This window comes from Kurthia sp. Dielmo (assembly GCF_000307285.2).
GTDB classification, from domain to species: Bacteria; Bacillota; Bacilli; order Bacillales_A; family Planococcaceae; genus Kurthia; species Kurthia populi.
Genome location: NZ_HE578959.1, coordinates 75,066 through 132,736 on the forward strand (window position 1 = coordinate 75,066; position 57,671 = coordinate 132,736).

Below are 57,671 nucleotides of genomic sequence, written 5' to 3' on the forward strand. Positions count from 1 at the left end.
TCCGGTTTTTCGTTGTGAAGACTAAAAAAGGAATATGACGTGTTTTGCCTCAGCATTTTCTAGGTCATTGAATTAATAATAACCTGTGCCTTTTCAATTGTTGCTAGACCCTGAGAAAATCTTTTAGAGGCGTTAGGTAGCGCATGAATTGTTTTTGTTTCGGTAATGGTTTCAAACTGAGTAGTAGCATCAATATATTGTCTGAGGCCTTTTTTATAAAGTAGTAAATAATTTGTTTGCTGTGAGGATAAATTTTCATTTTCGATTAATGAATTAATCGAGTGAATACGTTCCTTTAATAACGTAGATAATTCATTTGTGGCGATTTGTAGTGAATGAAAGTCTTTTGCTTTTGCGAGTTGTTGCAAATCATCAATTTGCACAGTAAGTGAATCACCGAAACGCTCAGCATATGTGAGTTTTGCTAAAAATTGTTCATCAGTTAATGTTTGTGACAATGGTGTAGTAGAGCATTGTTGGAGCTCAACAGATAGCTTGGCCCCTTGTATAAACGCGACACCTAATAAAGAAATTAGTAATCCTACTATAAAACCGGTTATTAATTTTCGCTTTTGTTGTTTTTGTACGTAACGAACGCCGAAAATTGTGACGACAATAAATATAGCACCCAGTAGTAATGTATTTTCGAGTGTTTGACTCATCATATATCTACCCACCTTCTTTTTAAAGGAATATATGATTAACCATTACCGCTATAACATGGCACGAAACGATGCCGATATGTTCTTTCTTTACTGTTTAAAGGGTGATTAGAAGGGAGTAGAAAATTACTGATTGATGAGTTAAATGGTCCTTTTAATAGAAGCTAATCACTTGACTTATAATGTGCTTTTAGATAAGTATAAATTTTCTTTACTGTTAAACATTCCTAATTAATACAAGTATTCTTTAGTGTTAAAATAAATAAGTGTTTTTCGTTGACATGTGATTATAAAAGATGGTAACTTACAGGTGTAGGCAATATCTACACATATATAAGGAGGCTATTTAACATGGCACGTTTAGAAGGTAAAGTAGCAATTATTACAGGCGCAGCACAAGGTATGGGTGCGGCTCACGCAAAATTATTCATTGAAGAAGGCGCAAAAGTAGTTTTAACAGACTTGAACGAAGAAAAAGGTCAACAAACTGCCGCTGAACTTGGCGACAATGCAATTTTCGTGAAACAAAATGTTACAAGCGAAGAAGACTGGAAATCAGTTGTAGATAAAGCAGTAGAAGCATTCGGTAAAGTAGATGTTTTAGTAAATAATGCAGGTATCACAATGGCAAAATCAATTTTAGATATGACACTTTCAGATTACCGTAAAATTGTTGAAATCAACCAAGTATCTGTATTCTTAGGTATTAAAGCAGTAGCACCAGCTATGATCGAGGGTGGCAAAGGCTCTATCGTTAATATTTCATCTATGAACGGCTTAGTAGGTGGCGCTGTCGGTTATACAGATACAAAATTCGCTGTACGTGGTATTACAAAAGCAGCAGCTCTTGAATTATCTCGTAAAGGTATCCGTGTAAACTCTGTACACCCAGGTGTTATTGCAACACCAATGGTTGTTCAAGAAGATACAAAAGCAGCCGTAGAAGAATTTTCTAAACATATTCCAATCGGCCGTGTAGCAGAGCCTTCAGAAGTTTCAAACTTAGTATTATACTTAGCTTCTGATGAATCTAGCTACTCAACTGGTTCAGAATTTGTTATTGATGGCGGTTTAACTGCTCAATAATCTAATATAGAGAAAAGAGACTGGCACTAATGCCAGTCTCTTTTTTTTATGTAAAAAATAGTTCATTTGTTGTGTTAAATTATAAGAAATATTAAAAAATATGGTAAAATAAAAGGATTAGAAGGCTTATGAGAGGATGAGACTAATATGAAGGAACGAATTGTTGTTGTAGAAGATGACATAGATATTTTAGAGGTTTTATCAATCTATATTGAAAATGCTGGCTTTCAATTATTCAAAGCATCAACAGTAGCAGATGGAGAACGTATTATTTTGGAAAGTAAGCCGGACGTCATCGTATTAGATGTGAATTTACCTGATGGTACAGGTTTTGAATTAGCTAAAAAAATCCGCAGTAAGACGAACGCGGTGTTAATGTTTTTAACGGTAAATGAAATGATTGATTATAAGTTAATGGGATTTGAAGTAGGTGCAGATGATTATATGACAAAGCCGTTTATTCCGAAAGAACTTGTCGCAAGAATTCAAGCGCATTTAAAACGTCGTACTTCCAATCAAGATGCGAATGCGTTAACATTTGATGATTTAACGATTCAATTGGATGAAAAAGAAGTGTACCGTGCAGGAGAACGAATCAATTTATTTACGAAAGAGAAGCAATTACTGTTTTATTTAGTCGAAAATCGTACGCGTGTCGTAAGTTCAGAGCAGTTGCTTAATACAATTTGGGGCTATGATGGAATTGTTGATCCGAAAACATTGTCTGTACACATTAGTACATTGCGCAGGAAAATTGGTGATTCATCAACGAAACCAAGATGGATTCAAACTATCCGAGGTTTTGGCTATAAATTTAATGAATAAGTTTGAATTTTTTGCGAATAGGAGTGCTATTGATGGTTAAGAAAACGGAATATATGCCGCAGCTATTGCATCGTAAATATATAGAAATCTATGAATCAATGATGGTGTTACAAGTGATTCCGGATGTTACAACCTTACAGCAGGCACAAGAAAAATTACAATATGTAAAAAAGAATACGGAGCAGTATCCATTTTTGTTTCAACCACTCAACGTGCTTGAATTTAATGGACAATTTTTATTTTTATATGAAGATTTTACGGGCCAATCCCTTCGTCAACTGTTGTTGTCAAAACTGTCATTAAATCAAGTATTGCAAATTGTAATCGCTATCATTGCTGCAACTGAAAATTTGCATCAGCAAAATACGATATATCAGTTGATTAATCCATCCCATATTTTTGTGAATCCACAAACCCTTGAAGTGAAATTATTGGCGCCTGAAACATTAGTACAAGCGACAACAGAGGTAGACTGGGCTTATTTGGCACCAGAACAAACAGGGCGCATCGATCAAAAAAGTGATGAACGTGTGGATTTATATGCAATTGGGGCATTACTTTATGAAATGATTGCCGATAAACCCCTTTTTGAAGCGGATACAGAGCAAGAATATGTATTTGATATTTTGACAAAACAAGTTGATCACACGGTGATTGTACAAAAAAGTCGTATGCCGATTTTAGGAAATATCGTCCAAAAATTAATTGCAAAGAGTTCGGGTGAGCGCTACCAAACAGCAAGTAGTTTAAAGTATGACTTAATTCGTGTTTTTGAAGCGCTTGCACAAGGGAAAATGAATATAGATTTTCAGCTTGCTGAAATGGAACAGCACTCGGATATGATGGTTGATTCAAAATTATATGGACGTACAACAGAGAAGCAAATGCTTGAACGCGCATTTCAACGTGTTGTCAAAGGGGATGGTCAAGTTGTCTTTTTGGTGGGTGCATCAGGGACTGGAAAATCTTCGCTTGCAAAATCGATTATGGAACAAACTTTTTATACAAAAGGATATTTTGTTGAAGGGAAATTTGATCAGTTAAAAAAACAGCATACGTTCGATCCAGTTGTGGCCCCTTTTCGCGATTTATTAAAACAAGTGTATTTAGCAGGTGATGCCGAAATTTCACGTTTTAAACAAGGTATCAAGCAAGTCGATTTAATCGTTATGGATAGTTTGCTTCAACTCATTCCAGAATTATCCTGGTTCATATCAAAAACAACGAAAATTATTGATGACCGCGAACAAGCAACACAACAAATTTATGCGTATATTTTTTCTTCATTGCAAAAATTACTTACTGTTTTTGCAATGAAGAAGCGCCCGCTCGTATTTTTTGTTGATGACTTACAATGGGCGGATGATGTTGTTGTCGATTTGTTTAAGAAAATTTGTGCATATCATGATAGTGGCTATTTATTATTTATTGTAGCTATGCGTGATGAGGCATCTACAAAAAATCGTCTTCTGGAGTGGCAACAAGAATTAGAAAGTTATAGCACTATTCAATTAGGATTACTGGAGCTTTCAGCTATTGAAGAATGGGTGAAAGCAGTATTAGGCGAAGGTCCGACTACATATGAAATTGCTAAATATTTAGCGCGTTTAACACAGGGCAATCCATATTTTATTGCTGAGGCTTTTCGAATGCTATTAAAAACAAAGATTCTTTTTTATGAGGCAGCGACTGCAAGCTGGCATTATGATGCCCAAAAATTAAATGGCATTGTGACGAGTGACGGTTTATCAGAATTTATTACCCGGCGAGTGGATTTATTGGAGCCGCATTTAAAATATATTTTGCAAACAGCTGCTTGTTTTGGGCAAACATTTGAATTTCAATTATTACTGAAGTTGTTAGATGTTCCGTATTATAATTTACTAAGTGATTTACATATATTAATGGAGCGTGGGTTTATACGAATGCGCAGTGTATACCAACGTACGCTACCAAATGAAAAACAACTATTCCAGTTTGTTCATGATGGTGTTCAACAGGCCGTTTATAATTCTATCCCTGAAATAGATAGGATGTCGATACATTTTTCGATTGGAAAACTATTGCAAAAAGAAAATAATGGTGTGGAATTATTAGAAGAAATTGTGCGACAACTGAATTATTGTAAGAGTCGTTTAAGTACGATTGAGCATGAGCAGCTGGCATTATGGAATCATCAATTAGGTGTTCTAGCAAAGTCGGCTGGGCTTGTACAAAATGCACGTTACTATTTTTTAGAAAGTAAAACATTACTCCCTACAGACTGCTGGGAACGGTTACGAGTGGAAACTTTGCAAATTTATATGGATCTTGCAGAGTGTGAAGGTGTATTAATGCATATAGACGAATCGAATGACTATATGAATGAGGCGTTGACTCATGCGGAAACAAAGCTCGAAAAATTACGCGTATATTATTTGATGACACGTATGCATCAAGAACATGATTCTTCAGATAAGTTAATTGATATTGGCTTTCGTGCATTAGAACTGGGCAATATGAATATTACAAGATCAGTTAAAAAATTAGATATTGTTAAAGAGTTTGTAAAGGTAAAGTGGGCATTACGTCATAAAAAAATGAGGATTTATTAAATTTGCCCGCCATTGATAATGAAGAGATTGATATTCTTATACAAATAATGATTGCATTTAGTCGGCTATCTTCACATCCGAATATTTCAGCGATGCTATTTTTACGTTTACTTCGTTTGCAGTTGAAATATGGTGCTTCTACGCAGGCGCCTATCGTTTATTGTAATTATGCATTAATACTCATTTCAGGGTTTGATGATATTGAAGGTGCGCTACGTTTTGGGAGTCTAGCAAAAGAGTTAGCGGATGCTTCAGAGGATATTTATATTAAGGCGCGCGTATATTTTATTTATAGTATTTTCCTACATCATTGGCAGCATGATTTACCATCAGCTATTGAATTAATGCGCCAAAGCCAGTTATGTACAAATGAATTAGGGATGAACTATATTACGACATCGCATTCTTGTTTTGTTTGTAATACACGGTTTTTATCAGGTGATTCACTAGCGGATGTGCAACAGGAAATCGTGACTCAACAGGACCGTTATGGTCAGCACCCGAATCCTTTAGCAGAGGACTTTTTAGCAGAATTGCAGTATTGGATTGAAGCGTTACGAAACGGTGAGATTGTACCTGAATATCATATGCCGATTACGCTTGAAGATGAGGCGATGGTGAAAGCTATGCATTATATCTTGCGTATTCAAATGGCCTATTTCTTTAATGATCGTACAGCACAAGAGGAATTGCTCATGGAGTTAGAAAAACAAAAGCATGAAATTATCTCACTACCAATTGCACCATATTACTATTTCTTTAGAGCATTACATCAATTTGATCGACTGCGAGAGGATATTTTACCGCGTAAGACTTTGCTAAAGGCACTACGTGAAATTAAGGAAAGTTTATATAAATTTAAAATTTGGAGTACCAAAGCACCGCATCAATATGAGCATTTATACATGCTATTGGTAGCTGAAAATGAGTACCGTAAACAAATGTATGAGGAAGCAGCATTACGATATGATCGTGCGATTCAATTATCAAAAATTTATCACTATGTTCACCATGAAGCGATTTTTTATGAGCGTGCGGCACGTTTTTACCATAATCAACATGATGAAAAGAAAACGCAGCGCTATGTAGCTCAAAGTATTCAAAAGGTACGTTTATGGGGGGCATCAGTTATTGCAGAGCGCCTCGTAGAACTATATACGCATTATATTTTACCAGAAGGAACGACAACATCGAATGTGCCGGTTGATAGATTGGCTATATTTGAAGCAACAGAATCATTAGCACGTGAAACGACGATTGAAGAGGTTTATGAGCGCCTACTTAAATTATTAATGCGCCAGGCTAATGCGACGGCAGTCCATTTTATTAAAAAGCGAGAAGATGAATGGTGTGTCACAGCCTCTCTTTTAAGAGAACAAGGACCAATACAATTAAATATGATTACAAAGCCATTAACGGCAGCGCAGCTTGTGATGATTCATGAAGTGCAGCAGCGAACACAGCCACTTATATTGCGTGAAAGTACGGATGAGGAAATTCGTTTATATGATAATACAGCAAAAACATTAATTTGTATGGCAATTCAATATAAAGGAGAAACGAGGGCTTTTTTATATTTAGAAAATCAGTATGTTGAACATGTTTTCCAAGTTGTTGATATGGATATTTTACGTCAGATTGCCTTGCAGTTATTAATTGCAGTTGAAAATGCGGAAGTATATGCAGATTTAGAAAACCGAGTGACATTGCGTACAAATGAGTTAGAAGAGAGAAATATGGATTTACAAATAGCGATGGGGCGTCTTGAAATGAGTGAACAGGAGCGTAAACAACTACTACAAAGTGTCTCCCATGAGTTACGATCACCAATTACTTCTACACTTGGCTATATTGAAGCAATTTTGGATGGTGTTGTAACAGATGAACAACAGCAAATGAAATATTTAGAACGCAGTAAAATGCGGTTATTAAATTTGAATGAGTTGATTCGTGATTTATTTGATTTAGCAAAATTAGAAGCAGGGCGTTTAGATTTCCATTATACACAGTTACCGGCACAACAATTGTATGAATCTTTATGCTATAGCTATGCAGAGGATGTTGCAAGGGCTGGGTTGATATATGATACGACAAGCACTGTTTCTGCAGAGATTTTGGTTGTAGTAGATGTAAAACGAATCGAGCAGGTTTTTGTTAATTTAATGACAAATGCGCTGAAATATACAGATAAAGGATATATTTCATTTAGTATGTATGTTGAAGATGAGTATGTCATATTTGAAATTAAAGATAGCGGCATCGGCATTCCAGCGAAGGATCTGCCTTATATTTTCCAAAGTAATTATCGTGCGAGCAATAGTAAGCATCGTGATTCACATGGTATTGGATTAGCTATTTGTAAGAAAATTGTAGAAGAACATAAAGGAATGATCGAAGCAAAAAGTGAAGAATCAGAGGGTACATGTATTCGATTTAAGTTACCGACCGATAATGAGTCTTTAGACTATAAATAATTAAGTGAAAGATGTGCTGTTTAACGTTGTTTTAACCTTTGAAGAATATAGTCTATATACAAACTATATCTAATAGGAGGGGTTTTAATGGCAGTGGCACAAAAAAGCTACGAATACTGCACCGTTCATACTGTGTGTTCAGGAGACGAATTATATAGTGATTTACGAGTTGAAAATCAAGTTTGGATGCGTAGTGGGCATATTTTAACAGAACATGAAATTGAGTTTTTAAAAAAAAGACATATCGGGACTATTTGCGTGAAACGTAGAAAATTTAATGACATAGACGAGTCATTAAAATCTGTGACGGATTTATTTTTCCAGGCAGTTGGCTACAACAGCTTAGAGATGCGTTATGGTCGTACATTAAAGGATTCAACAGATATTCAATTTATTAAAGAGTTATTTTTATCATATATGAAAAATGCGCAGTGGCGAGAGCACTTCTTAATGCTGAAAGATTTTGATGGGTATTTGTATAGACATGCGACAGATGTTTTTACACTGGCAACATTATTTGCAAAGCATGAGAACATGCCAAATATTTCTCAATTTGCAATCGGTTATTTACTATATGATATAGGAACAGTCTATACATCGTTACTATTACTGCAAAAAAAGGACCCATTTACGAATGCAGAGCAACGTGTCGTGCAGCAACATGTGGAACGAGGCGAGATAATGCTTGAGTCACTAGGGCTTGAGCGTGTTTCGCATTTTTCGAAGCAACATCATGAAAGAATAGATGGAAGTGGCTATCCGTATGCACTAACAGAGGAAGATTTATCAGTAGAAGTGCAGCTACTACAAATTGTTGATACGTATTCTGCACTTACAATGAAACGTGCGCATCAACCCGCAATGTCTGCATCAGAGGCTTTTGAGCATATGTATCGCCTTGGTACACAATTTAACAAGCAATTATTAAATCGTTTTATCGAGTTTATTGGTATTTATCCGCAGGGTTCCATTGTTGCATTAACAACAGGTGAAGAGGCTGTTGTAGAAGCCAATAATGAATTGATGCAGCTTTTACCACGCGTACGAACAGCGCATAAATCAATGATTTTGCCAATGGATTTAAGTGTTACGATTAAACGTTTAGTGTCATATGAAGTAGATACGGCAAAAGAATTATTTACGCATTTATCGAATTATTTAATTAAAGGTGATACACAGCACGTACAGCGCTATTATGAACAACTAAAATTATGCTATGCACGTAAAGATTGGAGCACGCAAATTTTTATTCCAATTTATCATTTACTACAGATGCTAAAACGCACAAATTATTTACAAACAGCTCATTTACAGCATGCTTTGTCAAAATTACAGCTGCTATTAGATGATACATTACAGCAATTTAGAAATGAAAATGTTGATGAACCAGTACTATTAGTTACGACAAATACAACTGAAAATCCTACACTTATTAAAATTTTTAAAAGTTTATTATACACACAAGGCTTTTCTGCATATGCAAAGTCAAAAGAATCTTATGAGCAAGTATTAGAGCAGATGCATATGGAATATATTATTACAATTGGGGATCATCCGTATCAATTTTCTACTAAGCAACAAAACTTTCATTTGACAGAACCACAGTTAAATTCATTATTAGCGCATTTCTCTGGTAAATATATGACAGGAAAGGAACTAGAAACTTATTTGAAAAAGTATAAAAGACCTTTTTAAATGGGTTTTTAGTTCTATTTTATTAAACAATCTGATAATTTAACTATTTTTTAACCTTTTTCTCTTATTGTAGAGTGTAACAACGTCTATAAAGAAGGGAGAAAGAACGTATGCAACTACAGTTAACGAAGGCTTATCGCCATGTGAATGTTTTAAGCTCTGGAGATATTATTTGCGAAAATGTAAAAGATGAAAAAAAGTTATTATTGCGTGCAGGCAGAAAATTAACAGACCGTCTTATTTATTTGTTGAAACTGCATCATATTCGCTATGTCTATGTAGAACAGTCTTTACCACATCAATATGATGTCGAAACACGTACGTTTTTGACAGAATTTTTTAAAATGATACGTGCAAATAATGAAAGAAATCGCTATGCACATTTATTTTTGAATAAAGAATATAGTTGTGTGATTCAAACATTATTAGCTGCGTATTTACAAGATACTAGATTGCGTGAGGCGATGCAGCATTTAATGCATCACAGTATGTTTTCTCAGGCTGTAGAACAGTTTTCACTGGGCACACTGTTAGCAAAACGTATGGGAATGGAGCGATTAGGGGATACAGCAATTGCCTATTTATTAACACCTTGCGAAGCACTTGATGATACGTATTTAAAGGGTTATTTTGAACGAATTGGACTTGCACATCTTTCACATATTCTAAAGTATCACTGTATAGAGCAGCCCACATTAGATGTTCAGATTTTACAGGTCGTCCATACGTATGTTACGATGACGCGTGAAAATCCAATGATTTCTTTGCAAGAAATTTACCATTTAATGCATGAACAAAATCGTTGGAGTGATGAGTTATTGTATCATTTTCGGGAGCTCTTAGAAGCGGGGGAACGAAAAAAAGAAGGTTTTATGCAGTCGACGCAAACATCAACAGTGGCGACACAAGCATTGCCGGTACGTACGACTATTACATTATGTAAAATGGAGTCACCAGATTATGAACGACTACTATGTTTATTGCATTATGTTGTAGAAGAACAATATGAGCAAGCAACGACATATGTCCAAGAACTATTAGCGAAATCGACACCAGCAGATTGGTTGACGATGATTGTTATGCCGTTGAAGCAGCTTATTGAGGCGGGGGCATATGCACCGGCTGTGGAGCGCTTTATTGATGATTTATTAATATCGTTATTAAAGGAATTACGCTTACATGGCGAGCAAAAAAATGTGGCCCTACTCATTATTAATAAGAAAATGAAAAACCCACAATTATTAGCACTACTTGAAGGGATTTTGCGTACACAAAAACTGACGGTTTATCGGCCACCTTTTATTAAATCGGCGGCACAAATCGAGCGCCTTAAAGAGCATTACGAGGCGCAGCATATTATTGTCGTTGGTCATGCGCCACAACTTGCAACAAATCCAAAGCATTATTACGAATTGCATGAAAATCAATTGGCGAGTCTATTGTATAGCTTAGCGGGTGAGAGAATTCGTGATTATGCATTTATGAAAAAGTTAGATAGATATGATAGGTTGCAGACCGAGAAGAACTAATTTTCGGTCTTTTTTGTTGACTTCTAAAGGTTTCTATTTTACAGTAAGTTACGAATAGTAATTAACTAATAAAAAATTAGGGGAAATATACTCATGACAACTTATCATAAAAAACCAAATGCATATGTGTCACATGTGCAATTAAATGTATCAAATTTAGCCCGTTCAATTGAATACTATACAACAATTATTGGCTTCACTATTTTAGAGCAAACAGCGACAACTGCTTACTTATCAGCAGATGGCAAAACAAGTCTTGTATCGATTAATGAAGTACCAGAGGCGGTATCAGCAAAAGGTTATACAGGGTTATATCATTTTGCATTACTTTTACCAACACGCAAAGATTTAGGGAATTTTGTGCAGCATTTTATTGAATATGATGTACGTATCGGTGCAGGTGATCACGATGTGAGTGAAGCACTTTATTTATATGACCCAGATGGTAATGGCATTGAGATTTACGTGGACCGTCCAGATACCGAATGGCAATGGGATGATAATAACCAAGTGTATATGACAACGCGTGAAGTTGATTTTGCGTCAGTTCTTGCGGAGGCAGATGGACAATATAATGGCTTACCAGCAGAAACCGTAATGGGGCATATTCATTTATCTGTGGCAGATTTAGCGCAAACAGAAAATTTTTATACAAATGTATTAGATTATGAAGTGGTGACAAGATATGGTCGCCAGGCGTTATTTATTTCAACAGGCCATTACCATCACCATATTGGTTTGAATACATGGAATAGTGCAGGGGCAAGTGAGCGTCCTTATAATGCAGTTGGCTTAAAATCGTATACAGTCGTATTAAAAGATGCAGCCTATGCGGATACCATAGCAGGGCAATTAAAAACGGCTGGGTTTCCTGTTGAAGCATTTGAAGAGGCACCAGCATTTGGTGGTGAACAACGCTTTTCAACAGTAGATCCAAATGGCATTCGTATTATTTTTACAATTGATGAGAATTAAAAAAACGCACAAATAGGTATGTGCGGCTAAAATATAGTGGAAAAGAATCACAGCAATGTGGTTCTTTTTTTACGTTAGCTTAGTGCTTTGACCATTAGCTCACACACCTCAGCACAGCGTGTACAAGCTTCTTCACATTTACGACAATGCTCATGGTGCTCGGCGTGTTTGGCGCATTCGTTTGCGCAAGTATGACAGATTTCAGCGCAAAGAGCACAAAGTTGCTTTGCGAAGGGACTATTTCGTTCTAGCGCACTTGCAGTAGCATGACAAAAATCCGTACATTCTCGTGTTAATCGAATGCACTGGGCAACCATTGTGACATCCTGTTCTGCTAGGCATAAATCAAAGCAACGATTTGCAATTTTTGCTGTTGCGACACATTCTGCACTACATGTTTCCATATCCATATCTTAAACACTCCAATCTTTTTCTACTGTCAATCTCTTCCCGTCCTCTTGCAATTTAAACAAAAACAGGTAAAACTAAAGAAAAGGAGCTGGTTTATAATGAAAGCAATTATTTTTGATGTAGATGGCACAATGCTAGACACAGAGCGTGCACAGCTGAAGGCGCTTCAACAAGTATTAGAGCAACATGATTTGATGTATACGATGGATGAGCTGCGAGTTGTTTTTGGTATTCCAGGTAAAGATGCATTGAAGCGTTTAGGTGTAGAGAATATTAATGAAGTACATAAAGAATGGGATAAAGCAGTCGAAGTTTATATGGACGAGGTACAATTATTTTATGGTGTCGAAGAAGCTTTAAAGACATTAACGGCACAGGGTGTAAAACTAGGAATTGTAACGTCTAAAACACGCGTACAATTTGTGAATGAATTTCAGCCGTTTGGATTGAATGACTATTTTGCATCTATTATCACAGCAGAGGATGCACCAAAGACGAAGCCGGATCCAGCGCCATTACAACTTTGTTTAACGGAGTTAGCAGTAGCACCAGCAGAAGCGATTTATGTTGGAGATACGATTTTTGATTATCAATGTGCGAAAGGGGCAGGTGTTCCTTTCGCGCTAGCATTATGGGGTGCGCATTCAACAAAAGGAATGGACGATGCGGCGTATCGTCTTGAAACAGCTGAAGAGATTACAAATATTATTGTTTAAGCACTTCTTCTTGAGGTAACAGTACAACGAGGAAGGTGATTGAATGAATTCGACAAAAAAATTAGCAGATGGCTATGATATTCCATCCATTGGTTTTGGGACGGTATTTATGAAAGGTGAGGACTGTGCAAATAATGTAGCGCAGGCAATCAGACATGGTTATCGTTTAATTGATACGGCGATTCGTTATGACAATGAGGGAGCAGTCGGTGAAGGTATTCGCCGTTCCGGAGTTCCACGTGAGGAATTATTTGTGACGTCTAAATTACGTGCACAGTTTTATAAAGATCCTGACGTTGCACTCGAAATGATTGAAGAATCACTTTATCGTATGGGATTAGATTATTTGGACTTATATTTATTACATTGGCCAAATCCAAAGCAAGATTTATACGTACAGGCATGGCAGGTTTTAATTGAGGCGCAAAAACGCGGACTTGTCCGTTCGATTGGCGTGTGTAACTTCATGCCAGAGCATTTAAATCGTTTAGAAGATGAAACGGGTGTCCTTCCGGTCGTTAATCAGATTGAGTTGCATCCTTACTTTTCACAAGAAAAGCAACGTGCATTTGATGCATCTAAAGGCATTATTACCGAAGCATGGAGTCCACTTAGCCGCGGACGTACAGTTATCTATGATGAGACATTAAAGGCTATTGCGGCGGAAAAAGGAAAGACAGTTGGTCAAATCATTTTACGTTGGCATTATCAGTTAGGTGTTATCGCGATTCCAAAAGCAGGTTCTGAGGAACATCAGCTTGAAAATTTAGCGATTTTTGATTTTGAATTGTCTGATGAAGATATGCAAAAGATTAATGCGCTAACACAAGAAAATGGACGCATTGATAATCAAGATCCGAGGGAGTTTGAGGAATTTTAACCTAATAATTGTTTAGCTGAAAAATAGGCTAGAACATATGTGTAAAAATAACCGCTCCTAGAAACATAAGAAAAACCGGAATCGCACGGTGGCGCGGTTCCGGTTTTTCGTTGCGAACGCTAAAAAAAGGAAAATGACGTATTTCGTCTCAGTCTCTTTTTAGTCTATAAATCTCGTGCTTTTTTAATACGCTGCTTATCGACATACATCGCGTCATCTGCAAGCTGATAATAATATTCAAAATGAGCTGATACGTCAGCGTGTACAATAGCGTAGCCAATACTTGGTGAAATAATAAAGGATAGGTCTTCATACTGGAATGGATTTGACACAAAGCGAGTCCGTAAATCATCTACAAAACGCATCGCAAATGCCTCGTTACTATCCGGTAAATAAAGCACAAACTCATCGCCGCCTAATCGTGCTAACTCATGTGTTGGCTGTGCAGCATCGCGTAGTAGTTGTGCAGTAAACTGTAGCACATAATCACCAATTTTATGGCCGTACGTATCATTAATTTGTTTGAATGAATTTAAATCCATTAAAATCAATGTGCCCATTTTTAGGGTGTTGATTAAGTTCGTCACTTTTGGGATGAAGTATGCGCGATTTGGCAAGTGAGTTAATTGATCCTCATAAGCGAGTTGATGTAAGCGCTGCTGTTGCTTCATTTCTTCTGTCATATCAAAATAAGATAAGTAATAAAAATAATGATGCTCCTCTTCTAAAATGGAGGCATTGACAGATAAAAAATACGCATCATCTGAAAAAGGGTCTTCCATACGAACAATATGATTCGTTAAAATCCCTCTTTTTGTTAATAAATCATAAATTGACCCACTATGGTTGAGCGATAAATCATTGAAAAAAAGCTGATGAACAATATTTTCGACGCCGTACTGTTCAATGGGTTCTCGCGCATTGTCGTTAATTTCAGAAATACGGAATTCATGGTCTAAAATAACGATACCAATCGGTGCCACCGTGATAAGTTCACGATAACGATTGGCGATGCTCGGCGATAGCTCTAGGTGAACCATGCCAGCGCCAACCGCTAATATGCAGGCTACTTGAATGTACATCGACATAAATGGAAATGCCGTTTGAGGTGGAAGAAGCCATTCCACTGTGTAAAATGCACCGATAATAATAATGAGTACACTTGAAAAATAATAAAACATTTTCTTTTGAATGCCGCGACGGATTTTTAAAGCGATATAGCTGGCAAAACCAAGCAAGCCCAATAAGAGAATTGCCGATAAACTATAAACAAGTGATATAAACGGTGTCATCGTATTTTGGAGCCAAATATTCCCGTTTTCAAAGCCTGTCGTTGGCAGGGGTGCAAAAAACGCACCGATAAAAACCGCTGCTGCAGGAGCGTAAAAAATAAAAGGTGCAAACGGAATCCGTACTTGATTTAAGTTACGGATGAGCCAATAGGCAAGGTGCATTAGGGCGCTAAGCGATAAAATGCCAATCGGGGCATGCACATAATTTGTTAAATACGGATGGATGGTTGGCTGTAAATGCGCAAAAAATATACTAATAAACGACACCATATAGCAACAGCAGATAAAGGCAATTAGTCGATTTTCTAGACTATGCAACCCGCGCGTTAATACGAATAAACTTAAACAAATTAAAATGGCTACTGGCAATAAAAAGGCACAGCAGTAAATTAAAAGCGTGGTCGCATCATACGTCAAAAGATTCACCCCTTTTTAAGCGTTTTTTAAATGCTTTTTTTCCTTGTACATATTTAAATCTGCTGTATGAAGCACAGTCTCCAAATTTGTAATCGGTTCCTTAGAAATAGCATATCCGAAGCTAGCGCTAATAAAAATTTCATTACCATCTTTTAAGGTAAGTGGCTTTGTTTGACATTGCACTCGTAGTGTATAAATTAAAGATTCAATTGTGTCGATGGACGTACAATTATGCAAATAAATCGCAAATTCATCTCCACCTAGCCGAGCACTTAAATGAGGTGGTTTGATATATTCTTTAAAAAACGATGCAAAAAGCTGTAATAATTCATCTCCAATTTGATGACCATACGTATCATTTACTTGTTTGAAACGATTTAAATCACACAGAATTAAAGTGCCAGGTGTGTTTTTAGTGAGAATATAAGAATTAAAATACGCGCGGTTAGACAATGTCGTAAGGGAGTCTACATAGGCCATTTCCCTAATTTGTCGTTGACGTTCGATTTCACTTGTTTGGTCATACCAGACTAAGTAATAAAAAGGATCATCATTTAAATAAATAACAGAGGCATTACAAGAAAGATAGGTTGTTCTACCAGTTTCTGCGTGCTGAATCGTTAATAATTGCCCACGCAATGAATTTTCTTTTACAAGTCGGTCCATAAATGATTGGAACCGCAAAATATTTTCTTTTAGAATAAAAGCATCTTTTGCAGGCATACCTACTTTAAAATCTGCCCAAATCATCGCAGCGTCATTAAAGTCAAATACGCGTTGTTTTTCATCTAGTAGCACAATTGCGTAAGGTGTTAATTTCATCATCGTTTGATAGCGATTCGCTAAACTTGGGGTAAGGTTAAAGCGTAGTATACCCCAAAATAGCATCAGCGTCGTGAAAATACCTAAATACAGCGGCCACATTGGTGGATAAGGTATAAGCGTGAAAGTCACAATACAGGTAATATACGTCGCAAAAACAATGAGTTGACCGATAAATAAAAAGCGAATTAATCGGAAAATATTACGATTGCGGCAGCGACGATAGCCGACGTATAAAATCGGTAACGTTAAGAATGAAAGAGAACCAAATGCGATAAAAAATAATGTGGTATAGAATGGTACATCTCGGTAATACCAAACGGTGTGCGAATAAAAGTTATTTGAATTAAGACCGATAATTGGAATCATCGCAAGCATGAATACAACAGGTACATAAAAAATAGTTGGCGCGAATCGAAACGGAATCGGTGTATATTTTGCAATCACAATATACATAGTATGCAATGTAAATGCGGCGCCTAGTAAAATAAAAGGTGCTACAATAAATTCAGTTAGCCACCAACTTTGATTCATTGGAACCATGTGGCGTACAAATTCGCTTATTAATGCAACTGCGTAGCTGCTAAAAGCATAGCCGACAAGCTTTGCTTCTTTCATAGAATAAGAGCGCGTGAGAAGAATGGTAATACAGCTAATTAAAAGAATTGCAGGAAGCAAAAAGATAGTTATATATATATATAATGTAGGGATTGGCATCGTCAAAACCTCCAATAAGGCTTATAAGCATAATTCTATTGTATCGCTCTGTTTAATTAGAAAGAAAGGACAATTATGCATAATATATGTATAAGTTTGAGTGATTTTTTAGAATGCTCTTTTAAATAAAAAAGGCTAGTATGCCATTTTAAATATAAAACTTTTCAGCTAATCTATATAGAAAGAAGTCGATGCTTAACTTTACTACATGATAAAACAGAAAAACTAGATAAAATACCCTTAATAATGAATAATTAAGGAGTCTATACTAGCATTATAGACTATAATAACTTTAATTTTCAGTCAATTCAGAAATTAAAGATAGGTATAAATACTCTTTTTTAATATTATTTTTTGTTTAAAAGATAAATATTGAGCATAAAGTATTGTTTTGCTTTGGTTGTCGTAAATGATATTCAAGTATTGGAGAAAAGGGAATAAAACAAAGGCAAAAGGAGTGATAATGATGTGGGAATCAGCAATGCGCTTACGTAGTGCAGGGAAACATGAAGAAGCACTGAAACAATTTGAAAAAATAACAGTCGAAAATCCTCAAGACGCAGAGGCACAGTACTATGTAGCAGCAACAAATGATGTGTTGGGACGAGAAAAAGAAGCGGTACCGTATTATGAAAAAGCGATTGCGCTTGGCTATGATGAAGTGGATGCTTATATTGGATTAGGGAGTACATATCGCGTGCTCCATCGCTATGAGGATGCACGAAAAATCTTAGAGCAGGGCTATGAACAATTTCCAGATAACTTCGCTTTACCACCATTTTTGGCGATGACCTATTATAATTTGCAAGAGCATGAGAAGGCAACGACTTTATTGCTACAATGTTACGTGAAGGCTTCTTTAGACAATGATGTACAGGCATTTAGTCGTGCCATTAACTATTATGCGACACATTTAAACGATTAAAAAAAGCAGAATGGTGATTCTTCGCCTTTCTGCTTTTTAAATGAACATTTTCTGTTGCCCTTTTATCAGTTGCTGGTCATGATACATGCGTACATCGGTAAGCTGGTAAAGTATTTCATATGGATCACAAGCAGTCGTTGCAACAGCGTAGCCAAAGCTTGGGCCGAACTTGATATGTGTATGATGATGTGCGTATGGATTCAATGCAAAACTAATGCGCCATGCTGGTAAGCGACTATGAAAAGCCACTTTTGACGTATGTGGGAAATAGCATACAAATTCATCTCTGTTAAGCGTGCAAGCAAGTCATTTTTTGTAAAAGCTTAGCAGTATGTTTAAATAACTCATCTCTCTGAAAAAACCTAGTACCTTTTCTTATTTTTTCAAACTACTTTCAAGCGTTGACGTAGTGAAAAAAGGGAATAGACAATAAAAAGGAGGTCTTTGGATGTTAGTTGATATGGAGTTAGAAGTAATGGAGCCAGATACGGATTTGAATGGGCATATGAATCATGTGCAATATATTTATTATTTAGAGCAGGCGCGTCACACATGGTATAAGGGCATTGGCATGCCGGTAAAAAAATTAATTGAAGAAGACCGTATTGGGACAGTGGTTGTGCATTTAGAAACAGATTTTAAAAAAGAGGCGCGGCTTGGTGATAAGCTAATTATTCATACAACATTAGCCCATGTAGGAACAAAAAGTTTCACATTACAGCAGGAAATCATTAATGAACAGAAAGAAACAATCGCAGAAGCTTCTATTATAAGTGTGATGTTTGATTTATCTGCTCGAAAAGCGATTCCGGTTTGTCAGGAAATTCGTGATGCACAAAAATCGAGTAATTAATAAGTTCGTATGAAAGAAGAAAGATGATTTCTTCTTTTTTATTTTGTGCAAATACATAGAAAAAAACTTTTTAAAAAAATTTGTACTTTTTTGTAACGAAATGAAAACTCAAGGTATTAATACTATGAACGAACCAAGAAGGGAGGTCGCTGATGAATAAAATTGAAGAATATTATGTGGATTTGCAACCGCAAGTCGAAGCTTTTTTCTACGCGAAAACGGCTAATCGAATGCTGGCACAGGATTTATGCCAAGACACATTTTATGAAGCATGTAAAAGTGTCGATACATTTTCTGGGGCAAGCACATTAAAAACATGGATTTTTTCGATAGCGAATAACTTATTAAAAAAATATTATCGAAAAAACCATTATGAAATCGATTTGCTAGGTATGTTATCAGCGCTCCCAGAACAAGAGGTGCCATCAACCGAACATTTAATTGAAGTGCAAGAAGATATGAAGCATTTTTTATATGTATTGTCGAAATTAAAAAAAGATGAGCAAGAACTCGTTTTACTACGGACATATGGTGAGCTAAGTTTTGCGGAAGTAGGCGAAATGCTTGGCAAGAGCGAAAACTATGCGCGTGTGACGTTTCATCGACTGAAGCGCAAGTTACAACAAGAAATGGAGGACATGTAATGAAAGAATGTCAAATTGTCGAAGACTTATTACCCTCATATGAGGAAGATTTATTACAGCCCGATTCAAAAGCATTTGTCGACGAGCATTTAAAGCATTGTGAGAAATGTCGAAAACTCGTAGCTGATATGGGGAAACCACTTCCAGCCTTTGAAGTGAAGCGTGATGTAAGAAAACTTCAAAAAACAATTAAAAAATCAAGCTTCATGCAAATGCTGCTCATTGTCTTAATGGCAGCGGGTGCGGCGTATAGCGCATATGGAGCTGAAGAGGATCTTTATTTTATCTTAATTTATCCGCTGCTAGGTGCGCTACTATACGGATTTTATGGCAAGATGCGCATACCACTTGTGATAGCAACGATTACAACGACAATCTTTGTGGCACTTATTCCGGCATTAGAGATGCCGACAATGTATGATACGTTGCAAGAATTTATCGGATTATTTATATACGTTCCAATTTTGTTATTATTCTTTATGATTGGCTTTTTACTAACAAAATGTTGGAACATGATGACAGGGAGAGAGAAATATGAAAAAAAATAAAATGATTGGTGCAATTGGCTTTATCGTCATTGTCGCCGCATTACTAATCGCTTACTTTTCAGTGAATGGCAATCCCATTGCGAAACAAAAAGCAAAAGATGTCGTGAAAAATTATTTAGAAATGACATACTCAAACGCGAAAGATATGGAAATTGTGAAGGCGGGCCACAACTGGTATATGGACACCTATTCTTTTGAAGTAGAATTTAAAGATGGTTACGGTAATACAGAAACATTTATTGTTGATACAGTAGATGATCGTCCATATGAAATTAATTATGATACGCGTTTTTCTAAATTAGAGGATACAAAAAAAAGTGAGCTATTTACAGAGCAAGCAACAAAAGAATTAAGAAAACAGTTGGAGGCAGAAAATGTGCCACTTGTAACGAAGGATTATGCCGCAGACGAACTTTTAATTATTAATGTTGATAAAAAAAATACAGATAAAACATGGTCTCCAAATGTGAAAGCATTTGGCCCGGTAGGTGGGAACATCATATTAGACAATCATTTATCAAAAGAACAGTTTTTAGCTGAAGCAAAAAAAATCCAAGTGGTGTTAAATAATATGGGTGTGACATACGATAAAATAAATGTTTCAACAGATAATTACGATTATTATGTGACACCAAAGAAAATCGAAGACATTGCATATTAATGAAGGCCTAGAAGAGCAGATTTGCTTCTTCTAGGTTTTTTATGTGTGAAAACTGTATTTTAGTGGAACTATAATGATAAGGAGGGGATGCCGATGCATCAGGACCAATTAATTGTCAAAGAAGCGTTAGCTGGAAAGTCAGCCAAGGAAATTAAAAAAGTATTAAAAGATGAAAAAATTAATATGAAGGCAAAAGAAATTGTTGCAAGTCTTTCCACATATGGTTTTGTGTATGATGAAGAGGAAGGAAAATGGGTACAGGTGATGCCACTTCATCCATTCACAGAGGACGAAGTGAAAAAATTAAAAGAACTTGCGACGGTGGAGTCGCAGGGGAAATTAAAACAAACACTTACGAAGGATATTACAGATGCAGCGGCAGCTCTATCATCAGAGGAACGGAAGAGTAAGACATTTTATATTGACCAGGGCATGGCACAGCAGGCAAAAGAGTTTGCGGAAGAAAAGGGCATAAAACTCGCTGAATTTGTTGAGATTGCTTTATTAGATGCTATGGAAAAATATCGATAAACGAAAATGATTCAGAAATCGCACTAGTAAAAGGTGCGATTTTTTTGATGGGTTATTTTGGGTTATTTCTAAAACGATTGATGTGTTTTTGATAATATAAGTGAAAAATATTGAAAAAAACATCATTTTTTATATAATTGACTAGTCAACAATTGATGCATCAATAAAGGAGTTTTCGCCATGAGTCAGGAAGAGATGAAGCAAGTATTAATGGAAATAAAGGGCATTGAACGTCAAGTGACGCAATGCTTTGAGAAATCAACGGATATGAGCTTAACGCGCTATGAAATGCTGCAACAACTCTATCATAATGGGCGCATGGTACAAAGCGACTTACGTGATGCACTGAAAATCGACCAAGCTGCTGTTACAAGGCACTTGAAAGTGTTGGAGCAAGAAAAACTTGTGAAACGTGAACGAAATGCTGACAATAACCGAGAAGTGTTCGTAGAGTTAAGTTCACAAGGACAACAGCGCCTGAGTGGCTGTTCGTGCAACCGTACGCAGTTTTTTGATGAATTGTATGCAGGGTTTTCAGAAGCGGAATTTTCACAACTGCAACATTTTGTGAAGCGACTTAATCAAAATGTAATAAATATGAAAGAAGGATTAACACAATGATCTCTACACAAACTGAACTTCAACGAATTATGAATGACCGTAAATCGGTACGTAAATATAAAGAGGGTGTCACAATTCCTCAAGAAAAGTTAATGGAATTAGTACGACTTGCAACAACTGCTCCATCATCAAGCAATATGCAACCTTGGCGTTTCCTAATTATCCAAGATGAAGAAGCGAAAAAAGAATTATTACCAATCGCATTCAATCAAGAACAAATCGTACAATCATCTGCAACAATTGCTGTATTAGGTGATTTAAAAATGTATGAAAATGCACAAGCAATTTATGATGCAAACGTGGAACAAGGTTTTATGACACGTGAAATCGCGGACAATATGATTAAAAACTCTGTAAACTTATATGCTGATTTACCAGAGGAAGCATTGAAAAATGTGATTCAATTTGATGCTGGTTTAATCTCCATGCAAATCATGTTATTAGCAAAAGAAATGGGTTATGACACCGTACCAATGGGTGGCTTTAACAAACAACAATTTGCAGAACACTTCAATCTTCCAGAGAATGAATTCCCTGTATTATTAATTGCTATTGGTGAAGCGGCAGCGCCAGCATACGGTTCTTCACGTATTCCTGCTGAACAATTAACGCGCTTTATCTAAATTATCGGAAGCAAAAGGCCGCCATTGTGCGGTCTTTTTTTTATCGTACATAATTTTTTTGGCATTATTTTTAGGCATGAAAAAATTTTTTATGCAAATAGGCTAAAAATAAATACAGATTTTCAGTATAAAGAGTTGAATTGTATTTTCATTTTTGCTCATTTTGACAGGATGAATAGGAAAAATTAGATTGAATTGTATAATATAGCATTTAAACGTCTTTTTATGGCTGTTGATAAGGTATTTATTGCTATTTGACAGAGGCATTTTTTTAAGATATTTTCAATAAGGTTAACCAAAAAAACATACTGATTTACTATTATGAAACTACATATCCTAGGCAATAGTGCCGTAATAAATTTAAACCTATACGGAGGCCCAATATTTATGAAAAAAGAATTAGCAGTGACACTGTCTTCGGCTGTATTTTTTGCACCGATGACAGTTCTTGCTGATACTTATAAAGTGGAATTTGGTGATAATTTGTGGAACATTTCTAAAACACAAAACAAAGATTTCAATGAAGTATTGAAACTTAATAATCAAATAAACAATAAAGATTTAATTTATAAAAACCAATTAATCCAATTGCCACCGACAACTATCAAAAAGGCAACAAAAACGTACAAAGTCGTTGTTGCTGATAATTTGTGGTTAATTGCACAAAAGAAGCAAGTTGACTTCGCTGCATTACTAAAAGCAAATCCACAAATAAAAAATAAAAATCTTATTTATCCGGGGCAAGAAATTAATTTGCCAGCAACCTTTACAGATGTGAAAGAACGAACGAAAGCAACAAAAGCGTTAGATGGAGCAAACGCATGGACGAATAAAAAGGAAGCAACGAAAAACTTGCCATCGCATGTAGCAACGAACAAAAAGCAACCAGCGAAAAAGAAAACAACTAAAGTTTTGGCAGGTGCTACGCTATGGAGCATTGCGAAGGATAATCGTTAACTGTTCGGTTAGGAACATTTTGGCAGCTAGAGCTTGCGCATCCAGGGTACTGGGCGGAGCTAAATAAATTATACCGTGAAGAGCCGATTTCATTATCGGACGGGGATGCGACACGTCAGCAATATATCGTGACGTATTCATCACGCGTCTTGAAAAAGGATTTAAGTAACTATTTTGCAAGACACGGCTTTACGGTTAATGACGAAACACGTAAGGAAACGAGTAAATATGCGCAGCCGAAGAAATTATGGTACTTAAACAATAAAGTTTTAGACTATAAGGGAACCGGCTTTAGTACAGGTGTGAAACCAAATGTGACAATGACGCATAGTACAACGAAAAATGTACTTGGTTTAAGCATGGATGATGCACAAGCAACGCATTTACTTGGCTATGAAATTTATCGAAATGGTGAATTAATTGCATTTACGGCGAATCCGAACTATACGGATGAAACGTCGGAAGCGGCAATGTATGATATCATTGCTTATGATAAAAAATTAGGTACGACAAAGGCAACAACAGTAAAAGCACAATAAAGAAAAAGGAGAAAGCGCGAGTTTAGCGCTTTCTCCTTTTTTAGTCGTTTAATTCGTTTGTAATGTTTTTTGCGTAATGCTTTTGCTGCTTCGACCATATGTTTTAGTGAGGCAACGGTTTCAGGTTCCTGGCGTGTTTTTAGACCACAGTCTGGGTTGACCCAGAAATGATTTGCTGGAATGACCGCAAGACTTTCTTCTAAAATCGTTGTCATTTCATCTGCTGATGGGACACGCGGGCTATGGATATCATAAACACCTAAGCCAATACCATACGGATAAGGATTTTCTTTTAGTGAATGAATTAATTCGCCGTGGCTACGTGATGTTTCAAGTGAAATGACATCGGCATCAAGTGCGGTAATTGGGTCAATAAAGTCATTAAACTCACAATAGCACATATGTGTGTGAATTTGTGTCGTAGTATCGACGCTTGACGTGGCAAGCTTGAAGGCATCAATAGCCCAGTTTAAGTAAGCTTGCCAGTTGTTTTGACGCAGCGGTAACCCTTCGCGTAGTGCAGGCTCATCCACTTGGATAATGCGAATGCCCGCTTCCTCTAATGCATGAATTTCTTTTCGAAGTGCTAGGGCAATTTGTGCTGCGACTACATCACGTGGAAGATCATTTCGAACGAATGACCAGTTCAAAATCGTGACAGGCCCAGTTAACATACCTTTCATCCATTTATCGGTATGTTGCTGTGCAAAGACGGTTTCTTTTACAGTCATTGGCGCAAGCCAGTCGACATCACCGTAAATAATTGGCGGCTTAACACAGCGCGAGCCATACGACACAACCCATGCAAATTTAGTGAACGCAAAGCCAGCTAATTTTTCACCAAAGTATTCAACCATGTCCGTACGTTCAAATTCACCATGTACAAGAACATCTAAATCAATTTCTTCTTGTAAGGCAATCCAGCGCAATGTTTCAGCATCTAGTTTTGCTTCATATGCCGCGTCGTCTAAATCGCCACGTCGCCAGGCAGCACGCCATGAACGGACTTCTTTTGATTGTGGGAAGCTGCCAATTGTTGTCGTTGGGAATAATGGTAAATGAAGTGCCTGTTGTTGTAATGCAAGACGTTCTGTAAATGGGACGGTACGCTTGAAATCTTTCTCTTCTAACTTAGCAAGTGCTGTAGACACGCTTTCATTTTGACGACTTGCATGATTTTTTAATGCTTCAATGCGCTTCATGCTAGCAGATACCGCCGTTGGTGTTGGCCACTCACCACTTTCGATATAGCCACTTACTTCGACAAGTTCACCTAATTTTTCATCACTGAATGCGAGTGCATCTTTTAGTGTATCGAAGAGCGTTGTTTCATTCGCAACGGTCACCGGGCAGTGCTGCAAGCTACAAGAGGGTTGCAGCCAAATAGCTTGTGGCGATACAAGTGTTTGAACGGCTTGTACATCTTGTGCAACTTCCTGTAAATTACTTGCCCAAATATCACGACCATTAACCACGCCAAGTGCTAATGTTTTTTGTGCTGGGAAGCCATGCTGACGAAGCGCGGCTAAATTTTCTTTTTTGCCATGGATTAAATCTAATCCGACACCAGCCACTGGTAAATTCGTGATGCGTTCAAAATCTGTTAACGCTTCGAAATAGGTTGTCAGCATCACTTTTGCTTGTGGCACAGCCTCGACAAGTTGTGTATAAATAACTTCTGCTAAGCGACAATCTTCCTCTGATAGGGCAGTAGTCAAAATCGGCTCCTCTAATTGAATCCACTCTGCTCCAACATCTACAAGTTGCTGTAAAACCTGTGCGTAAAGAGGCAGTAGCTCCAATAAATAGTGGGCAAGTTCTTTATCACGATAGCCTTTCGTTAATTTAGAGAAGGTCATTGGCCCGATTAGTGTTGGTTTCACGTCAATATCAACCGCTTCTTTTGCCTCTAAGAACCAATCTACATAATGATTATGATTTAATTTCAGTGTCGCGCCCTCGTATTCGGGAACGATGTAGTGATAATTAGTATTGAACCATTTTGTCATTTCGCAAGCGACCGTGTCAGTCGTACCGCGAGCCATCGCATAATATGTAGTAAGAGAAGGTTCATCTTCTAGTGAGCGATAACGAGATGGGATTAAGTTAAAAAGAAATGCAAGATCGAGCATACGGTCATACATCGTAAAATCACCAGATGTTACTTGCGTTAGGCCGAGTTTTTGTTGCTTTTTTAAATGGGTAATGCGTAATTTTTTCCACTCTGCTTGTAATGTATCTTCGCTAATCGCTTGTTTCCAAAATTTTTCTACGAGACGTTTCCATTCACGGTTTTCTCCGATATACGGGTAACCAATTGTTGTTGTAATCATGTATATTCCTCCTTTGGTGTATTACATAACTCCAAATAAAAAAGCTATTTCAATTAAGAAATAGCGGAAGAATCTATGCATTATTAAAAAAGTCGACTCCTTTTGACCGACCATCGCACAGAACACCGCCCATCTCCACGTGAGCCTTTGGTGTGTACTCAAAACAGGCAGGTCTCCTGACTTATCATCAACATGCTTAAAGCCTTCCCATTTACACAGTGGCGAATTTTTAAGCACTCCGAATTACAGTTGCGGGACAGCGATGGATTCACACCATACTTCCCTTTTAAGCATGTTCTCACATGCACCGGTTTGTAACACGTTATGTAATTGAACAATACTATAGCATATATTTTTCAGAAAATAAAATATATTTTGAAAATGAGCAGAATTTTACTTAAAACCATCTAAAACAATACGAGATGAATTATTTGATGTTATACTGTAAGAAAACATCGCTACACCCAATAATTTATACATAAAACGTAGTGTGCGAAAAACTTAGGTATATAGTATAACGCCAGATAATGGGCTGTTTTTAAATACTTATAGAAGAAATTAGGAGGGATACAATGACGATTCTACTAGTGGATGACAACAAGGTAAATCTATTTGTCATGGAGAAAATTTTAAAAAGTGCTGGGTACGATAATTGTGTATCTCTGACATCGGCTCAGGCACTGTATGATTATTTGAAAATTGATGAACTAAAGTATAAGCCCGATTCAGTGGATCTAATTTTACTAGACATTATGATGCCAGAGATTGATGGTATCGAAGCGTGTCGGACGATTCGTCGTGATGAGCGTTATAAAAATATTCAAATTTTATTTACAACTGCACTTGATGATAAGAAAAAATTATCAGAAGCACTTGGCGCTGGTGGTAATGATTATATTACAAAACCAATTAACAAAACTGAATTACTAGCGCGCATGGATGTGGCGCTCCGTTTAAAACAAGAGCTGGATTGGCATATGATTCATGATGAAAAGATTGAAAATGAATTAAATTTAGCAGCACATGTGCAGCGCAGTTTATTAAGTGAACCTTTTACTGATGACAAGCTTGCTGTACAAGTGGCGTATAAACCGTCATTTAATTTAGCTGGGGACATGTATTACTGGGAACAAATAGATGAGGATCGCTATGCCGTAATGTTATTTGACATGATGGGGCATGGTATTTCGGCTTCCCTCGTTTGTATGTTTATTTCATCTGCGCTACGTGATAGTGTGAAAAAACGTGTAAAGCCGGCTGAAGTGATGATCGAATTAAATCGCTATATGTCCTTATTACATACAGATAAAGAAAAAATTCCATACTACTTTACAGGTGTTTATATGCTAATTAATACGAAGGAAAAAACGATTGAGTATGTCAATGCAGGGCATCCGCATGGCTATGTGTGGCTGAATGAAGAAGAACTTGTACATTTGAACAACAATTCCTGTGCAATTGGCTTTTTCGATGATATTGATGTGAAATCACAAACGATTTCATACGAAAGCTCGGCGCAAATTATTCTGTTTACAGATGGTGTGCTAGAGGCGATGCATCCAGATGAATTTGAAGCGGAGCGACGTATGGATAAGCTTGCTGCACAAACATTATCACTTGATAAACCATTACTTGATTATGTTATTCCGCGTGAACAGCAAGAGAATCAACCAGATGATATGTGTATGCTTGTGATCCAGGCAAATTAAAAAGAGGCTTTGACATATGTGTCAGAAAAGCCGCTTCTATGAGCATAAGAAAAACCGGAATCGCGCTGTGGCGCGGTTCCGGTTTTTCGTTGTGAACGCTAAAAAAGGAACATGACGTGTTTTGTCCCAGCCTCTTTTTTAGTCATAGATTTTTTGATAAATTTTTTCATTCGTAATCGTTTCTTCAAATTTAGGCATAATATCTGAGAAGCGGAGCGATTCTTTTGCACCGAGGCAAAGGAAGCCACCACGTGATAGACTATCGTGGAAAAGCTTATATACTTTATTTTGAAGTGGTGGTGAAAAATAAATCAATACGTTACGACAAATAATTAAGTGAAATTCATTAAATGATTGATCTGTCACTAAGTTATGCTGTGCAAAACTAATTGATTCAAGAAGCTCCGGTTTTATATACGCAAAATGACTGTCCGTATAATAATATTCAGAGAAAGCTTGGCTACCACCCGCAAGCATATAATTTTTCGTATAGTTTTGCATTTTTTGAATGGGGAACCGAGCCGCCTGCGCACGCTCAAGTACGTCCTCATTCATATCGGTTGCGTAGAGAGTAGCTTTATCAATCAACCCAAGCTCTGTAAGTAAAATGGCGACGGAAAAAACTTCTTCTCCCGTAGCGCAGCCGGCATGCCAAATACGAATGTCATCTAATTTTTTAAAACGCGGTAAAATGTCTTCGCGTAATGCTCTGAAAAAGCTAGGGTCACGAAACATTTCCGTGACATTAATCGAGAAGTCATTTAATAATTCTTTGCGTATTTTCTCATCATAGATTACTTTTTCCGTTAAACGAGAGATGTTTGGTAAATGCTCGAGTGCTAGACGATTATGCACTCGACGTGTAATAGAGGAGCGATTGTACTCTCTAAAATCATAAGAAGTTAATTGATAAATCGCTTCTAATAAAAGTGCTACCTCTAATTCTTCTGTTGCCGTTGTTTCCATTACATCACCTCAGTAGTTAACCAAACACGTAAAACAGAGAAAAGTTGCTCTAAGTTTAGTGGCTTACTAATATAATCGGTTGCACCTGCAGCAATGCATTTCTCGCGGTCTGATTTCATTGCTTTCGCTGTTAATGCAATAATCGGTAGCTCGATATTCATATCTTCGCGTAAAATTTGCATCGTATCATAACCATCTAGTTCAGGCATCATAATGTCCATTAAAATTACATCGACATGACGGTCCTTCTCAATAAAGTTTAAACATTCACGACCATTACGTACACTATCTACAATCATGCCATGTTGTTGTAATGTTTTTTCGAGTGCAAAAATATTGCGTTCATCATCATCAACAATCAACACGCGCTTGTTTTTAAAGAAATTCTCTTCTACAATAGCTGGCATGTCAGTTTGAGTCGCATCAGGTGTTTCTTCTACTGATGGTACTTCAAAGATTGATTCTGCTGGCATCTCGACATTATTCGGTAAGCCCGTTGGTAAGCTAGGAATATAAAGTGTAAATGTACTACCCTCACCCTCCGTACTATCGAGTGTAATAGTACCACCAAGTAGTTGCGCAAATTCTTTACAAATGGATAGACCAAGACCTGTACCGCCATATTTACGAACAGTTGCTCCGTCTGCTTGTTGGAAGGATTCAAATATAAGCTCATGTTTTTCTTTTGGAATACCGATACCTGTATCTGTGACAGAAATAGCTAACCACTGTTCAGAAATTCTTTGCTGTTCCTTCGTAAGTGAAGGATTGTAGAGATGGACATTCACAGAGCCATGTTCTGTAAATTTAAAGGCATTTGATAATAAGTTTTTCAAAATTTGCTGGAAGCGTTTATGGTCTGTATGAATAACATCTGCGACATCATCCTCTTTTACAACGTTAAAGACAACATCTTTGTCGTTACTAAAATGTGTAAAGGATTGTTTTAAATAAAGCGGCAATTCATTGATATTGACTTCTTCATAAATCATTTCTAATTTACCAGCCTCAATTTTTGATAAATCTAAAATATCATTAATTAAGTTTAAGAGATCTTTACCAGAAGAATTAATCACACGTGCAAATTCTTCATCTTCTTCTTGATTTTCCGCTTTTGCATTCTCTGCTAGCATTTCAGATAAAATTAAAATACTGTTAAGCGGTGTTCGCAGTTCATGTGACATATTTGCAAGGAATTCAGATTTGTATTTAGAACTTTGAATAAGCTCTTCGGCATTTCGTTCTAAATCAGATTTTGTAATTTCAAGCTCTGCTGTCTTTTCTTCTGCTTCACGCGTACGCTCTTCAAGCTGTTCATTAATATTTGTTAATTCTTCGGTCTGTGCTTGTAGTTCCTCTGATTGTGTTTGCAGTTCTTCCGATTGTGTTTGCAATTCTTCAGTCTGTGCTTGTAGTTCCTCACTCATGGCACGAGATTCATTTAATAATTGAACGACTTCCATACGAGTTAAGACGCTGTTAATCGTTAAACCAAGTGAACTTACGACTTCTTTTAGGAAAATACGATCTAACTTCTCAAAGGCATTAACAGTGGCAAGTTCTAAAATTGCAATCGTTTTTTCTTCAAATGTAATAGGAAGAATGATTACTTCTTTTGGCGGCATATCACCAAGACTCGTTGAAATCATTTGATAGCCTGTCGTATCCGTTAAGTGAATGACACGACGCTCAAGTGCAGCTTGACCTGCAAGACCTTCGCCTAAAGCAATGGTTTCACGGCCAATTTTTGTATAAGAATTTGCAAAAGAGGCCTGCTGCTCAAATATTTTTTCTTCTTTATCATTGCGTACGTAAAGCGAACCATAACTAGCACGCGTAATACGAGCGACTTGCGATAAGAAAATAGAAGTTAATTGTTTGATAGCATCAATGCCTTGATAATTTTTCACGACTTGTGTGGCATTGCTTCGCACCCATTCGCGGTTTTCTAAGTCATCTAATAAATCATTCGTAGCAACCGCTAGGTCACGTACTTCATCTTTTGTTATGATTGGAATACGTGAAGTAAATGTTCCTTTTTCTTGTGCAATGTGACGAATAGCAGCGGTTGTACCGGTGATTGTATTTGCAATCGATTTAGAAATAAATGATGAGAAGAAAATCGCAACAATAGCAGCTATAAATAAGAATAAACCAAGCGTAAAGACAATTTTATTGTTTACGTTATCCAGTTTTTTCGCTTCAGATGCTAGGTGAGAAGCTTCATCACTACGAATTTTTCCAAGTGTCGCCATAATTGTCTGGATTTCAGAACGCCCTACTTCTTCGTGGTAAAATTTTTTAATACCAGCTTCATCATTGTTTCGTTTTAAATTAATAGAAGGCTCACCCGCTGTTTCAATCCAACGTGTGATATGTGTTTTAACAGAGTCTAGAGATTCTTGCTGGTCTGGACGCCCCTCCATTAATACATTTAATTCATTCCAATCATCTTCCCACTTGGCTTTTGCTTCACGATAAGGATCTAAATAAGGATCCTTACCTGTCACGATGTAACCACGCTGAGATCGGTTCATATTTAATGTGTGATTTTCTAAAGTGCTAAGAAGCGTTTGTACTTTTGCAGTGCTTGTCATTAATTTATTGCGCTCTGTTTGTAGTGTATTGACTTGAAAGCCGACTACAATGACGCCAATAATTAAACAAAGAATCAATGCAATATACCCGCTCGTTATTTTAGAACGGATTTTAAAATTCACGTTATTTCCAACCTTTCTTTCTAAATTGATAAAATATACCATTTTAAGTGAATCATAGATGACTAAAAAACGCAAGAAAACGCCGCCCTTTCAATGAAAAAGCGACGTGTCCCTCCAGATTTTATTTCATTTTTAATTCAGGTTTATTTTTTTCTTTTAGGCCAGTTTGATTCATACCTGTAAGTGTGTAAGCTTCTTTTACAGTTGCTGTTAATTTACCACGTTTTGTTTGTACGTTAATCCACATAGAATCAGGGCGTGTATTATTACTCATCGCTTTCTCTTCTAATTCCTCGATAAGCGCTTTAATTTGTTTTTCATCGTCCATTTTTGTTTCAATTGTATATTGTTGCATGCCGCGCACGACGGTATCTTTTACTACTTCATAGTCAGTATCATTGCCACCACAAGCACTTAATAGTAAAACTGAAGAAAGCGCCATAGCGGATAAAATCTTTTTCATGTGTAAAATCCTCCTTACGAACTTCTTCTATTATAGCACCTCTACATGACGAAATTGTGACCGATTATGACTTTTTGAGGACAATCGCCGTTTAATTGTTTACTGAAAGGGAAGGCAATAAGAGAGGGAGTTTTAGCGTTTTTTTGATACAAACCATTTAAACAAAATAAAGGTACAGAATCGATTTAATGCTACATAAAACACTTTTTAACCATTTATAAAATAATTTTCCAATAGTGAAAAAATTTACTATTCTTTTTTTTGATGTTACAGTAAAAAAGTATAGTGAGAAAATTTTAAACGAAAAGGAGAAAAAAATGAAGAAATTAGGGATTGTTTTCTGGGTATCTGCAGTAGTTGCAATATTTGCAGCAACAGTAGGATTAATTGCACCAGAAATGTTTGAAACAGTTACTGGAAATATTCAAAGCTTTTTGACGACGTCATTTGGCTGGTATTATTTATTAACCGTTGCTATTATCGTCGCATTCTGTCTATTTTTAATTTTAAGTCCGGTTGGTGGTATTCGTTTAGGAAAGCGTACAGACCGACCAGAATATAGTAATAAATCATGGTTTGCGATGCTATTTAGCGCTGGTATGGGGATTGGTCTTGTATTCTGGGGTGCCGCAGAGCCATTATCCCATTTCGCGATTAGTGCACCGTCTGCGGAGGAAGGATCTCAACAAGCGCTTAAAGATTCATTCCGTTATACATTCCTTCACTGGGGAATTTCTGCATGGGCAATTTATGGGATTGTAGCACTTGCCCTTGCTTATTTCCAATTCCGAAAAGGAATGCCGGGCTTACTAAGTTCAACACTTTATCCGTTAATCGGCGAACGTGCTAAAGGATGGATGGGGCATACCGTTGATGTTATTGCCGTATTTGCGACGGTTGTCGGTGTAGCAACAACACTTGGTTTTGGTGCTCAACAAATTAACGGCGGTCTATCGTATTTAACGTCGATTCCAAATAGCTTTACTGTACAATTTATTATCATTATTATCGTAACGTTACTATTCATGATTTCTGCTTCTACAGGTCTCAACAAAGGGATTCAATTACTGAGTAATGCAAATCTGTATATTGCCTTTGTGCTATTCGTACTCCTGCTTATTTTAGGGCCAACAGTACAAATTATGAATAACTTTACGAACGGCCTTGGTGGCTATTTACAAAACTTCGTACAAATGAGTCTACGTACCTCTCCAGGTGGAGAAGGGCGCGACTGGATTAATAGTTGGACCATTTTCTACTGGGCATGGTGGATGTCTTGGTCTCCATTTGTTGGGATTTTCATCGCGCGTATTTCACGTGGACGTACAATTCGTGAATTTTTAATGGGTGTTATTTTATTACCAACGATTGTTAGTTTATTGTGGTTCGCGGTATTTGGTACATCTGCGATTGATGCATCGAAAAAAAATCCTGGCATTATTGATTTACCGACGGAGCAAGTGCTCTTTGGAGTCTTCGATCAACTTCCATTCGGTATTATTTTATCAATTATTGCGATTATTTTAGTAGCGGTATTCTTTGTCACATCTGCCGATTCAGCAACTTTTGTACTTGGTATGCAGACAACAGGTGGCTCATTAAATCCATCATTTAAAGTGAAATTAATTTGGGGGATTTTACAAGCGGCCATTGCGACAAGTTTATTATTCTCAGGTGGTTTACAGGCGCTACAAAATGCTGCGATTATTGTTGCCTTCCCATTCTCGATACTCATGCTCATTATGATTTATTCGCTTTATAAAGCATTAATGCATGAACGACGAGAATTAGGCTTATACATTCGTCCGAAAAAACAACAGAAATAATGAAAAAAAGGCAGGAAGCGCATAGGCGTTTCCTGCTTTTTTATTTGTTACGGGGTAACTGTTAAATAATGCGCTTTCCATACATCTCTGCGTTCTTCGTAACTAGTAGCAGTTAAATCTTCATTATCAAACTGTAGTGTGTAATGATTTGGCGCATGGAAAATAATATTAATTGTCGACCAATTTTCATTATATAGTTCAACCCATTTATCATGGAATTGTATTAAAATTTGTGCGAATGATTTTTCCTTCCATTCGGTCGGTGTGTTGTAGACAACATCATCGCGGTATTCAAGCTCACCCTTTGTATTGTAAAGGCAGTGATGACCACGCAAGTATGGGTTAGGTTCTGCAATCTCGCGGTAAAGCACACCATGGCCTTGCGTATATTTACGGGCAATGCGTACCGCTTTTTCCTCTAAACGATGTAGCTGTGCAAATTCTCCGAAGACATCTTCAGGAATGGCATTGACTTGTTCTACATCCCACAGGCCGTCCTCAGGGTGCTTTGTAGCAATTAAAAACAGATCACGTTCATTTTCCTCGCAGTGTGGTAAAATTTCTTTTTTAATTTTTCAAGAAGCTCAAAATAGCGTTCATCATGAGCTGGAATAAGTACTTTTTCATTTTCTAAACCGAATGTGACTTTAAGAAAAATAGCAGGATAAATGATTTCCGCATCAATTAATACCTTATTTGCATTTTCGGGTAAATAAGGTGTTACGATTTTTTGGAAACGAATTAAATTTTCAGTGTTTAAACGCATAATTATCACTCCTCTGGCCAATCTATAAGCATCTTTGTATGCTACTTCTATCATATAGTAAATATAGGTAAAATGGTAAGGATATGTATGAAATTACGCAAAAAAAGATGTACAAAAACTGACTCACGAAAGTGAAACAAAGAAAAAGACATGTTCTTTTAGTTGAATTTGACGGACGCTTTCCTGAGGCATGGCGGAAGCCTTCTCGCTCGCAAGCTTACTGCGGGGTCTTCCACTCATGCTAGGAGTCCTCTAGGAGTCGCTGTCAAATTCTTGTTTTGCCACCTTTTTCCGGTATTCAACTGAAGAAAGGTGGCTTAACTTTGAAAAAATTCGCGTATGATTATCGTAGTTGATGTATGCTTGAACGGTTTGAACGACAACATCATTTGTCGCACTTTAAGCTATCGAAAGAAGAAACCACCGGGTAATCTAAAAATTAGTGTGAGTGAAATATGTCCGGATGTCGGGGCTAAGTTATTTTTCGTGGAATGTACGATGATGCATAATGGCAAGCGTTTATAAACGCGCATTAAGTTCGGTGAAATTATTTGAAAATCTATAATAAAAACCAGGAGCCCCGCAATATGCGGCTCCTGGTTTTTAATGTATAGGATTAGGCCTTTACTTTCTTCTTCGCATTTTTGTATTCAATATGCCAAGAGAAAGCTTCTTCTAAAATATGTGGGGTTTGTGCATTATTCGTTTCTTCTACAGCACGGTTGTAGTAATCCCATAGTTTGTCTTTGAAGTTCGGGTGCGCGCAGTTATCGATAATGGCTTTCACACGCTCTTTTGGCGCCATGCCACGTAAATCTGCAACACCTTGTTCTGTAATGATAACATCAACATCATGTTCGGTGTGATCGACATGCGATACCATTGGCACAATTGATGATACGCTACCAGCTTTTGCAGATGATTTCGTAACGAAAATACCGATACGCGCGTTACGGGCATAGTCACCTGAGCCGCCGATACCGTTCATAATTTGTGTGCCAAATACATGAGTTGAGTTGACGTTGCCATAAATATCCGCTTCAAGTGCTGTATTAATGCACACAAGACCGAGTCGGCGAATAACTTCTGGATGATTTGAAATTTCTTGTGGACGCAATACAAGCTTATCCGCGTATTTTTCAATATTGTTGTACACCTTATCGCAGTAACGTTCACTTAATGTGATGGATGTACCAGAAGCGATTTTAATTTTACCAGCATCGATTAAATCAAAAACTGCATCTTGCAGTACTTCTGAATATAATTCTAAATCCGTTAAATCAGATTCTAAAAACCCGTTTAATACAGCATTGGCTACTGTACCAACACCAGATTGGATAACCGGTAGCTCATCTACGCGACCTGATGCCACTTCTTCACGTAAAAATTCGATTAAATGGTTGGCCATCACTTGTGTTTCTTCATCTGGCTCAATGATTAATGCAGGTGCATCACGTAGCTCTGAATGCACAATACCAGCAATCTTATCGACATCAACGCGAATACCTAGCTCACCAATACGGTCTGCAGGGTCAATAATTGGAATCGGCTGACGTCGCCCTTTGCCTGCTTTTTCAGGTACATAAATATCATGAATACCTTCTAAATCTGGCTGAGCTGTATTGAGCTCGATTAAAATTTTATCCGCATATTGTGCATAGATGGGTGTATTACCGACCGAGTTTGTTGGAATGATAAGACCATCTTCTGTAATAGCCGATGCTTCGATAATGGCGAAATCGATTGGCCCGATGATGCCGTTACGTACAAGCTCTGCATTATGTGATAAATGCATATCTGTATAAAGGGTAATCCCTTCATTGATTGAGTTACGCATTAATTTTTCAGCTTGGTAAGGACCGCGCTTACGAATAATACCCGCTTCTACCATATAATGATCGACTTCTGGACCAAGAGATGCTCCTGTATAAACATCTAATTGAAATGGTTCTTTTTTTGCACGTTCGACAAGCGCTAATGGAATTTCCTTGGCGTCACTTGCACGACCAAAGCCACTCATTCCTACCACCATGCCATCTTTAAACCATGATGCTGCTTCTTCTGCTGAAACGATTTTATCGATAAGTTTTGGTAATCGGATACGTTCTTTCATTAAGTAATTGCCTCCTCGAATAGTGAATGTATAAGTTGGTGTTGCATTCAAAACATGATTTGGATAACTTTTTACAGAAAATCGTGACGCAGTCTAGAAGCTGCGTGCACGTAGCTATAAGATGTTTTAGTTCTAAGTTGTTACAATAAGTATAACTTTTGGAAATAAATGGTCCAACTGATAATTTCTATGATTATTATAGCGAGAAGCTATCATTACTTAGCAAAAGTAATGACATATGATCTTTTGCGACGATTCCTTTCGTACCTAAAAACCGTTCAAACATCGGTAAATATTCTTTTACTGCACAAGGTGGTTTTTCTTTTTTCGGAATAATTAGCACGACTTCTTTCAAAATATCACTATCAATAGGGCGTGCTTCGATATATGGATTACGGAGATGCGAATACAACGAACGTAGCATTACCGTGCTACCAAGGCGCTGCTCTAAAAAATGTAGCATCGCATGGGTGTTCTCTGTTTCAAAAATCGGATAATATTCAAGTCCCTGTTCAGCGAGCGTTTGATTTAATAGGATACGGCTATGATGCGTTTCTGGGAATAATGTTAATGGCTCATCTACAATATCTTTCCATGCCAATACCTCTTTTTGAATGAATGGGTGACTACGATGTGCGACAAAAACAAAGCTTTCATCATATAAAGGGATTTCGACGTAGCTACCATTAATGCGGTTGTCCTCATGATACGAAAAGGCGATATCTACCTCATCATTTTCAAGAAGCGTCGTTACGCGCTCATGTGCGAGCACTTTCGCTGGGGCAGTCGGAAATTGTTCAATATAATGAAGTACACTGAGTGAGATTAAATCGTAAATGGCGCCAGGGTAAGCACCAATTCGTAGCTGTTCATGATCAAAATGGTCGAGTGCCTGCAGCTGTATTTTTGTTTGTTCAAGTGTCGAAAAAATTTGTTGGCACTGGCTATATAAAATTTCACCGGCCTTAGATAAGGTGATTTTTTTGCCGATGCGGTTAAAAAGTAGCGCGCCAACAGTTTGTTCGAGTACTTTAATTTGCTGACTTAATGTTGGCTGTGAAATATGTAAGCGCTGCGCTGCACGGGTAAAGTGTAGCTCTTCACTGAGGACCATAAAATATTCTAGTTGTCTAAGTTCCATAAGGCACTTCCTTCCAAGCGATTAAAACATATCTAAAAATGCGCGCGTCGCATAAGATAAGTAACGTTCTTTTTTTGTAATCATGGCGATTTCCCAAAGATAGGGCTCATCACTATCGATAGCAATCATTTTGACATGCGGGTTGTTATGCTTTTCAAAAATGGATTTTGGTAATACGGCGACACCCATGTCAATCGCGATTAATTCGACCATTAAATCCCACTGTGAGGATTCGTAGGCGATATTTGGTTTGAAGCCATTTTTTGCACATAGCTTAATAACCATATCTCGCAGTGTAAAATCGGTTGTGAAGACGATAAATTTTTCATCAGCTAGCTCCGCGATTTTAATGCGTTCGCGGTAAGCAAGAGGATGATTATGAGATAAATAAATCATAAATTCATCAACGAAATACGGCTTTACACGGAAATTTCCTTCTGAGAAAGGCTTTACCGTAAAGCCGACATCGATTTTTTCTTCTTCCGCTAATGTCAAAATATGTTTGGCACCAAGCTCGATCAAGCGTAGCGTTACATCTGGAAAAGCGTGGCTAAAGCGCTGTGCAATCGACGGGAAGATGAGGGTTCCGATAACGGGTGGAATTCCTAATACAATTTCCCCTTTTTGTAAATTTTGAAGCTCATTCAGTAAATTAGGCATGTCTTGGAGCGGTTTTAAAGCCATGCGCCCTTGTTCGATAACGATTTTACCGGCATCAGTTAATTCAAGTTTACGTGTTGTGCGATTAAATAATGTGACATTGAGTTCTTCTTCTATTTGCTTCACAACCTTACTTAAATAAGGCTGTGTGACAAACGTTTTTTCAGCTGCCTTTGTGAAGCTTCCTTGCTCCGCAACAGCTAAAAATAATTCGATTGCACGTAAGTCCATTTTTGCACCTCCAAATATTTATAACCAATAGTAATAAAAAATATTCTTTATATGAATTTTACTAATAATTTAGAAGAATGTAAAATTTAGTAAGATAGGAAGGGGAGAGAGTATGAGAAATGTTGTAATTGTTGAAGCCGTTCGTACGGCAATTGGTAGCTTTAATGGCACGTTACAAAATACAGCAGCGACGGATTTGGGCGCTGTTGTTGTGAAAGAAGTGCTAGAGCGTGCAAATGTTGCACCGGAGACGGTTGATGAAGTAGTACTAGGAAATATTTTGCAGGCTGGTCTTGGTCAGGGTCCTGCACGTCAGGCTGCAGTCAATGCAGGTGTGCCATATGAAGTACCATCAACAACAATTAATAAACTTTGTGGTTCAGGTTTAACAGCAGTACATTTAGCCGCGCAGGCGATTCAGCTTGGGGAAGCTGATATTGTCGTTGCGGGTGGTATGGAAAATATGACACAAGCGCCATATATTCTGCCACAGGCGCGTCAGGGATACCGTATGGGCGACGGTAAACTGATTGATACAATGTTACATGATGGCTTGACTGATGCTTTCCATCACTATCATATGGGGATTACAGCAGAGAATTTAGCAGAGAAATACAACATTACACGTGAAGAGCAAGATGCATTCGCGGCACAAAGTCAGCAAAAAACAGAAGCAGCTCAAAAGGCGGGGCGCTTCAATGATGAGATTGTGCCAGTTGAAGTCAAATCACGTAAAGAAACAATCACTTTCGACCGAGATGAATTTCCGCGTGCAGGCGTCGTAGCAGAGAAATTAGCTAGTATGCGTCCTGCATTTAAAAAAGATGGAACCGTTACAGCAGCAAATGCTTCAGGGATTAATGACGGAGCGGCAGCGCTTCTATTAATGTCAGAGGACAAAGCCAACGAGCTAGGCTTAAAGCCATATGCACGTATTGTAAGTAACGCTGTTGCGGGTGTAGACCCTGCAATCATGGGGATTGGGCCTGTACCTGCAACGAAAAAAGCACTTGAAAAAGCAAATTTAACAATCGATGATATCGATTTAATTGAAGCTAACGAGGCATTTGCTGCGCAGTCACTGGCTGTAGCGAAGGAGCTTGCTTTTGACATGAACAAAGTGAATGTCAACGGCGGCGCTATCGCACTGGGGCATCCAGTTGGCGCAAGTGGTGCACGTATTTTAGTAACGCTTCTACATGAAATGAAAAAACGCGATGATGTAAAATATGGCTTGGCAACGCTTTGTGTAGGTGGCGGCCAAGGTGTATCAACAATCGTTGAAAAGCTATAGCATTTAGGCGATAACATGGGACTAATTTTGATAGACACAGCGTGTGGGAGCGCTGTGTTTTTTTGCGTGTAATGATTTTATGGTAGGGAATAGAGTGCTAGAAAGTAGGTGTCATAATGAAGCATTTTTTTGAATATAATTGGCAAAAGCGAGAAGAGTGGTTTGACTGGTGTGAAAAGCTTTCAGAGGAACAGTTATGGCAGGAACGTGTAGGTGGTGTCGGGAGCATTGGCGAGACATTACTGCATATCGTAGGTGTAGAATATAGCTGGATTTGCGATATTTTAGAGAAGACAGACGAGGCGGTACCGAGGCATTCACTCGCAGGAATTCGCACCTTGTCTAATGAGCTACGTCCAGAAATTGTAGCATTTCTAACGACGAAGTATGACCCACAACAAATCGTAGTTGACCGCGGGAATCAGCATACGATTGATGCCATTTTGCATCATATTATTATTCATGAAATTCATCATATCGGGCAGCTTTCTGTCTGGGCGCGCGAGCTTCATCTAGCGCCTATTTCCGCAAATTATGTCCGTGAACACTTCCCATCACTTGAAAAATATTTCGAAAAGTGAAATAATTCGATTAAGTAATGAACTATTCAGTTAATTATAGGGGGAATGAATATGACAACGTATTCAGAAACATGGGATTTAAATGCGTTTTACGAAGGCGGTACGAGTGACTCAGCGGCTTTTTTAGCGCATATTGCGGAAGTACCGACATTGATTGAAGCATATAAGGAAGCGGTAGAGGCAGCAATTGCACAGCCATCATCTGCCACAATTGCAACCGCGCTTGATGTGCAAACAACGACCGTGCTTAATTTACAAAAAATTGGCGTTATGCTGTCTTGCTTAACAGCGCAAAATACAAAGGACGAAGCGGCTCAAGTCATTCAAAGTAATATGCGTACACAATATGCTGCATTATCGGATGTGCGTAATCGCTTTGATAAATTAATTGAAGAACTAGATGATGCGACATTTCATGACATTATTACGAGTGAGGCACTAGCGCCTTTTGAATTTATTTTAACGGAGACACGTAATCAAACGAAACTACTACTGTCAGAAGCAGAGGAATCCATCATTACGAGTTTACGCGCAGATGGTGACCAGGCTTGGAGTAGCTTATACGATTTATTAATTGCAGATACGAAAATTCGTGTAACGGTTGATGGCGAGGAAAAAGTATTATCCGTTGGTCAGGCGAATAATTTACGCAATCATGAAAGTGCGACTGTACGCGCAGATGTCGATGCCGCGATTGAAGCGGCATTTACTGAGCGAGAAGCCTTTTTTGCGCATACATTAAATCATTTAGCAGGCTTCCGTTTAACAACGTATAAAAAACGTGGCTGGGAGGATGTTTTAGAAGAGCCGCTGCGCATTAATCGTATGAAGCGTGAAACATTGGATGCGATGTGGGGGGCGATTGCGAAAACGCGTGAGCCTTTCGTCAATTACTTACAGCGGAAAGCAACTATTTTAGGAAAAGAGGCCATGACTTGGGCTGATTTAGATGCACCGATTAGCGCATCAACAACAACGTTAAGCTTTAATGAAGGCGCCGAATTTATTTTACAGCATTTCGCGAAATTTGGACCAAAGCTTGAGGCTTTCGCGCGTCAGGCATTTGAAAATTCATGGATTGAGGCAGAGGACCGCGATAATAAACGACCTGGTGGCTTTTGTACGACGACGAAGCTTGACAATGCATCTCGTATTTTCATGACCTATGCGGGCACGATGAACAATGTATCAACGCTTGCCCATGAGCTAGGCCATGCGTTCCACTCGTATGCACTGCGTGATGTTCACCCACTCAATTCAGGCTATGCAATGAATGTCGCAGAAACAGCCTCTACATTTGCTGAAATGATTATTGCGGATGCAGCGGTGCAAGAGGCGACAAATGCGGATGAGCGACTTGCGCTATTAGAGGATAAAGTCCAGCGCTCTGTAGCAATGTTTATGAATATCTATGCAAGATTCACTTTTGAAACCCGCTTTTACGAGGAACGTAAAAATGGTGTTGTGCCGGCCGCACGTTTAAATGAATTAATGAGTGAAGCACAGCAGGAAACATATGGTGGTGCACTTGAAACAACGCATCCGCATTTCTGGGCATCGAAGCTTCATTTCTATATTACAGGTGTACCGTTTTATAATTTCCCGTACACATTTGGCTACTTATTCTCACTAAGCATTTACGCGAAAGCAAAGGAAATCGGTACGGATTTTGAAGAGCGCTATATGGCCCTACTACGTGATACAGGGTCAATGAATGTGGAGGACCTTGTGATGAAGCATTTAGGCGAAGATATTACACAGGAGGCCTTTTGGTTAAAAGGAGTGCACTTAGCGGCACAGGATGCGGAAGAATTTCTGACATTGACTGAAAAAGCGTAAATTAACGGATCTTTTCTATGGGAATATATTCACAAAAATGCATAAATCGAGTATGATGAGGTGAATGTATACATAGAGAGAAGGCTTACGCATGGGAAAGTATAAAGGCGAGCTGCTCCTTGTGATTACCGCATTAATGTGGGGGAGTGGCTTTGTAGGCATGGCAGTCGGCCTAGAATATTGGACTGTCTTTCAGCTAATGGGACTACGCTTTACACTTGCGACGGTGTTACTATGCTTAATTTTCCATAAAAAACTACGGTTGATTAATAAAGCTGTGCTATGGAAGGGTGCGGTGCTTGGCGTCATTTTATTCGCTGCATTTGCAGTGCAAACGTATGGGTTACTCTATACAACACCTGCAAAAAATGCATTTTTAACCGCCATCAATGTACTGATTGTACCAGTGCTTGCCTATTTAATTTATAAACGACGCTTTGATCGCTATGAGGTAATTGCGGCAATCTTAGCTCTTGTCGGCATCGGCTTCTTATCTTTAACAAGTTCATTCACGATGAATGTCGGTGATATTTTATCAATCTTATGTGCGGTGCTATTTGCATTCGACATTTTTTATACGAATGTCTTTGTGAAAAAAGAGGATGCACTTGCGCTCACAATTGTGCAGTTTATGACAGCATCGGTGTTAGGCATTATCATGATGATTATACTCGGTGAAGTGCCAACGGTTGTTGAACCAACTGGGCTTTATATTATTATTTATTTAGCAGTATTTTGTACATGTGTCGCCTATGTGTGTCAAAATATCGGTATGCAATATGCGAATCCTACAAAGTCAGCTATTATTTTATCAATGGAGTCGTTGTTCGGCACATTATTCTCGGTATGGCTTTTAAATGAGTTATTAACAGGCCGTATGATTTTCGGCTGTTTCTTAATTTTAATCGCGGTATTATTTGCCGAGCTTAAACCGAAGTTTGGCCTCGCGCATATGAAACAAAAAATTTAATGACGATACGAGCATTTCTAACTAGGAGATGCTCGTTTTGTTTTTTTCGAAACCTTTGCGGGTAAGAAAAAAAGGGGAGGGATACATATGAAGGAAACATGGATTGCGGCAGATGATACGCTCGTATTATGGGGCATTATTATTATTGTCGCATCAATTAGTATTGTATTAGAGCAACGTTTTAAATGGGCCTCACGTATTTCAGGGGCCATAATCGCGCTTGTTATCGCGATTATTTTGTCCAATACCGGCATTATTCCGACTGAATCTAGCGTATACGATGCGGTTTGGTCAGTCATTGTGCCACTAGCGATTCCATTATTACTGTTTCAAATTAATTTAAAAAAGCTTTTTCGTGAAAGTGGCCGGCTCTTACTGATTTTCTTAATCAGCTCGATTGGTACAGTAGCAGGAACAACGATTGCCTTCTTTATGCTGAAAGATCACATTCCAATGCTTGATAAGATGGCGGCGATGTTTAGCGCGAGCTATATCGGCGGTGGGGTCAACTTTGCGGCAATGGCAGCGAAGTTTGAAACACCAGGTGAGCTTGTTTCTGCATCCGTTGTTGCGGATAATTTGACGATGGCCGTTTTATTTATCGTATTGATTATTATTCCGACGATGAATTTTTTCCGTAAACGCTATAAGACGCCACATATTGATGAGGTGGAAAGTCGCGCGGGGAAGAATGAAAACTTAGCCAAGTCATACTGGAAGCCAAAATCGATTTCATTATTGGACATTGCGCTTGCTGTCGGGATTGCCTTTACGATTGTGTTAGTTGCGAAGAAATTATCGGAATACTTTGATACATTGATTCCATCTGGGGATAATGTTAGCTTCTTTTGGAATTTAGCGAATGGTCTTTTTGGTGATATGTACTTGATGCTGACGACGTTAACGTTCCTAGCATTGCTATTATTCCCACGCTTTTTTGAGCGCCTTCAAGGGAGTCAGGAAATTGGCACGTATTTAATTCATATTTTCTTTGTTGTCATTGGGATTCCAGCGTCCATTCCGCTTATTTTACAGGAAGCACCATTATTATTCGTCTTTGCGGTGACGATTGTGATTGTTAATGTGACGATTTCACTCGTATTTGGTAAACTACTACGTTTTGATTTAGAAGAAATTATGCTGGCGATTAATGCAAATGCAGGGGGACCGACAACAGCCGCTGCACTGGCGATTGCGAAGGGATGGCAAAATCTTGTTGGTCCGATTTTAATTGTCGGCACATTTGGTTATATTATTGGGAATTATGTTGGCACCGTCATGGGACTGTGGCTTGGGTCCTTTTTATAAATGGGGAAAACAGGGATTACTTCATGGGTAGTCCTTGTTTTTTGTTTTTTAAAATATAATAGAAATTTAATGGATTTATATTTACCTAAGTAGTGTAATTATAATGGTATAAATACATACTGGAGGGAGATGCAAACATGAATGAATTTTTGGATAGTTTAGACCGTTTAATTCAGTTAGAAGAAGCACAGCCACAAATCCTCTGAATCAATAAAAAAACGCCAGCGCGTGATTGAGGCTGGGCGTCTTGTGTTATTAGAATCTGATATGCAGTCCATCCACTTTTTATCGGTTGAAATGGTTGCGAAGTATGAAGAATTAAAAGCAGCTTATATTGAATCGCTCAATAGCTTCTCTTATGAAGAGATGTATCAAAGGTCAAATCATATACTAGCCTTTCATCATTTTCAATCTCAAAAAATCATTTGATTTGGTGCGCATTTGTCCATGATAACGTACCACCTGCATAGCTATCGCATCGTACATAACTTCCTTTTGGAAATAAAAATGTCCACGGCATACTTGTATGTGGGGGTATTTTTAATTGCGGCAGTGTAAAAAGAGCCGTCGCAATGTGCTGTCCATCAAGCTCATAATCAAGGGATGTTTGATCAAAAACGAGTGTTTTCTCACTACGATTATGAATAAGCACACTAATAAGGAGTGTTTCCTGGTGATTAACTGCCTCTCGAATAGCTGTAAAATTTTCGCTTTTTTTGCGTCAAGGAATAATTGCTCGATTCGCGTCCTATCAACGCTTGCGAGCGCTTTGTCCCAAGATTTCTCGTACTGTAACTGCATAGAATTCACCTCTATTTTTAAGTTTATCATAAAATGAACTTTACAAATGCCTCATTTATTTGTAAGATTTAACTGATAATGATTATCAATTGAGAAAGAAGTGATGATAATGAAAACAGAAGAAGTCATGTCTTACTATGCACATACAAAAATTGAATTTAACGATATGTTTACACACCGCGTGCCTGCAACGATTAATGGGATGGTTCACCACAGTTCAACAGGACGCTGTAGCTTTGTGTTCCCACTTTCGGGTCAGGGGTATTTTACTTTTGATAATGTGCGCTATAAATTAATGCCAGGTATGGTGCTCCATATTAATAATACGGCTGATATCGATATGAAGCCGATCGGTGGCGAGGGCTGTCATTATGCGGTAATTTACTATGATGTCGAAGAAACGGTTATTGCGCATGATCCATTTGTCATTTCAATCGATGATTACACTACTTGTCAACGTGCGGTTGAGCAAATGATGAAGGCGTTTACGACACCAGGGAATATTTCACGTGTACAAACAAAGGCATACTTTATGCAATTTATTAGTGAAATGCTTGTCGCACACCAGCGTAGCAAGCATGTAGACCGTGAGGATGCGATGAGTGAGGCATTAGCCTTTATGCGCCAGTATTATCAATCTGGCTTAACGGTGACGGAAGTAGCGGAGCGCTTTAATATTGAACGTCGTCGTTTTGCGCATTTATTTGAACGTTATACAGGCATTAATCCAAGTAATTATTTGATTGAACTACGCATTCAGCATGCCAAAGAATTAATGCGTGCTACAGATGAAACAATCGCATCTATTGCTGAAAAGGTTGGCTATGACGATCCATTTTATTTCAGCCGTATTTTCAAAAAATATACAGGGAAAGCGCCGACTGCCTATCGTCAGTGTCTATAAGCGCAAAAGTCTATTTTTTTAAGCTACAATGAGAACGCTTTTCATTTGGAATTACATAGGTTGATGCTTTAGGCATCACCAACAAAAAAGCCGAAATCCTAATAGATTTCGGCTTTTGCTTATAGCTGCTGTAAACGTACAGCTTGCGCTAATTTTCGTAAATACTGCGTTTGTTCATTTAATAAGGCATAGCTCTCTGTGAGTGTCACGCATTCAAATTGGATGCTGTCGCCTGGCTTCATTTGGGCGAATACTTGTAAATCACTCGCGATAACTTGTGCGATTCTTGGATAGCCGCCAGTCGTTTGACGGTCAGCTAATAATACCGTAGGCTGTGCGTCATTTGATACTTGAATGGTGCCAAATAACACCGCATCTGATAACAGTTCCTCTGCTGAAACACGCTGCAGGGGGGTACCCTTTAGACGGTAGCCCATGCGGTCAGCTGCCGCCGTAATGTCATATCGTGTTGTTAAGAATTGCTGCTGACTATCGGCGGTAAACTGTGCCCACTCAGGACCAGCTGTTACATGCACGGTCCAGTTCTTCTTTGCATAATGTGGTGGTTCTGCCTGCCATTTTACTTGCTGTGCTGTATGTTTATAGACGGTAAGCGCATCACCTTTTTTAAGTGCACGTCCTTTGTAACCTCCAATACCTGCCCGTAAATATGTGCTTTTTGAGTTCATAATAGCTGGTACATCGATGCCGCCGCGAAAGGCAATATAGTTGCGACAGCCGCTAAGTAATGGCCCAAGCTGTACGGTATCGCCAGCCTTGAGTGCGACAGGTCGGTAGCTTTGAAGCGGGTCCCTACCGTTAATGGTTCCTTGAATGGCTGCGCCTGTCATCGCCATGACACAGTCATCGTCCGTCTTAAAACGTAGTCCACCCATCGTCACCTCAAGGACAGCCTCATCCTGTGCGTTGCCCACTAAAATATTCGCTGTTTGAAGTGCTAACGTATCCATGGCACCACTGACAATGACGCCATACTGTTGAAAGCCCTGACGCCCTATATCTTGAATGGTCGTCAGCATGCCTGGTTTTTCAATGTGAATCATGCCATCATCTCCTCAAAATCTGCCGCTGAAATAGGCACGAATCGAATCATTGCACCCGCTTCGAGTAAAGTTGGCGGCATTTTTTCAGGCTGGAATAAAGCAAGTGGTGTCCGCCCAATAATCTGCCAGCCCCCGGGTGTTTCGATCGGATAAATTCCTGTCTGACTACCTGCGATGCCAACAGAACCTGCCTCGATTTTTAAACGAGGGCTCTTTTTCCGTGGCGTTGCAATGGTTTCATCAAGTCCACCTAAATAAGGAAAGCCTGGTGCAAAACCGAGCATATAAATTAAATAATGCGGTGTACTATGACGTTTAATCACTTCTTTGACCGAGAGCTGATGATAACTAGCCACTTCCTCTAAATCAGGCCCGTATTCTCCGCCATAGCATACTGGTATATCAATGATTTTTGTAGTTGCCGCTGAAGTGGCCGCATCGACTGATACACAAGCTGTTAATGTCTCAATGACTGCCTGAGCAGGATTTTTAATACCTTGTGTTAGTAAATAAATGGCGTCATAAAGCACCGTTAGTGTTGTATAAGCAGGAATCATTTCTTGAATGTATGGGATGTTTTGCGCGTCAATTTGCGCCATGGCTTGCGTAATCTGTCGTTGTGTAACGTCCGATACACTTGTGCCAAACTGCATACGAATGGCCATCTCCCCAAATGGCATCCACTCAATTGCTTGCGTATTATGCATCACGTTGTCCCTCCAAATACCATTTTTCGGAATTGAAATTCTGAATATAGGAATAATTATAACGAAAACTAGGATAAATTCAATAAATTATCAGAAAAAAAATACAATTCGTAACTTTACATCAAATAGTTGATTGTGATAATATTCGGAATATAAGTTCCTAAATACGGAATTTAAAAACTGAATTATGGTTTTTAAAATAGCAATAAGGGGTGATTTGATGTATCAAATTGATTTAAATTGTGACCTCGGAGAAAGTTTTGGTGCGTATACACTTGGCAATGATGCGGCCATTCTCGATTATGTGACATCTGCTAATATTGCCTGTGGCTTTCATGCGGGTGATCCAACTGTTATGAAAAAAACGGTTGAGCTTGCGCTTGAGAAAGAGGTTAAAATTGGCGCCCATCCAGGATTGCCAGATTTAGTTGGCTTTGGTCGCCGTAATATGGCGATTGCACCAGAAGATACGAAAAATATTGTCATCTATCAGCTTGGGGCACTGCAGGCATTTACGAAGGCTTTAGGGGGACAAGTCGAGCATGTGAAGCCACACGGGGCACTGTATAATATGGCCGCAAAAGATGCACGGCTTGCTGAGGCCATTGCAGAAGCGGTGTATGCTGTTGATCCATCGCTTGTCTTGTATGGCTTAGCAGGGAGCGAGCTTATTACAGCAGGTAAGCGCATCGGTCTTCAAACAGCAAATGAAGTATTTGCTGACCGTACATATCAGCAAGATGGTAGTCTGACACCACGTACACAGCCTCATGCGATGATTGAAACGGATGAGGAAGCGGTACGCCAGGTGATGACAATGGTCAAAGAGGGACATGTTCAAACACAGCAGCAAACGAATTTTGCACTTGATGCGCATACGGTGTGTATCCACGGGGACGGTGCACATGCACTGACTTTTGCAAAATACATCCATGAAACATTAACAAACAACCAAATAGACGTTACGGCGTATCGTTAGACTTAGGGGGAACCACAATGGGAGAAAAAGTCACACAAAAAGCGAGCCGTAGCGTCCTGCTCGGTGCCGCATTCTTAATGGCCACTTCATCAATTGGGCCAGGATTTTTAACACAAACAACTGTTTTTACAGAGCAGTTACTCGCAAGCTTTGGATTCGTTATTTTAGTATCTGTCTTACTCGATATTTTCGCGCAGATGAATGTTTGGCGCATTATCGTCGTTTCAGGCCTACGCGGACAAGAAATTGCGAATAAAGTATTGCCAGGGCTAGGAATTGTTTTAGCAGTGCTAATCGTATTTGGCGGTCTAGCATTTAATATAGGGAATGTCGCCGGTGCAGGGCTTGGTTTAAATGCGATGCTTGGCATGGATACGGTGACGGGGGCCATTTTAAGTGCCATTTTTGCCATCGTTATTTTCTTATTTAAAGAAGCAAGTAAAGTAATGGACCGCGCTGCACAAATTGCCGGTGCTGTCATGATTTTCTTAATGTTTTATGTGGCTGTTTCAACACATCCACCTGTTGGCGAAGCGATTGTGCGTACGTTCGCACCAACAGATATTAGCATTTTAGCAATTGTTACCCTTGTTGGTGGTACAGTCGGTGGGTATATTACGTTCGCAGGTGGTCACCGCCTACTCGATGCGGGTCTTAAAGGCGTCGAAGCGATTCCAGAGGTCAATAAAAGCTCGATTACAGGGATTATAGTGACAGCAGTTATGCGTATTGCTTTATTCCTAGCAGTATTAGGGGTTGTATCACAAGGACTTAAACTTGATGCAGCAAACCCAGCCGCTTCTGTATTCCAATTAGCATTAGGTGATATTGGGTACCGTATTTTCGGTGTGATTATGTGGGCTGCCGCTGTAACATCAGTCGTTGGTGCCGCTTATACATCTGTTTCATTTATTAAAACCTTCCATAAAAATATTGCGAAGTATGAAAACTGGATCATTATCGCGTTCATTGCTATCTCAACATTGATTTTCGCATTGATTGGCAAACCCGTAAATGTTCTTGTATTAGCAGGCGCATTAAATGGCTTAATTTTACCATTAGCACTAGGTACATTATTAATTGCGGTATACAAAAAAGATGTTGTCGGCAGCTACAAGCATCCGATATGGTTAACGATTACGGGTGCCTTTGTGGTTGTCGTGATGGGTGTTCTTGGCATTATGACATTAATTGAACAAATCGGTATTTTAGTAGGCTAGGAGGAATGACAATGAACTATCAACAACAATCACCACAAGCAATTCGCGAAGCCGTTCGAGCGGGTGTCATTACAGGACCGACAGCTGGCTATGCGATGGGCTATGCGCAAGCTAATCTAGCTATTTTGAAAAAGGAGCATGCTTTTGATTTTCTATTGTTTGCACAACGAAATCCAAAAGCCTGTCCGATTTTAGATGTCATTGAGCCGGGGAGTGTATCGCCGTCGCGTATCGCAAAGAACGCGGATATTCGTACCGACATTCCAAAATACCGCATTTATAAGCACGGAGAATTAGTCGAGGAAGTAAGCGATTTGAAGGACTACTGGTCAGACGATTTTGTGTGCTTCTTAATTGGCTGTAGCTTCTCATTTGAAAATGCATTGATGAATAATGACATCGATGTGCGTCATATTTCAGAAGGCTGTAATGTCCCAATGTTTAAGACGAATATTGCCACAGAAAAAGCTGGTATATTTGAAGGGCCAACCGTTGTATCTATGCGTCCGATTCCTGAAGCAGAGGTCGTGCGCGCTGTGCAAGTAACATCACGCTTTCCGTCCGTTCACGGCGCACCACTGCATATCGGCAATCCAGCGAGCATTGGCATTCGTGACGTGACAAAGCCTGACTTTGGCGATGCAGTACCAATCAAAGACGGCGAAGTGCCAGTGTTCTGGGCATGCGGCGTAACACCACAGGCCATTGCCATGCACGTTAAGCCGGATTTAATGATTACACATGCACCAGGGCATATGTTTGTGACCGATGTAAAAGATGCATTTTACGGGGTTTTATAGCCACACAAAAGAGGCTTTGACATACGTGTAGAAATCACCTCTCATAGGAGCATAAGAAAAACCGGAATCGCGCTGTAGTGCGGTTCCGGTTTTTCGTTGCGAACGCTAAAAAAGGAAAATGACGTGTTTTGTCTCAGCCTTTTTTATTTTGGCTCAATTGTTGCGTTTTTTTTCAGCAATGGATTTTTCCAAGCCATCGCAAGTCCTAGTCCAGCAAGGATAAAGACAGTTGCGAAGTAGTATGGATAGTTAATATCAATATCGAATAACACCCCGCCAATCACAGGACCAAACACATTGGCAAGTGAGGTGAAGAATGAGTTCATCCCACCAACAAAGCCTTGGTCATTACCTGCAATACGTGATAAATACGTAGTAGCAGCTGGACGAATTAAATCAAAGCCGATAAATACCGTAAACGTTACCGCCATAATCATCCAGTAAGAGTTAACCAGTGTCATCGCAAATACGAGAACGGCAGATAACAGTAGCATAATACGAATTAAATTAATTTCGCCGAGCGCCTTCATCATTGGATCAAAGAACACCACTTGGAAAATTGCGCCTAAGATGGCCCCACCGGTAATCGCAATGGCGATATCTGACGGGCTAAAACTGAATTTATGGTCTACATATAAGCTAAAGAATGATTCGAAAGCGGCTAGACCAAATGATGAAATGAAAATAACAGCAAATGCGATGAAAAACATCGGCATTAGTAATTTACGGAAGCTACTTTTTCCTGCTGTCTCATCTTCTGTAACTGGAATAATTGGACGCTCTGGCTCACGTAGTAAAATCATTGAACCGACAGCGGCCACAAGTCCAAGGATACCTGCTGAATAGAACGGGACACGCGTGCCAATTTCTGCTAAGAAGCCGCCAATCCCTGGGCCGATAATGAAACCTGTCGAAATTGCTGCTGACATATAGCCAAGTGCTTTTGGACGGTTATCCTCGGTTGTAATATCGGCGATAAAGGCAGTGACAGCTGGCATAATAAATGCCGCACTCAAGCCGCCTAAAATACGGGAAACAAATAACACATCAATCGTTTTCCCAAAACCGAATAATAGTTCTGACAAACCGAAAATAATTAAGCCAATGACAATCATAATCTTTCGTCCGAAACGGTCTACCGCCTTTCCGGCAAATGGGGAGAAGATTAACTGTGTTAAAGCGAACGCCGCTGTTAAATAACCAACGACCTGTCCACTAATGTTTAATTCGTTCATCAACCTTGGCAGTACAGGGATAACTAACCCAATACCGAGGAAGGCAATAAACAAATTGACTAATAAAACGCCTAACGTGATGGATACTTTTTTACTCATGTTGTTTTACCTCTACATCTTAAAGTACCTATAATGTTAAAGCCTACAGTAACTGTAAGGTCAAGCCTTAATTTTTACTTTTAGCTCCACGATGTACGTAGGAGCTTCGTTTGGCGAGAAGCTTGTCGGTAAAAACAGCTCATACACAGGTGACTGTGCTTGCCATCCGCGCGTGTTAATGGCCTGATAGAACTTTTGATAATTTGATAAATAGTGATCAAATGTATATTCAAACGCAATGCAGGCATAGTGGCCCGCTGGAGAGGTAATCAGATCCATGTTCGTCTGCATATAGTCAAAAGTATGTGATGTAAGTAGTGGCATAAACAAATAATCATAGCGTAAATCCTCGATTTTTTGATAATCCTGTAGCGGATAAATACCGCCATAGCGCACATTTACAGCACTTCCACTTTGTTCTAGAGTTTCAATTACCGAATTAAAATAAATACTAGGGTCATCAGGGAAGGTGAAACCGGGTGTTTTGACAGCGAGTAGGCGCTCACCTTCATCATCCTTCTCATAAATTTCTTCATATACAGGAATTTTAATTTGCTCCTCCAACTGCTTCATCGTTTTTTGCAGTACGAGCTGCACCTCCTGCATTTTACGCAATTTTTCACTCACACGCTCTTGCTGTTCATTTAGAAATGAAAATAACTGCGCAGGCGTAAAATTTTGTGCATGTTTGATATCATTTAGCGATGTTCCGATATATTTTAATGATTTAATCAAGTCCATATTTGCTAGCTGCAGCTCACTATAATAGCGATAATTCGTTGCAGGGTCGACATATGCGGGCTTAAATAACCCGATTTCATCATAATAATGAAGTGTACGTACGGGTAGATGAATCATTTTAGATACTTCACCAATTGTAAAATAATTTTGCTTCATGTTGTGTCCTCACTTACGATTCAATATAGCCAAGCTTTGTCGAAATATCACTGGCTGCCTGTTTGCCAAGTGTAATAAAGCGTTCAAGTTCCGCGCCTACGTAATCCTTTTCAATACCTGCAATGCTAATACCAGCGATAATATCCCCTTTATAATCTAAAATCGGGAAGGCAATGGCTGCGGTAAAGTCCTCAAGCTCTGAATAACTAATCGTGTAGCCAACATTTCGCGCTTGTGAAATGGAGTGACGCAACTCTTCAATCGTTGAAATCGTCCCTTTCGCAAATGGAATAAGCTCCACGCGCTTTAAATATTCCTCGCGCTCCTGTGCCGGTAGAAAGGATAAAATGACACGCGCACAGGCCCCCGCATAAAGTGGTGTCCGGCGACCAATCATTGTATACAGGCGCACTGGTTGAATCGATTGGATTTTTTCGATATACACTGCTTCGTCGCGGTCACGAATAATTAAATTAATCGCCTCGCCAAGCTCCTTATGTAACTTCTCCATCGCGGGCATCGCTAATTGACGGATATCCATACGTTCCGACACAAGATGACCAAAGCGTAAAAAAAGCACTCCGAGGCTATAATGACCATTTGTATCCTTATCAAGTAAATCCATTTCTTCAAGTGTTTGCACCATACGATAAGCTGATGTTTTTGGAATCCCTGAATACTCGACAATTTCATTAAATGATAATTTAGCATGTCGAATGAATAAATTTAAAATTTCCATCGAGCGCATAACCGTTTTATTTTTACTCTGCATGTTGTAACTCCCCCTCGTGCTAGTCCTTTTATTATACCGAAAGAGGGGCCGCATGACACAATGAAAAGAAGCACCCAAATAGGAGTGCTTCTGACGTACTATCGTTCACAGGCAATGCCATCTCGGTCACGGTCCAAATCTGAATTTTGACGTGTGGCCGCTTTGTAAATAGAAGCCGAAACTTTTGCGCGACTTGCTTCATAGACAACGCGACCATTCCGCTTCTTCACTTTATTTTTCGTACTTGCTGACTTTCGAACACCATAAGGATATGCTTTGTTAAATGCGGTACAATTATTATACGTGCTTTTTGCGTCGGCTGTTACTGGTGCTGCAGTTGTCGTACCAAAGAACGTCGCACTGAGCATCATAGCCGCAAATGAAAATTTCACCATTTTTTTCATTTGAATCCCTCCCATTCCTTTGCTCGTTACCCGTATTTATATACATTATTCATATTATTTAATAAGGAGGAATTAAAAAGTGGACGCATTTACACTTCATAACTATCAAATAACGGTGACAATCCCTGAAAAGCCCCATCCAAAGGAAGGATTTCCTGTGTTGTATGTACTAGATGGTGCGCATAATGGTCCGGTTGTACGTGCCATTATTGATGCGCAGATGATGATGCGTAAGCTGACAAAAATTTCGCGCATGATTGTCGTGACAATCGAGCAGCCACCTGCAAAGCGCTTTTTTGATTTTACCCCACAAGCTCCGCATTACAATGTCTCTAGCACATTTCCGATGCCAAAAGAAGGACCATTTGGCGGAGCAGAGGCGTTTCAACAATTTTTAGCACATGACGTAAAGCCATTTATAGCGGCACATTATCCAGCTAGCTCACGTAGCACCTTATTCGGTCATAGCCTATCAGGGTTTTACGTGCTGTGGCATCTGCTAACAGCGCCAGAAGATTTTACGAGCTATATTGCGCTCAGTCCATCCGTTTGGTGGAATGACGAGGAATTATTGACGTACAGTACAGCACTTCTTGAAGCGCATCCGCCAAAGAACTTGTATGTGGCCGTAGGTGAGTTTGAGCGCTCCATGCATGCACCTATTGAGCGCTTACTAACACATTTATCTGCTGTGCCACACACTTTTTATATTGCACCAGAGGAAAATCATTTATCCGTTTTACCGACAGTGCTAAGTCGTGCGTTGCGATTTATTAAATAGCTCAGAAAAAATCATCGATAACCTCAGAAAGCGGCTTTTCGATACGACATATTTTTCGATAAGTGACAACTGTAAGTATATAGGCATAGTGTCGTCGTATTCATTTGCTCTTTATCAGCATTATCACAAATCATTATGATTTTTTTGGCGATTTGTAGTAAAAAGTCGTACACTATCCGAATTAAAAACACCCGTTAGAGCTACTCTAGCGGGTGTTTTTTGGCCGTTTATCGGCTTATAAGGGTTTTTTTAGCACAGAGAAATCGTCCGGATCATGAAAATTTGTCAACCGTCGATTTTTTTGAATAAATGTCATTTTACTTCTGCCATTGCGGCTTTTTGTATGTCCGAAAAGGTCTTTTTTTGGTAGGAATTGTCCTTTAGGGAATCATTTTTGCCCTAAAATCGTTCTTTTTGGGAATTAAAAATAGTATTTATTTTTGATGACGTCGCGAAATAAAAGTTTAGTTGACAGATTTTGCACGATAAGTAGGATTTCGATAAAAAAACGTGCGCTAATGGTCCTGTTTTGACACATATTTTAAACTATGTCGTATCTAAAACACGCTTTCTGCACGTATGAGTGATTTGTGAAAAATCATTTCTCAAAAGCTACATTGAACATTCAAATCGATTATAATGAAACAAAGAATGGATAAAGGAAGTACATCTGATGAATGAAAAACAATTTGCGATGCAAAAGGCGGCGCATCGTTTATTTAAAGAAAAAAGCTACGTAGAAACATCAATTGCGGATATTGTGAAGGAGAGTAATGTGTCGCGGGGCACATTTTACAATTATTTTGCATCGAAGGCAGCATTGCTCGTTGAGATTACGCGTTCTTTTCAGGAACATTTAAAAGAGGAGCGCACTTTACTAACAGTGCAGCATCGTGGAACGGATGAGGAATTACTGCGAGAGGTCATTTATTTATGTCGTGAGAAGGAACAAAACTCACGCATTAATCAAATCGTCGCGGAGGCAGCTGGGGAGAAAGATATTGACTTGGTGCGCTATGCAGAAGATTTGCGTATCAATCGTATGCAGTGGCTTCACGTGTATGTAAAGCGGGCTTTTGGTAGCACGTATCCGCACGCGACACTTGCAGCTACACAGTTTGTCGAATCAACTTTAAATTATCATATTAGTTTTAATCGTATCGTCAATAAACCACGTACCTTACGAGAAATTGTTGATTATTGTGTGGATTTAATGATTTTTGCGTTGCCAAAACTAGAAGAAAAGCCACTTTTTTCTACAGATGATTTTTTATTTGATGACCAAATGACATGTAAGGAACGCTTTACAGAAGCGGCGGATCAGTTAATTCAATGGCTCCTAACGCATGAGGTTGATAATGCAATGCTGCTTAAAGAATATATTGAGCTTCTCCTTAGCCACCGCGAATTACCACTTACAAATCCAGCGCTAACAGCACATATAAAAAAACAGCTAGTCGAGGCGTTAAATCCAGACTACCCAGCAATTCATAATTTTGTAAAACTCATTGGTTAAGGACAATGAGTTTTTTTGTTGACATTCAATAGTTCATAGGGATAAACTATCAACATTAAAACAGTTCATGCATATGAACTATATAAGGAGGGCTAAAAGATGGAGCGTATTGCACATGCTATTTCACTGCTTGAGCGTGTGATGATTTCAGGAAATGAACTCGTGACGAAGCAATTGAACGAAGAAAACTTCAAAGGATTATCATCAGAACAGTACGAGGTTTTGAATTATTTGAAAATCCAAGGCGATAAATATCCGAGTGAGATTGCGAAATTTCAAGGAGTCCAAAAAAGTGCGGTGTCGAATCGACTGAGTAAACTGCTCACGCAGGGGTATATTGAATATGTATCATCTCCAACAGGGGATAAGCGTTATAAGCATGTTCATCTGACAGATGCAGGAATCGCATTATTGACGCAAATTAACGAAAAATATTGTGCGTTAATTCAAGAATGGTTTGAGGACTTTGAAGAGGATGAGCAGTTGGAGAATTTTATTAGCACATTAGCAATGATTCAGCAACGTATTGATGAGAAAGGGGCGAAAGCATGAAGAACTTAAAAAATATGCGGACC

Annotated in this window: 55 protein-coding genes, 1 pseudogene and 1 riboswitch (1 of these 57 only partly in view); of the genes and pseudogenes, 34 read left to right on the forward strand and 22 right to left on the reverse strand. The window is 38.6% G+C overall.

The window, feature by feature from the left end:
- Window positions 1–59 precede the first annotated feature (59 nt).
- Window positions 60–665: a hypothetical protein gene (locus KTHG_RS11640; RefSeq protein WP_139993738.1), complete on the reverse strand. Its 606-nt coding sequence runs from the start codon at window positions 663–665 to the stop codon at window positions 60–62.
- 348 nt (window positions 666–1,013) lie between these two features.
- Between KTHG_RS11640 and KTHG_RS11645 the strand changes: the two genes are divergently transcribed.
- The 7 genes from KTHG_RS11645 (at window position 1,014) to KTHG_RS11675 (ending at window position 11,840) form a co-directional block, all read left to right on the forward strand.
- Window positions 1,014–1,748, forward strand: coding sequence for a glucose 1-dehydrogenase (locus KTHG_RS11645; RefSeq protein ID WP_126991527.1), 735 nt, complete (start codon window positions 1,014–1,016; stop codon window positions 1,746–1,748).
- A 147-nt stretch (window positions 1,749–1,895) separates the two neighbouring features.
- Complete coding sequence (locus KTHG_RS11650) at window positions 1,896–2,573, forward strand: response regulator transcription factor (RefSeq protein WP_139993740.1); 678 nt, start codon at window positions 1,896–1,898, stop codon at window positions 2,571–2,573.
- Window positions 2,574–2,605: 32 nt separating this feature from the next.
- The gene (locus KTHG_RS11655; protein WP_139993742.1) at window positions 2,606–5,167 is read left to right on the forward strand and encodes an ATP-binding protein; all 2,562 of its coding nucleotides are present in this window, start codon (window positions 2,606–2,608) and stop codon (window positions 5,165–5,167) included.
- A 2-nt stretch (window positions 5,168–5,169) separates the two neighbouring features.
- Window positions 5,170–7,641: a GAF domain-containing sensor histidine kinase gene (locus tag KTHG_RS11660; protein WP_139993744.1), complete on the forward strand. Its 2,472-nt coding sequence runs from the start codon at window positions 5,170–5,172 to the stop codon at window positions 7,639–7,641.
- Window positions 7,642–7,728: 87 nt separating this feature from the next.
- Complete coding sequence (locus KTHG_RS11665; RefSeq protein ID WP_139993746.1) at window positions 7,729–9,336, forward strand: HD-GYP domain-containing protein; 1,608 nt, start codon at window positions 7,729–7,731, stop codon at window positions 9,334–9,336.
- A gap of 110 nt (window positions 9,337–9,446) precedes the next feature.
- A complete protein-coding gene (locus KTHG_RS11670; RefSeq protein WP_139993748.1) occupies window positions 9,447–10,865 on the forward strand; it encodes a hypothetical protein in 1,419 nt (472 codons plus the stop codon).
- A gap of 93 nt (window positions 10,866–10,958) precedes the next feature.
- Window positions 10,959–11,840, forward strand: a complete 882-nt coding sequence (locus KTHG_RS11675) for a VOC family protein (RefSeq protein ID WP_139993750.1) — start codon at window positions 10,959–10,961, stop codon at window positions 11,838–11,840.
- Between the two features lie 74 nt (window positions 11,841–11,914).
- On the opposite strand, the gene KTHG_RS11680 is transcribed toward KTHG_RS11675, so the two are convergent.
- Window positions 11,915–12,250 (reverse strand): four-helix bundle copper-binding protein, encoded by a 336-nt coding sequence (locus tag KTHG_RS11680; RefSeq protein ID WP_126989294.1) that lies wholly within the window; start codon window positions 12,248–12,250, stop codon window positions 11,915–11,917.
- 99 nt (window positions 12,251–12,349) lie between these two features.
- On the opposite strand from KTHG_RS11680, the gene KTHG_RS11685 reads away from it, so the two are divergent.
- Both KTHG_RS11685 and KTHG_RS11690 read left to right on the forward strand, forming a co-directional pair.
- Window positions 12,350–12,967 carry an HAD family hydrolase gene (locus KTHG_RS11685; RefSeq protein WP_370323571.1) on the forward strand — a complete coding sequence of 206 codons (618 nt, stop codon included), beginning with the start codon at window positions 12,350–12,352 and terminating at the stop codon, window positions 12,965–12,967.
- Window positions 12,968–13,010: 43 nt separating this feature from the next.
- Complete coding sequence (locus tag KTHG_RS11690) at window positions 13,011–13,847, forward strand: aldo/keto reductase (RefSeq protein ID WP_139993752.1); 837 nt, start codon at window positions 13,011–13,013, stop codon at window positions 13,845–13,847.
- Window positions 13,848–14,011: 164 nt separating this feature from the next.
- On the opposite strand, the gene KTHG_RS11695 is transcribed toward KTHG_RS11690, so the two are convergent.
- Window positions 14,012–15,556: a diguanylate cyclase domain-containing protein gene (locus KTHG_RS11695; protein ID WP_139993754.1), complete on the reverse strand. Its 1,545-nt coding sequence runs from the start codon at window positions 15,554–15,556 to the stop codon at window positions 14,012–14,014.
- Between the two features lie 15 nt (window positions 15,557–15,571).
- Complete coding sequence (locus KTHG_RS11700; protein WP_186439574.1) at window positions 15,572–16,996, reverse strand: sensor domain-containing diguanylate cyclase; 1,425 nt, start codon at window positions 16,994–16,996, stop codon at window positions 15,572–15,574.
- Window positions 16,997–17,558: 562 nt separating this feature from the next.
- Between KTHG_RS11700 and KTHG_RS11705 the strand changes: the two genes are divergently transcribed.
- Window positions 17,559–18,020, forward strand: coding sequence for a tetratricopeptide repeat protein (locus KTHG_RS11705; RefSeq protein ID WP_186439575.1), 462 nt, complete (start codon window positions 17,559–17,561; stop codon window positions 18,018–18,020).
- A 36-nt stretch (window positions 18,021–18,056) separates the two neighbouring features.
- On the opposite strand, the gene KTHG_RS11710 is transcribed toward KTHG_RS11705, so the two are convergent.
- Complete coding sequence (locus tag KTHG_RS11710) at window positions 18,057–18,269, reverse strand: hypothetical protein (protein WP_139993760.1); 213 nt, start codon at window positions 18,267–18,269, stop codon at window positions 18,057–18,059.
- A gap of 199 nt (window positions 18,270–18,468) precedes the next feature.
- On the opposite strand from KTHG_RS11710, the gene KTHG_RS11715 reads away from it, so the two are divergent.
- From KTHG_RS11715 to KTHG_RS11755, 9 genes are all read left to right on the forward strand, one after another.
- Entirely contained in the window at window positions 18,469–18,873 is a 405-nt protein-coding gene (locus tag KTHG_RS11715; protein WP_126989299.1) for an acyl-CoA thioesterase, read from the forward strand.
- A gap of 152 nt (window positions 18,874–19,025) precedes the next feature.
- Window positions 19,026–19,517 carry an RNA polymerase sigma factor gene (locus KTHG_RS11720; protein WP_139993762.1) on the forward strand — a complete coding sequence of 164 codons (492 nt, stop codon included), beginning with the start codon at window positions 19,026–19,028 and terminating at the stop codon, window positions 19,515–19,517.
- Window positions 19,517–20,065, forward strand: coding sequence for a zf-HC2 domain-containing protein (locus KTHG_RS11725; RefSeq protein ID WP_139993764.1), 549 nt, complete (start codon window positions 19,517–19,519; stop codon window positions 20,063–20,065). Before KTHG_RS11720 ends, KTHG_RS11725 begins: the two co-directional genes overlap by 1 nt.
- Window positions 20,052–20,726: a YfjL-like protein gene (locus KTHG_RS11730; protein WP_139993766.1), complete on the forward strand. Its 675-nt coding sequence runs from the start codon at window positions 20,052–20,054 to the stop codon at window positions 20,724–20,726. The genes KTHG_RS11725 and KTHG_RS11730 overlap by 14 nt, the downstream gene beginning before the upstream one ends.
- A 93-nt stretch (window positions 20,727–20,819) precedes the next feature.
- Complete coding sequence (locus KTHG_RS11735) at window positions 20,820–21,257, forward strand: hypothetical protein (protein WP_139993768.1); 438 nt, start codon at window positions 20,820–20,822, stop codon at window positions 21,255–21,257.
- A 180-nt stretch (window positions 21,258–21,437) separates the two neighbouring features.
- Entirely contained in the window at window positions 21,438–21,878 is a 441-nt protein-coding gene (locus tag KTHG_RS11740; RefSeq protein WP_139993770.1) for a MarR family winged helix-turn-helix transcriptional regulator, read from the forward strand.
- Window positions 21,875–22,501 (forward strand): nitroreductase family protein, encoded by a 627-nt coding sequence (locus KTHG_RS11745; protein ID WP_139993772.1) that lies wholly within the window; start codon window positions 21,875–21,877, stop codon window positions 22,499–22,501. Before KTHG_RS11740 ends, KTHG_RS11745 begins: the two co-directional genes overlap by 4 nt.
- 387 nt (window positions 22,502–22,888) lie before the next feature.
- Window positions 22,889–23,458, forward strand: a complete 570-nt coding sequence (locus tag KTHG_RS11750; protein ID WP_186439576.1) for a LysM peptidoglycan-binding domain-containing protein — start codon at window positions 22,889–22,891, stop codon at window positions 23,456–23,458.
- 128 nt (window positions 23,459–23,586) lie between these two features.
- A complete protein-coding gene (locus tag KTHG_RS11755) occupies window positions 23,587–23,997 on the forward strand; it encodes a hypothetical protein (protein ID WP_139993775.1) in 411 nt (136 codons plus the stop codon).
- Here KTHG_RS11755 and metE read toward each other — a convergent pair.
- Window positions 23,946–26,330, reverse strand: a complete 2,385-nt coding sequence (gene metE / locus KTHG_RS11760; protein ID WP_305000242.1) for a 5-methyltetrahydropteroyltriglutamate--homocysteine S-methyltransferase — start codon at window positions 26,328–26,330, stop codon at window positions 23,946–23,948. The two genes, KTHG_RS11755 and metE, sit on opposite strands and share 52 nt — an antisense overlap.
- A gap of 149 nt (window positions 26,331–26,479) precedes the next feature.
- A riboswitch (cobalamin riboswitch) is annotated at window positions 26,480–26,657 on the reverse strand.
- Between the two features lie 245 nt (window positions 26,658–26,902).
- On the opposite strand from metE, the gene KTHG_RS11765 reads away from it, so the two are divergent.
- Window positions 26,903–28,039: a SpoIIE family protein phosphatase gene (locus tag KTHG_RS11765; protein ID WP_139993779.1), complete on the forward strand. Its 1,137-nt coding sequence runs from the start codon at window positions 26,903–26,905 to the stop codon at window positions 28,037–28,039.
- 138 nt (window positions 28,040–28,177) lie between these two features.
- Here KTHG_RS11765 and KTHG_RS11770 read toward each other — a convergent pair whose 3' ends face one another.
- The 3 genes from KTHG_RS11770 to KTHG_RS11780 all read right to left on the reverse strand — a co-directional run bounded on the left by KTHG_RS11770 (window position 28,178) and on the right by KTHG_RS11780 (window position 32,188).
- The gene (locus tag KTHG_RS11770; protein ID WP_139993781.1) at window positions 28,178–29,005 is read right to left on the reverse strand and encodes a CheR family methyltransferase; all 828 of its coding nucleotides are present in this window, start codon (window positions 29,003–29,005) and stop codon (window positions 28,178–28,180) included.
- Window positions 29,005–31,725: an ATP-binding protein gene (locus KTHG_RS11775; RefSeq protein WP_370362764.1), complete on the reverse strand. Its 2,721-nt coding sequence runs from the start codon at window positions 31,723–31,725 to the stop codon at window positions 29,005–29,007. The genes KTHG_RS11770 and KTHG_RS11775 overlap by 1 nt, the downstream gene beginning before the upstream one ends.
- A 121-nt stretch (window positions 31,726–31,846) precedes the next feature.
- A complete protein-coding gene (locus KTHG_RS11780) occupies window positions 31,847–32,188 on the reverse strand; it encodes a hypothetical protein (RefSeq protein ID WP_126989313.1) in 342 nt (113 codons plus the stop codon).
- 317 nt (window positions 32,189–32,505) lie between these two features.
- Here KTHG_RS11780 and KTHG_RS11785 point away from each other — a divergent pair, with 317 nt between their 5' ends.
- A complete protein-coding gene (locus KTHG_RS11785; protein ID WP_139993783.1) occupies window positions 32,506–34,014 on the forward strand; it encodes a glycine betaine uptake BCCT transporter in 1,509 nt (502 codons plus the stop codon).
- A gap of 47 nt (window positions 34,015–34,061) precedes the next feature.
- On the opposite strand, the gene KTHG_RS11790 is transcribed toward KTHG_RS11785, so the two are convergent.
- From KTHG_RS11790 to KTHG_RS11815, 6 genes and pseudogenes are all read right to left on the reverse strand, one after another.
- Window positions 34,062–34,385, reverse strand: coding sequence for a hypothetical protein (locus KTHG_RS11790; protein WP_139993785.1), 324 nt, complete (start codon window positions 34,383–34,385; stop codon window positions 34,062–34,064).
- Between the two features lie 146 nt (window positions 34,386–34,531).
- A complete protein-coding gene (locus tag KTHG_RS11795; protein ID WP_139993787.1) occupies window positions 34,532–34,801 on the reverse strand; it encodes a hypothetical protein in 270 nt (89 codons plus the stop codon).
- 231 nt (window positions 34,802–35,032) lie between these two features.
- Window positions 35,033–35,155: pseudogene (locus KTHG_RS22145) on the reverse strand (IS3 family transposase); the annotation flags it as partial.
- Window positions 35,156–35,396: 241 nt separating this feature from the next.
- The gene (locus KTHG_RS11805; RefSeq protein ID WP_139993789.1) at window positions 35,397–36,893 is read right to left on the reverse strand and encodes a succinyl-CoA:acetate CoA-transferase ScpC; all 1,497 of its coding nucleotides are present in this window, start codon (window positions 36,891–36,893) and stop codon (window positions 35,397–35,399) included.
- Window positions 36,894–37,089: 196 nt separating this feature from the next.
- A complete protein-coding gene (locus tag KTHG_RS11810; RefSeq protein WP_139993791.1) occupies window positions 37,090–38,034 on the reverse strand; it encodes a LysR family transcriptional regulator in 945 nt (314 codons plus the stop codon).
- A gap of 21 nt (window positions 38,035–38,055) precedes the next feature.
- Complete coding sequence (locus KTHG_RS11815; protein WP_126989318.1) at window positions 38,056–38,925, reverse strand: LysR family transcriptional regulator; 870 nt, start codon at window positions 38,923–38,925, stop codon at window positions 38,056–38,058.
- 112 nt (window positions 38,926–39,037) lie between these two features.
- Here KTHG_RS11815 and KTHG_RS11820 point away from each other — a divergent pair, with 112 nt between their 5' ends.
- The 5 genes from KTHG_RS11820 (at window position 39,038) to KTHG_RS11840 (ending at window position 44,917) form a co-directional block, all read left to right on the forward strand.
- Complete coding sequence (locus tag KTHG_RS11820) at window positions 39,038–40,219, forward strand: acetyl-CoA C-acetyltransferase (protein ID WP_139993794.1); 1,182 nt, start codon at window positions 39,038–39,040, stop codon at window positions 40,217–40,219.
- 116 nt (window positions 40,220–40,335) lie between these two features.
- Window positions 40,336–40,800 (forward strand): DinB family protein, encoded by a 465-nt coding sequence (locus tag KTHG_RS11825; RefSeq protein WP_139993796.1) that lies wholly within the window; start codon window positions 40,336–40,338, stop codon window positions 40,798–40,800.
- A 45-nt stretch (window positions 40,801–40,845) separates the two neighbouring features.
- Window positions 40,846–42,639, forward strand: coding sequence for a M3 family oligoendopeptidase (locus tag KTHG_RS11830; protein WP_139993798.1), 1,794 nt, complete (start codon window positions 40,846–40,848; stop codon window positions 42,637–42,639).
- 91 nt (window positions 42,640–42,730) lie between these two features.
- Window positions 42,731–43,609 (forward strand): DMT family transporter, encoded by an 879-nt coding sequence (locus tag KTHG_RS11835; protein ID WP_139993800.1) that lies wholly within the window; start codon window positions 42,731–42,733, stop codon window positions 43,607–43,609.
- 87 nt (window positions 43,610–43,696) lie between these two features.
- Window positions 43,697–44,917: a DUF819 family protein gene (locus tag KTHG_RS11840; RefSeq protein ID WP_139993802.1), complete on the forward strand. Its 1,221-nt coding sequence runs from the start codon at window positions 43,697–43,699 to the stop codon at window positions 44,915–44,917.
- 421 nt (window positions 44,918–45,338) lie between these two features.
- Here KTHG_RS11840 and KTHG_RS21890 read toward each other — a convergent pair whose 3' ends face one another.
- Entirely contained in the window at window positions 45,339–45,569 is a 231-nt protein-coding gene (locus KTHG_RS21890) for an SLAP domain-containing protein (RefSeq protein WP_255512446.1), read from the reverse strand.
- A 258-nt stretch (window positions 45,570–45,827) separates the two neighbouring features.
- On the opposite strand from KTHG_RS21890, the gene KTHG_RS11855 reads away from it, so the two are divergent.
- Window positions 45,828–46,622, forward strand: a complete 795-nt coding sequence (locus tag KTHG_RS11855; protein WP_186439577.1) for a helix-turn-helix domain-containing protein — start codon at window positions 45,828–45,830, stop codon at window positions 46,620–46,622.
- A 119-nt stretch (window positions 46,623–46,741) separates the two neighbouring features.
- Here the strand turns inward: KTHG_RS11855 and KTHG_RS11860 are convergent, their stop codons facing one another.
- Entirely contained in the window at window positions 46,742–47,686 is a 945-nt protein-coding gene (locus KTHG_RS11860) for a 5-oxoprolinase subunit C family protein (RefSeq protein ID WP_139993808.1), read from the reverse strand.
- Entirely contained in the window at window positions 47,683–48,393 is a 711-nt protein-coding gene (gene pxpB / locus KTHG_RS11865; RefSeq protein WP_186439611.1) for a 5-oxoprolinase subunit PxpB, read from the reverse strand. Before pxpB ends, KTHG_RS11860 begins: the two co-directional genes overlap by 4 nt.
- A 220-nt stretch (window positions 48,394–48,613) precedes the next feature.
- Between pxpB and KTHG_RS11870 the strand changes: the two genes are divergently transcribed.
- From KTHG_RS11870 to KTHG_RS11880, 3 genes are read left to right on the forward strand one after another with little or no spacing between them, the layout of a single operon-like run.
- Window positions 48,614–49,372 carry a LamB/YcsF family protein gene (locus KTHG_RS11870; protein ID WP_139993810.1) on the forward strand — a complete coding sequence of 253 codons (759 nt, stop codon included), beginning with the start codon at window positions 48,614–48,616 and terminating at the stop codon, window positions 49,370–49,372.
- A gap of 17 nt (window positions 49,373–49,389) precedes the next feature.
- Window positions 49,390–50,592 carry an NRAMP family divalent metal transporter gene (locus KTHG_RS11875; protein ID WP_126989329.1) on the forward strand — a complete coding sequence of 401 codons (1,203 nt, stop codon included), beginning with the start codon at window positions 49,390–49,392 and terminating at the stop codon, window positions 50,590–50,592.
- A 5-nt stretch (window positions 50,593–50,597) separates the two neighbouring features.
- A complete protein-coding gene (locus KTHG_RS11880) occupies window positions 50,598–51,392 on the forward strand; it encodes a putative hydro-lyase (RefSeq protein WP_126989330.1) in 795 nt (264 codons plus the stop codon).
- Between the two features lie 143 nt (window positions 51,393–51,535).
- On the opposite strand, the gene norA is transcribed toward KTHG_RS11880, so the two are convergent.
- The 4 genes from norA to KTHG_RS11900 all read right to left on the reverse strand — a co-directional run bounded on the left by norA (window position 51,536) and on the right by KTHG_RS11900 (window position 54,799).
- Window positions 51,536–52,726 (reverse strand): multidrug efflux MFS transporter NorA, encoded by a 1,191-nt coding sequence (gene norA / locus KTHG_RS11885; protein WP_139993812.1) that lies wholly within the window; start codon window positions 52,724–52,726, stop codon window positions 51,536–51,538.
- A gap of 60 nt (window positions 52,727–52,786) precedes the next feature.
- Entirely contained in the window at window positions 52,787–53,623 is an 837-nt protein-coding gene (locus KTHG_RS11890) for a MerR family transcriptional regulator (RefSeq protein ID WP_139993814.1), read from the reverse strand.
- 13 nt (window positions 53,624–53,636) lie between these two features.
- Window positions 53,637–54,395, reverse strand: a complete 759-nt coding sequence (locus tag KTHG_RS11895) for an IclR family transcriptional regulator (RefSeq protein WP_126989333.1) — start codon at window positions 54,393–54,395, stop codon at window positions 53,637–53,639.
- A 98-nt stretch (window positions 54,396–54,493) separates the two neighbouring features.
- Window positions 54,494–54,799, reverse strand: coding sequence for an excalibur calcium-binding domain-containing protein (locus tag KTHG_RS11900; RefSeq protein ID WP_233600503.1), 306 nt, complete (start codon window positions 54,797–54,799; stop codon window positions 54,494–54,496).
- A 79-nt stretch (window positions 54,800–54,878) separates the two neighbouring features.
- On the opposite strand from KTHG_RS11900, the gene KTHG_RS11905 reads away from it, so the two are divergent.
- From KTHG_RS11905 to KTHG_RS11920, 4 genes are all read left to right on the forward strand, one after another.
- Window positions 54,879–55,580, forward strand: coding sequence for an alpha/beta hydrolase (locus KTHG_RS11905; protein WP_139993816.1), 702 nt, complete (start codon window positions 54,879–54,881; stop codon window positions 55,578–55,580).
- 673 nt (window positions 55,581–56,253) lie between these two features.
- Entirely contained in the window at window positions 56,254–57,096 is an 843-nt protein-coding gene (locus tag KTHG_RS11910) for a TetR/AcrR family transcriptional regulator (protein ID WP_139993818.1), read from the forward strand.
- A gap of 99 nt (window positions 57,097–57,195) precedes the next feature.
- Window positions 57,196–57,648: a MarR family winged helix-turn-helix transcriptional regulator gene (locus tag KTHG_RS11915; RefSeq protein ID WP_139993820.1), complete on the forward strand. Its 453-nt coding sequence runs from the start codon at window positions 57,196–57,198 to the stop codon at window positions 57,646–57,648.
- On the forward strand, window positions 57,645–57,671 hold the 5' end (the start) of the coding sequence (locus KTHG_RS11920) for an MMPL family transporter (RefSeq protein ID WP_139993822.1). It continues 2,430 nt past the right edge of the window; only the first 27 of its 2,457 coding nucleotides appear in the window; its start codon is at window positions 57,645–57,647; its stop codon lies off the right edge, out of view. The genes KTHG_RS11915 and KTHG_RS11920 overlap by 4 nt, the downstream gene beginning before the upstream one ends.

What these genes read in the sequence shown, in the direction of transcription:
- KTHG_RS11880 (WP_126989330.1), top strand. Translation starts at nt 50,598, where the DNA reads ATGACAATGAACTATCAACAACAATCACCACAAGCAATTCGCGAAGCC.
- KTHG_RS11645 (WP_126991527.1), top strand. Translation starts at nt 1,014, where the DNA reads ATGGCACGTTTAGAAGGTAAAGTAGCAATTATTACAGGCGCAGCACAA.
- KTHG_RS11655 (WP_139993742.1), top strand. Translation starts at nt 2,606, where the DNA reads ATGGTTAAGAAAACGGAATATATGCCGCAGCTATTGCATCGTAAATAT.
- KTHG_RS11685 (WP_370323571.1), top strand. Translation starts at nt 12,350, where the DNA reads ATGAAAGCAATTATTTTTGATGTAGATGGCACAATGCTAGACACAGAG.
- KTHG_RS11670 (WP_139993748.1), top strand. Translation starts at nt 9,447, where the DNA reads ATGCAACTACAGTTAACGAAGGCTTATCGCCATGTGAATGTTTTAAGC.
- KTHG_RS11640 (WP_139993738.1), bottom strand. Translation starts at nt 665, where the DNA reads ATGATGAGTCAAACACTCGAAAATACATTACTACTGGGTGCTATATTT.
- KTHG_RS11830 (WP_139993798.1), top strand. Translation starts at nt 40,846, where the DNA reads ATGAATATGACAACGTATTCAGAAACATGGGATTTAAATGCGTTTTAC.
- KTHG_RS11820 (WP_139993794.1), top strand. Translation starts at nt 39,038, where the DNA reads ATGAGAAATGTTGTAATTGTTGAAGCCGTTCGTACGGCAATTGGTAGC.
- KTHG_RS11855 (WP_186439577.1), top strand. Translation starts at nt 45,828, where the DNA reads ATGAAAACAGAAGAAGTCATGTCTTACTATGCACATACAAAAATTGAA.
- KTHG_RS11715 (WP_126989299.1), top strand. Translation starts at nt 18,469, where the DNA reads ATGTTAGTTGATATGGAGTTAGAAGTAATGGAGCCAGATACGGATTTG.
- KTHG_RS11895 (WP_126989333.1), bottom strand. Translation starts at nt 54,395, where the DNA reads ATGCAGAGTAAAAATAAAACGGTTATGCGCTCGATGGAAATTTTAAAT.
- KTHG_RS11870 (WP_139993810.1), top strand. Translation starts at nt 48,614, where the DNA reads ATGTATCAAATTGATTTAAATTGTGACCTCGGAGAAAGTTTTGGTGCG.
- KTHG_RS11900 (WP_233600503.1), bottom strand. Translation starts at nt 54,799, where the DNA reads ATGAAAAAAATGGTGAAATTTTCATTTGCGGCTATGATGCTCAGTGCG.
- KTHG_RS11815 (WP_126989318.1), bottom strand. Translation starts at nt 38,925, where the DNA reads ATGGACTTACGTGCAATCGAATTATTTTTAGCTGTTGCGGAGCAAGGA.
- KTHG_RS11840 (WP_139993802.1), top strand. Translation starts at nt 43,697, where the DNA reads ATGAAGGAAACATGGATTGCGGCAGATGATACGCTCGTATTATGGGGC.
- KTHG_RS11650 (WP_139993740.1), top strand. Translation starts at nt 1,896, where the DNA reads ATGAAGGAACGAATTGTTGTTGTAGAAGATGACATAGATATTTTAGAG.
- KTHG_RS11765 (WP_139993779.1), top strand. Translation starts at nt 26,903, where the DNA reads ATGACGATTCTACTAGTGGATGACAACAAGGTAAATCTATTTGTCATG.
- metE (WP_305000242.1), bottom strand. Translation starts at nt 26,330, where the DNA reads ATGATTACAACAACAATTGGTTACCCGTATATCGGAGAAAACCGTGAA.
- KTHG_RS11835 (WP_139993800.1), top strand. Translation starts at nt 42,731, where the DNA reads ATGGGAAAGTATAAAGGCGAGCTGCTCCTTGTGATTACCGCATTAATG.
- KTHG_RS11705 (WP_186439575.1), top strand. Translation starts at nt 17,559, where the DNA reads ATGATGTGGGAATCAGCAATGCGCTTACGTAGTGCAGGGAAACATGAA.
- KTHG_RS11700 (WP_186439574.1), bottom strand. Translation starts at nt 16,996, where the DNA reads ATGAAAGAAGCAAAGCTTGTCGGCTATGCTTTTAGCAGCTACGCAGTT.
- norA (WP_139993812.1), bottom strand. Translation starts at nt 52,726, where the DNA reads ATGAGTAAAAAAGTATCCATCACGTTAGGCGTTTTATTAGTCAATTTG.
- KTHG_RS11770 (WP_139993781.1), bottom strand. Translation starts at nt 29,005, where the DNA reads ATGGAAACAACGGCAACAGAAGAATTAGAGGTAGCACTTTTATTAGAA.
- KTHG_RS11805 (WP_139993789.1), bottom strand. Translation starts at nt 36,893, where the DNA reads ATGAAAGAACGTATCCGATTACCAAAACTTATCGATAAAATCGTTTCA.
- KTHG_RS11690 (WP_139993752.1), top strand. Translation starts at nt 13,011, where the DNA reads ATGAATTCGACAAAAAAATTAGCAGATGGCTATGATATTCCATCCATT.
- KTHG_RS11860 (WP_139993808.1), bottom strand. Translation starts at nt 47,686, where the DNA reads ATGATTCACATTGAAAAACCAGGCATGCTGACGACCATTCAAGATATA.
- KTHG_RS11665 (WP_139993746.1), top strand. Translation starts at nt 7,729, where the DNA reads ATGGCAGTGGCACAAAAAAGCTACGAATACTGCACCGTTCATACTGTG.
- KTHG_RS11785 (WP_139993783.1), top strand. Translation starts at nt 32,506, where the DNA reads ATGAAGAAATTAGGGATTGTTTTCTGGGTATCTGCAGTAGTTGCAATA.
- KTHG_RS11745 (WP_139993772.1), top strand. Translation starts at nt 21,875, where the DNA reads ATGATCTCTACACAAACTGAACTTCAACGAATTATGAATGACCGTAAA.
- KTHG_RS11810 (WP_139993791.1), bottom strand. Translation starts at nt 38,034, where the DNA reads ATGGAACTTAGACAACTAGAATATTTTATGGTCCTCAGTGAAGAGCTA.
- KTHG_RS11750 (WP_186439576.1), top strand. Translation starts at nt 22,889, where the DNA reads ATGAAAAAAGAATTAGCAGTGACACTGTCTTCGGCTGTATTTTTTGCA.
- KTHG_RS11875 (WP_126989329.1), top strand. Translation starts at nt 49,390, where the DNA reads ATGGGAGAAAAAGTCACACAAAAAGCGAGCCGTAGCGTCCTGCTCGGT.
- KTHG_RS11825 (WP_139993796.1), top strand. Translation starts at nt 40,336, where the DNA reads ATGAAGCATTTTTTTGAATATAATTGGCAAAAGCGAGAAGAGTGGTTT.
- KTHG_RS11915 (WP_139993820.1), top strand. Translation starts at nt 57,196, where the DNA reads ATGGAGCGTATTGCACATGCTATTTCACTGCTTGAGCGTGTGATGATT.
- KTHG_RS11730 (WP_139993766.1), top strand. Translation starts at nt 20,052, where the DNA reads ATGAAAAAAAATAAAATGATTGGTGCAATTGGCTTTATCGTCATTGTC.
- KTHG_RS11780 (WP_126989313.1), bottom strand. Translation starts at nt 32,188, where the DNA reads ATGAAAAAGATTTTATCCGCTATGGCGCTTTCTTCAGTTTTACTATTA.
- KTHG_RS11675 (WP_139993750.1), top strand. Translation starts at nt 10,959, where the DNA reads ATGACAACTTATCATAAAAAACCAAATGCATATGTGTCACATGTGCAA.
- KTHG_RS11910 (WP_139993818.1), top strand. Translation starts at nt 56,254, where the DNA reads ATGAATGAAAAACAATTTGCGATGCAAAAGGCGGCGCATCGTTTATTT.
- KTHG_RS11680 (WP_126989294.1), bottom strand. Translation starts at nt 12,250, where the DNA reads ATGGATATGGAAACATGTAGTGCAGAATGTGTCGCAACAGCAAAAATT.
- KTHG_RS11725 (WP_139993764.1), top strand. Translation starts at nt 19,517, where the DNA reads ATGAAAGAATGTCAAATTGTCGAAGACTTATTACCCTCATATGAGGAA.
- KTHG_RS11735 (WP_139993768.1), top strand. Translation starts at nt 20,820, where the DNA reads ATGCATCAGGACCAATTAATTGTCAAAGAAGCGTTAGCTGGAAAGTCA.
- KTHG_RS11890 (WP_139993814.1), bottom strand. Translation starts at nt 53,623, where the DNA reads ATGAAGCAAAATTATTTTACAATTGGTGAAGTATCTAAAATGATTCAT.
- pxpB (WP_186439611.1), bottom strand. Translation starts at nt 48,393, where the DNA reads ATGCATAATACGCAAGCAATTGAGTGGATGCCATTTGGGGAGATGGCC.
- KTHG_RS11720 (WP_139993762.1), top strand. Translation starts at nt 19,026, where the DNA reads ATGAATAAAATTGAAGAATATTATGTGGATTTGCAACCGCAAGTCGAA.
- KTHG_RS11740 (WP_139993770.1), top strand. Translation starts at nt 21,438, where the DNA reads ATGAGTCAGGAAGAGATGAAGCAAGTATTAATGGAAATAAAGGGCATT.